Source organism: Variovorax sp. UMC13 (genome assembly GCF_014170375.1).
GTDB lineage: Bacteria > Pseudomonadota > Gammaproteobacteria > Burkholderiales > Burkholderiaceae_C > Variovorax.
Genome location: NZ_LZZW01000007.1, coordinates 57,672 through 113,589 on the forward strand (window position 1 = coordinate 57,672; position 55,918 = coordinate 113,589).

Here is a 55,918-nt window from a genome sequence, read left to right on the forward strand (position 1 = left end):
CCGAGACGGTGGCGACGCCGCTCGAGGAACAGATCAACGGCGTCGAAGGCATGCTCTACATGGGCAGCCAGGCGACCACCGACGGCGTGATGACGCTGACCGTGACCTTCAAGCTGGGCACCGACCCCGACAAGGCGCAGCAGCTGGTGCAGAACCGCGTCTCGCAAGCCGAGCCGCGCCTGCCGGAGGAGGTGCGCCGGCTGGGCATCACCACCATCAAGAGCGCGCCCGACCTGACCATGGTCGTGCACATGGTCTCGCCCAACAACCGCTACGACATCAACTACCTGCGCAACTACGCGGTGCTCAACGTCAAGGACCGCCTCGCGCGCATCCAGGGCGTGGGCCAGGTGCAGATCTTCGGCGGCGGCGACTACGCGATGCGCGTCTGGCTCGATCCGCAGAAGGTGGCGCAGCGCGGCCTGTCGGCCAGCGACGTGGTGGCGGCGATCCGCGGCCAGAACATCCAGGCCGCGGCCGGCGTGGTCGGCGCTTCGCCGGGCCTCTCGGGTGTCGACATGCAACTGTCGATCAATGCCCAGGGCCGGCTGCAGAGCGAGGAAGAGTTCGGCGACATCATCGTCAAGAGCGGCACCGACGGCGCCGTGACCCGGCTGCGCGACATCGGCCGCCTGGAGATGGGCGCGGCCGACTATTCGCTGCGTTCGCTGCTCAACAACGACCCGGCCGTGGGCATGGGCGTGTTCCAGTCGCCCGGCTCCAACGCGCTGGACATCTCGCGCGACGTGCGCGCCACCATGGACGAGCTCGCCAAGAGCATGCCCGAGGGCGTGGAATACCGCATCGCCTACGACCCGACGCAGTTCGTGCGCGCCTCGATCGAATCGGTGGTCCACACGCTGCTCGAAGCCATCGTGCTGGTGGTGCTGGTGGTGATCCTGTTCCTGCAGACCTGGCGCGCCTCGATCATTCCGCTCTTGGCCGTGCCGGTGTCGGTGATCGGCACCTTCGGGATGCTGCACGTGCTGGGCTTCTCGATCAACGCGCTGAGCCTGTTCGGGCTGGTGCTGGCGATCGGGATCGTGGTGGACGATGCGATCGTGGTGGTCGAGAACGTCGAGCGCAACATCGAGGCCGGCCTGAGTCCGCGTGACGCGACCTACCGCGCCATGCGCGAGGTGTCGGGGCCCATCATCGCGATCGCGCTGGTGCTGGTCGCGGTGTTCGTGCCGCTGGCCTTCATCAGCGGCCTGACCGGCCAGTTCTACAAGCAGTTCGCGGTGACCATCGCGATCTCGACCGTGATCTCGGCGATCAACTCGCTCACGCTGTCGCCCGCGCTCGCCGCCTTGCTGCTGCGCGGCCACGACCAGCCCAAGGACGCGCTCACGCGCTTCATGGACCGCTATCTCGGCTGGCTGTTCCGCGGCTTCAACAAGCTGTTCCATCGCGGTTCCGAGGCCTACAGCGGCGGCGTCAAGAACGTGATCGGCCGCAAGGCGCTGATGCTGGTGGTCTACCTCGCGCTGATCGGCGTGACCTTCGGCCTGTTCAAGGCCGTGCCCAGCGGCTTCGTGCCGGCGCAGGACAAGCAGTACCTGATCGGCTTCGCGCAGCTGCCCGATGGCGCCACGCTGGACCGCACCGAGGACGTGATCCATCGCATGGGCGAGCTGGTCAAGAAGAACCCGAACGTGGAAGACGCGATCGCGTTCCCGGGCCTGTCGATCAACGGCTTCACCAACAGCTCGAACTCGGGCGTGGTGTTCGTCACGCTCAAGCCCTTCGCCGAACGCAAGAAGGCCGACCAGAGCGGCGGTGCGGTCGCGGGCCAGCTCAACGGCGCCTTCGCCAGCATCCAGGACGCCTTCATCGTGATGTTCCCGCCGCCCCCGGTGGCGGGCCTGGGCACCACGGGCGGCTTCAAGATGCAGATCGAGGACCGTGCCTCGCTGGGCTACGACCAGATGGACTCGGCGGTCAAGGCCTTCATGGCCAAGGCCTACCAGACGCCCGAGCTGGCCGGCATGTTCACCAGCTGGCAGGTCAACGTGCCGCAGCTCTATGCCGACATCGACCGCACCAAGGCGCGCCAGCTCGGCGTGCCGGTGACCGACATCTTCGACACCATGCAGATCTACCTGGGCAGCCTGTACGCGAACGACTTCAACAAGTTCGGCCGCACGTACTCGGTGCGCGTCCAGGCCGATGCGCCGTACCGCGCACGGGCCGAGGACGTGGGCCTGCTGAAGGTGCGCTCGACCACCGGCGAGATGGTGCCCCTGTCGGCGCTGATGAAGGTCAACTCGACCTTCGGCCCGGAACGCGCCATGCGCTACAACGGCTACCTCGCGGCCGACATCAACGGCGGCCCGGCCCCCGGCTACTCCTCGGGCCAGGCGCAGGACGCGATCAAGCGCATCGCCGCCGAGACGCTGCCCAAGGGCATCAGCTTCGAGTGGACCGAGCTCACCTACCAGGAGATCCTGGCCGGCAACTCCGCCTTCCTGGTGTTCCCGCTGGCGATCCTGCTGGTGTTCCTGGTGCTGGCCGCACAGTACGAGAGCCTGACCCTGCCGATCGCCATCATCCTGATCGTGCCCATGGGCATCCTGGCCGCGATGACCGGCGTGTGGATATCGGGGGGTGACAACAACGTCTTCACGCAGATCGGGCTGATCGTGCTGGTGGGGCTGAGTGCGAAGAACGCGATCCTGATCGTGGAGTTCGCCCGCGAGCTCGAGTTCGCCGGGCGCACGCCGGTCCAGGCCGCGATCGAGGCCAGCCGCCTGCGGCTGCGCCCGATCCTGATGACCTCGCTGGCCTTCGTCATGGGTGTGCTGCCGCTGGTGCTGTCCACCGGTGCCGGCGCCGAGATGCGCAGCGCGATGGGCGTGGCGGTGTTCGCCGGGATGATCGGGGTGACGGCCTTCGGCCTGTTCCTCACGCCGGTGTTCTACGTGGTGCTGCGCCGCCTGGCGGGCAACCGCCAGCTCAAGCAGCACGGCGAAGTGCCGCACGACGTCGAGGCCTTCGCCCCGGCCGGCGACCTCTCGGTGTCCCATGTCGGCGGCGGCGGTGCACTGCATCCGCAGCCCTCGGCACCGCGCCATCCCCACGAGTGAGCCGCGGCTCCTCACAGGCAACAGGAATCTTCATCATGACAAGCTCCATCTCTCTCGCAGCGGGGGCGCTGCGCGCCGCCTGGCTGCCGCTGGTCGCGGCCCTGGTGCTGGCCGGCTGCGCATCGAGCGCAGTGCAGGCACCGTCCACGGTGGCACCGGTGCAGTTCAAGGAACAGGCTGCCACCGCCCGTACCGGCGCGCCGGCCCAGGCCAATGGCGCCTGGTGGCGGGTCTTCAACGACCCGGTGCTCGACGAACTGGTCGACCGCGCCGCGACCCGCAACACCAGCATCCAGCAGGCCGCGGCCCGGCTGGCCGAGGCCCGCGCCTTGGCCCGCACGGTCGATGCCGACCGCTCGGTGCAGGTCGGCCTGAACGGCGGCGCGAGCCGCGGCCAGGGCCTGGACCGCAACCAGAGCAACCGCCCGTCGACCCTGCTCAACGCCGGCGCCAGCGTGTCCTACGAGCTCGACCTGTTCGGCAAGCTCTCGGGCGCCAGCAATGCGGCCGCGCTCGATGCGCAATCGCGCGAGGCGCTGCTGCAGAGCGCCAAGCTGCTGGTGCAGGCCGAGGTGGCGCAGAGCTACCTCGCGCTGCGCGCCATCGACGACGAACGCACGCTGGTGCGCGAGACCGTCGAGGCCTACCGCGGCACGCTGGACCTGACCGAACGCCGCGAACGCGCCGGCGACCTGGCCGAGCTTGACGTGGCCCGGGTGCAGACCGAACTGGCATCGACCGAATCCGACGCGCTGGCGCTGGACCGGCAACGCGCGGTGGCGGAGCATGCACTGGCGGTGCTGCTGGGCGAAGTCGCCTCCGACTTCAGCCTGCCGCCGGCCGCCTGGACCAGCGCGCTGCCCAGCATTCCGGCCGGCCTGCCATCGACCGTGCTGGAACGCCGGCCCGACGTGGCCGCGGCCCAGCGCACCGTGATGGCGGCGCAGGCCCGCGTGGGCGTGGCGCAGAACGCCTGGTTCCCGAACATCGCGCTGACCGGCGGCGGCGGCTATGCCTCGACCGACCTGGGCGACCTGTTCAAGTGGTCGGCCCGCTCGTGGGGCATCGGCGCGCTGCTGTCGCTGCCGATCCTCGACGGCGGCCGGCGCGAGGCCGGCGTGCAGAGCGCTTCGGCCCAGCTCGACGGCGCGCTCGCGAGCTACCGCACCGAGGTGCTGACGGCCTTCCGCGAAGTCGAGGACCAGCTGGCCTCGCTGCGCCTGCTCGATGCGCAGTCGACGGTGCAGGGCCGGGCCGTGACCTCGGCCCAGCGCGCGACCTCGCTGTCGGACTCGCGCTACCGCAACGGGCTGGTGAGCCAGCTCGACCTGCTGGACGCACGCCGCAGCGAACTGCGCAACCGCCGGCAGGCGCTGCAGGTCAAGGCCGCGCAGTACCAGGCGACCGTGGGCCTGATCCGCGCCTTGGGCGGGGGATGGGGCGAGGCTCAGCCCTTCGCGTCCACCGCATCGGCCACGCGCTTGAGTTCGGCCACGCCCAGCGCCAACGCGCTGGAGTAGCTGCGCTGCGGCGCCGGCGCGACCCGCCAGCGGCGGTAGTGCAGCGCGTCGGAGTGGTGGCCCTCGAAGGCTTCGAGCAGCACCCAGTGGAACTGGCCGGGTGCGCGCTCCTGGATCGTGAGCGCCATGTCGCGGAGGATCGGCATCGATGAGAAGGCTCGAAGTCGTGATCCATCCAAAGTTACCGGGCGGTCGCGCGCGATGCGTCTCACGCTGCGCCGGATCGCTGTGACCCGAACGCCCTGTCCGCTGTAGGCGGCGGCGCCTCGGCGGCGTCCTCCGCGACAATGCGGGCATGAATCAACGGGATACGGGCGGGAACGCGCGCGCAAAGTGCGTGATGGTGCTCGGCACCACCAGCGGCGCAGGCAAGAGCTGGGTCACCACGGCGCTGTGCCGCTGGTATGCGCGCCAGGGCCTCAAGGTGGCGCCTTTCAAGGCCCAGAACATGAGCAACAACGCCCGGGTCGTGGCCCCCACGCTTGTCGCTGCGCGTACTGCGCTGCCCCCCGAGGGGGCTGATTTTCCTTGGGGCGGCCCAGCGGAAAATCGGGGCGGCGAGATCGGCAGCGCCCAGTACTTCCAGGCCCTGGCCGCGAACGCGATGCCCGAGGTCCGCATGAATCCCTTGCTGCTCAAGCCCGAGCGCGACACCCACAGCCAGGTGGTGCTGCTGGGGCAGGTGAGCGCCGAACTCACCGGCCTGCCGTGGCGCGGCCGCAGCGAACGGGTCTGGCCGCAGATCGCGCAATCGCTCGATGCCTTGCGGGCCGAGAACGACGTGGTGGTGATCGAGGGCGCGGGCTCGCCGGCCGAGATCAACCTCATGGGCAGCGACATCGTGAACCTGCGCGTGGCCCGCCATGCCCAGGCGCGCTGCCTGCTCGTGACCGACATCGACCGCGGCGGCGCCTTTGCCCACCTCTACGGCACCTGGGCCCTGATGCCCGAGGCCGACCGGGCCCTGCTCGCGGGCTTCGTGCTCAACCGCTTCCGAGGCGACGCCAGCTTGCTGTCCCCGGCCCCCGAGACGCTGCAGCAGCTGACCGGCGTGCCCACGGTCGCCACCTTGCCGATGTGGTGGCAGCACGGCCTGCCCGAGGAAGACGGCGTGTTCGACGACCGCAGTACCGCGAGCGGCGAGGTGACCTGCACCGTCGCGGTCATCGCCTATCCGCGGCTGAGCAACCTCGACGAATTCCAGCCGCTCAAGAACGTGCCCGGCGTGCGCCTGCGCTGGGTGCGCAGTCCGTCGCAACTGGCCGATGTCGACTGGATCGTGCTGCCGGGCTCCAAGCACACCAGCGGCGACCTGGCCTGGCTGCGTGCGCAGGGGCTGGACCGCGCCGTGGCCGCGCATGCCGCGCGCGGCGGCCGCGTGCTGGGCGTCTGCGGCGGCCTGCAGATGCTGGGCGAGGCGCTGATCGACCCGCACGGCATCGACGGCAACGCGCCGGGCCTGGGGCTGCTGCCGCTGGTCACGGTGTTCGCGCCCGACAAGACGGTGCGCCAGCGCGAAGCTCGCTTCGCACCGCTGACCGGTGCCTGGTCGGCGCTCTCGGGCGTAGCCGTGCGCGGCTACGAGATCCACCACGGCCAGACCGAGGCCCATCCCGCGATGGCCGCGGCCGGCGAGCATGCGCATGCCGCCATGCCCGACGGCCTCGCCTGGCAGAACGAGGCCGGCAACGTGCTGGGCCTGTACCTGCACGGGCTGTTCGAGGACCCGGCGGCGCTGCAGGCGCTGTTCGGCGCCACCGTCCCCACGCTCGACGCCGTGTTCGACGGCCTCGCCGATTTCATCGACGCGCATTTCGCGCCCGGTGTGCTGTCTTCCCTGATCGATTGAGCCCATGACGACCCTTCCCGAGATTCCCGACCTGCACGACGCGTCGCTGGCCGCGCGCCTGCAGCACCTGATCGACAACAAGACCAAGCCGCTGGGCGCGCTGGGCAAGCTCGAGGCGCTGGCGCTGCGCATCGGCGCCATCCTGGGCCGCGAGGCGCCGGTGCTGGCGCAGCCGCAGATGCTGGTCTGCGCGGCTGACCACGGCCTCGCGGCGCGTGGCGTGTCGGCCTATCCCAGCGACGTGACCTGGCAGATGGTCGAGAACTTCCTGGCCGGCGGCGCGGCCGTGAGCGTGCTCGCGCGCCAGCATGGCCTGGCGCTGACGGTGGTCGACTGCGGCGTGCGCCGCGACTTCGCGCCGCGTGACGGACTGCTGCTGCGCAAGATCGCGCCCGGCACGGCCGACGCGTCGGCGGGCCCGGCCATGAGCGCCGCGCAGTGCGCGGAGGCCATCGCCAACGGTCGGGCCATCGTGCGCGAGATGCCGGGCAACGCGCTGCTGCTGGGCGAGATGGGCATCGGCAACAGCTCGACCGCGGCCCTGCTGCTGGCGCGCCTGGTCGGCCACGACATCGAGGCCTGCACCGGCGCCGGCACCGGCCTCGATGCCCAGGGCCGCGCGCGCAAGGCCCAGGTGCTGCGCGAGGTGCTGGCGCTGCATGCCGGGGCCACCGCGCCGCTGGACGCGCTGGCCGCCTTCGGCGGCTTCGAGCTCGCGACCCTGGTCGGCGCGGTGCTGCAGGCGGCCGAGGAGCGCCGCGTGATCGTGCTCGACGGCTTCATCGCCAGCGCCGCGGTGCTGGTGGCGCAGGCGCTGCGGCCGCACGTGGTGCAGCGCTGCGTGGCGGCGCATGTGTCGGCCGAGCCGGGCCATGCCTTGCTGCTCGCGCACCTCGGGCTCGATCCGCTGCTGCATCTGGACCTGCGGTTGGGCGAAGGCTCGGGCGCGGCGCTGGCCTGGCCGCTGCTGGAATCCGCCTGCCTTGTGCTGCGCGAGATGGCGAGCTTCGAAGCTGCCGGCGTCTCAAGGCAATGAAGTGAACGGCGTCCGCCACTTCCTGCTGGCCCTGCAGTTCTTCACCCGCATCCCGGTCACCGGCCGGCTCGCGCAGTGGGTGGGCTACAGCCCGGCGATGCTGCGCGCCAGCGCGGCGCATTTCCCGGCGGTCGGCTGGGTGGTGGGGCTGATCGGCGCCCTGGCGCTGGCCGGCGGGCTCGCGCTGTGGCCGCCGATGGTGGCCGCGGTGCTGTGCACCGTCGTCACGGTGCTGGTGACCGGCGCCTTCCACGAAGACGGCCTGGCCGACGTGGTCGATGGCCTGGGCGGCTCGGCCTCGCGCGAGCGGGCGCTGGAGATCATGAAGGACTCGCGCATCGGTGCCTTCGGCGCGATCGCGCTGGTGCTCGCGCTGGGCCTGAAGTTCGCGCTGCTCGCCACGCTGGCGGGGCAGGGCGCGCTCACGGCCTGCGCCGTGGTGCTGGCTGCGCATGTGCTGTCGCGACTCGCGCCCCTGGCCGTGATGCGCGCGGCGCCCTACGTGGGCGGCGAGGGCGGCAAGGCCAAGCCGCTGGCCGATGCGGTGAGCGGGGCGTCGGTGGGCATCGCGGTGCTGTGGTCGCTGCCGGCCGCGGCCTTGTTGTGCGTGGTGGGCGGGCTCAACGGCGCGGCAGCCCTGGTCGCGGCCGCGCTGGTCGCGCTGTTCATGGTCCGGCTGCTGCGCCGCCGCCTGGGCGGCTTCACCGGCGACGGCCTGGGCGCGACCCAGCAGCTCGGCGAACTCGCGATCTACCTCGCGCTGGCGGCACGGCTGTGAAGCTCTGGCTGCTGCGCCATGCGCCGGTGGTGGCCGAACCCGGCCTTTGCTACGGCGCGACCGATCTGGCGGCGCATGCCGACCTGACCCAGGCAGCCGCGCAAGCCGTTGCCGCGCACTTGCCGGATGGCCTGGCGCTGCAGTGTTCGCCCCTGCAGCGCTGCCGCGCGCTGGCCTCGGCGATCGAGGCGCTGCGCCCGGCACAGGGCCGCTTCGAGACCGACCTGCGCCTGGCCGAGATGAGTTTCGGCGCCTGGGAGGCGCGGCCCTGGAGCGCCATTGCGCGCGCCGACATCGATGCCTGGATGCACGATTTCGCCGACGCGCGCGCGGGGGGCAGCGGCGAGAGCACGCGCCAGTTCATGCAGCGCGTGGGCGCGGCCTGGGACGACTGGCGGCGCTCGAAACGCGATGCGCTGTGGGTCACGCACGCGGGCGTGATCCGCGCGGTGTGGCTGTTGCAGCAAGGCGTGCGCGTGGCCGAGCGGGCGGCGGACTGGCCGACGCGGGAGATCGTGTTGGGCAGCTGGCAGTGCATCGAGGTGCCCGACGCAGCGCCGGAGGCTGACGATGCAGGCCCACAAGGGCAGGGGCCATTGCGCCTTCGATAGACTCCGCCGCCATGCGCCGTGCCGTGCTCCTGTTCGTGATGTGTGTCCTCTCGCTCCAGTCCCTCTGGGTGGCGGCGGGCACGGTCTGCGCGCACGAACGCGGGAGCGACGTGCGGCACCTCGGCCACCATGAACACCGCCACACCGCGGCGGACCAGGCCGACCCGGCCGCATCGGATGCCGACGCCGCACAGGCCGGCTACCACCCCGACTGCGCCACCTGCCACGGCACGCCCGCGGCCCTGAGCATCGGCAGCTGGCGCTCCGCCACGCTGGCGGGCGAAGCGGTCCGCATCGGCGAACAGCCCTACGTGCCGGACCGCGTGCCGGATCACCCCCTGCGCCCACCCACTTCCCACCTCGCCTGAGTTCGCGGCGAGGCGGATAGCCATCCATCGCGTGCTGCCCAGGCAGCGCGCGGCACCTCGTCGCTTGGTTTCGATTCGCGGGCGCCTGCCCGCAGCCAACGAGGTTGATCATGAATTCCACGCCCTGGACCGTCCGCGGTGCGAGGCGCCGCTGGCCGGCCCTTGCCCTTTCCTTTGTCTTTTCCCTGCCGGCGCTGGCCGCCACGACCGAGCCGCCGCCGCTCAGCCTGCGCCAGGCGGTCGATGCCGCGCTGGCCCGCCTGCCCGAGACCGTCGCCGCGCCCGAGCGGCGGCAGGCCGCGCAGGCGCAATTGCGCGCGGCCGGCCACTGGACGCCCGAGCCGGCGTCGCTCGAGCTTTCCTACAAGTCCGATCGCGCGCAGTCGAACCGCGGTGAACGCGAACTCGTGGCCGGCATCGCCGCGCCGCTGTGGCTGCCGGGCGAACGCGAGCGCACGCGGGCCCTGGCCGAGTCCGAGCAGCGCGCGCTCGACAGCCGGCTCGACGCCGCGCAATGGCGCGCGGTCGCCGCGGTGCGCGAGGCCTGGTGGGCCGTGCAGGCGGCCGACCAGGCGCTGCGCGTGGTGCAGGCGCGCGCCACCCAGGCCGCCCAGCTGGCAGAGGACGTGGCGAAGCGCGTGCGGGCCGGTGATCTGGCCCGGGCCGACCAGCACCAGGCCGACGGCCTGCGCGCCACCGCCGAAGCCGAGATGGCGCAGGCGCAGGCGGCGCGCACACGGGCCGCGCAGGCGCTGCGCGCGCTGACCGGCGCCGCCGTGCCCCCGCTCTCGGCGGCACCCGAGCCCCTGCCGCAGCGCGACACCGAAGCGGCGCTGGCCGCGCATCCGCTGCTGCGCGAACTCGCGGCCAAGGCCGAGGTCGCGCGGCGCACGCGCGAGCTGGCGGGCGTGCAGACGCGCGCCAACCCCGAGCTCACGCTCGCCACCGCGCGCGAACGCGGCGGCACCGGCGAGGCCTATGGCCAGTCGCTGACCGTGGGCCTGCGCATTCCTTTCGGCTCCTCCGACCGGAACGCGGCGCGGCTCGGTGCCGCATCGGCCGAGCAGACCGAGGCCGAGATCCAGCTCGCGCTGGAGCGCGAACGCGTGGCGGACGAGATCGCGTCGGCGCAGCAGCAGGTGGCGTCGGCGCGGCGCGCGCGCGATGCGGCCGAGCGGCGCGCCGTGCTGTCGCGCGAGACGCTGGGCTTCTACGAGAAGTCCTTCCGGCTGGGCGAGACCGACCTGCCCAACCGGCTGCGCGTGGCGCTCGAGGTCTTCGAGGCCGAGCAGCAGAGCGCCGCAGCCGAAGTCGCGCTGGCCCTGGCCGTCTCGCAATGGCGCCAGGCCCTGGGCCTGCTGCCCGAATGACCCGCCTTTCCTTCCCTTTCTTTCCCATGCATCTGCTGGACATCCTCATGAATCGCTTTTTCCTGCGCCGGGGCCTGCGCCTCGCGCTCGCTTTCCTGTTCTCCCTGCCCGCGTTGAGCCTGGCCCATGAAGGCCACGACCACGACGAAGCGCCCGCGCCGGCCACGGCCGCCGCCGACGCCACGCCCGGCCGCTTCACCGCCACCTCGGCCGGCTTCGAGCTGGTCGGCGTGCTCAGCGGCAAGCTGCTCACGCTCTACCTCGACCATGCGGTCGACAACCGGCCGGTCGAAGGCGCGACGCTGGAAGTCGCGGTCGGCGGTCGCATGCTGCCGGCCAGCGCGCATGGCGCAGGCGAATTCGAAGTCACGCTCGATGCGACGCCGGACCACGGGCCGGTGCCCGTGCGCGTGAAGGTCGTGACGTCTGCCGCGTCGGCGCAGCTCGACGGCACCTTGGAAGCCGAAGCGCACGCGCACGCCGAGGCGACGCATGGCGAGCGCAGCACGAAGACGCTGCTCTTGTGGGGCGCCGGTGGCGCCGCCGTGCTCGCGCTGCTCGCCTTCGGCACGCGCCGCGCCCTGCGTTCGGGAGCTGCCGCATGAACGCGCGTCGTCCCATCCTCTCTGCCAGCCTGCTGGCCTTCTCGCTGCTCGCCGCCGCACCGGCCCATGCCGACGCCGGCCACGACCATGGCGAGGCACCCGCCGCCGCCAACCCGAACGGGCCGCAACGCAAGCCCGACGGCAGCGTGTTCCTGCCCAAGCCCTCACAGCGGCAGATCGGCCTGCGCACGCTCGCGCTGGCCGAGGGCGAATTGCCGCGCACCGTCGAGCTCAACGGCTCGGTGGCGATGGACCCCAACGCGGGCGGCCGCGTGCAGGCGCTGCGCGCGGGCCGGATCGAAGCCGGGCCGCGCGGGCTGCCCGCACCCGGCCAGGCGGTGAAGAAGGGCGAGGTGCTGGCCATCGTCGTGCCGTCGAGCGATGCGCTGGAGCGCTCGAACCAGCTGTCGCAGGTGGCCGAGCTGCGCGCCAGCCGCGCGCTGGCCCACAAGCGCCTGGCGCGCTTGCGCGAGCTGGCCGACACGGTGCCGCGCAAGGACATCGAGGCGGTCGAGAGCGAGGTCGCCTCGCTGGATGCGCGCGTCGCCGCGCTCGGTGCCGGCCTCGACACGCGCGATGCGCTGGTCGCGCCGGTCACCGGCGTGGTGGCCTCGGTGAACGCGGTGCTGGGCCAGGTGGTCGATGCACGCGAACTGGTGTTCGAGATCGTCGATCCGCTGCGGCTGCGCGTCGAGGCGCTGGCCTTCGACGGCGCGCTGCCCGCGCGGATCGAGAGCGCCTTCGTGGCGCAGGGCAAGGAACGGCTGCCGCTGCGCTTCGTCGGTGCCTCGCGCGCGCTGCGCGACCAGGCGCTGCCGCTGAGCTTCGCGGCCCAGGGCGCGGCTTTCTCCGCCTTGTCCATCGGCCAGCCGGTCAAGGTCGTGGTGCAGACGCGCGAGCGGGTACACGGCGCGGCTGTGCCGGCCGCATCGCTGATGAAGAACGCGGCCAACGAGACCATCGTCTGGGTCAAGACCGCGCCCGAGCGATTCGTGCCGCGCGTGGTGCTGCACGAGGCGCTCGACGGCGCCAGCGTGGCCGTGACCTCGGGCCTGCATGCGGGCGAGCATGTGGTCACGCAGGGTGCGACCCTGCTCAACCAGATCCGCTGAGAGGCCACCGATGTTCAAGTGGCTACTCGAGAACAGCCTGCGCAACAGGCTGCTGGTTCTGATCGTCAGCGTGGTGCTGATGGGCTATGGCGCGTTCACGCTGTCGCGCACGCCGGTGGACGTGTTCCCCGACCTCAACAAGCCGACCGTGACCCTGATGACCGAGGCCGGCGGCATGGCGGCGGAGGAGGTGGAGCAGCTGATCACCTTCCCCCTGGAGACGACCATGAACGGCCTGCCGGGCGTGGAGTCGGTGCGCTCGGTCTCGTCGGCCGGGCTGTCCTTCCTCTACGTGACCTTCGACTGGGGCACCGACATCTTCCGCGCGCGGCAGTTGGTGTCGGAACGGCTGTCGTCGATGGAGGAGGGGCTGCCCACCGGCGTGGTGCCGCGCATGGGACCGATCAGTTCGATCATGGGCGAGATCATGCAGATCGCGATTCCGGTCGACACGGCGAAGATTTCGCCGATGGCGGTGCGTGAATACGCCGACTGGGTGCTGCGACCGCGTCTGCTCGCGGTGCAGGGCGTGGCGCAGGTGATCCCGATCGGCGGCGAGGTGCGGCAGTTCCAGGTGCAGCCCGACACCGTGCGCATGCGCGAGCTCGGCATCACGCATGCGCAGCTGGAAGAGGCGCTGCGCGGCTACTCGGCCAACACCTCGGGCGGCTTTCTCGAACTCAACGGCCGCGAGTACCTGATCCGGCACCTGGGCCGCAGCGCCAAGCTCGACGACCTGCGCAGCCTCGCGCTCACCGCGCGCGACGGCCGCCCGGTGTTGCTGCGCCAGGTCGCCGAGGTGAGCTTCGCCGCGGCCATCAGGCGCGGCGACGCGGGCTTCGAAGGCAAGCCGGCCGTGATCCTGGGCATCCAGAAACAGCCGACGGCCGACACCATCGGCCTCACGCGCGCCATCGAGGAGGCCCTGGCCGGCCTCAAGACCTCGCTGCCCGCGGGCATGGAGGCGCCGCAGGTGACCTTCCGCCAGGCCACCTTCATCGAGGCCTCGATCTCCACCCTGCAGGGCAAGCTGATCGGCGCCTCGGTCTTCGTCGCGGCGATCCTGTTCTTCTTCCTCGGCAGCCTGCGGCCGACGGTGATCGCGCTCACCGCCATCCCGGTGTCGATCCTGGTCACCGCGCTGGTGTTCCGTTACTTCGGGCTGTCGATCAACACCATGACCCTGGGCGGGCTGGCGATCGCGATCGGCGGGCTGGTCGACGATGCGGTGGTCGACGTCGAGAACATCCTGCGGCGCCTCAAGGAAGACCGGCGCAAGCCCGAAGCCGAGCGCATGGGCCTGCTGGCCCTGGTGGCCAAGGCCTCGATGGAGGTACGCTCGGGCATCCTCTACGCCACCGTGATCATCGTGCTGGTGTTCGTGCCGCTGTTCGCGCTGCCGGGGCTGGAGGGCAAGCTCTTCATCCCGCTGGGCATCGCCTTCATCGTGTCGACGCTGGCCTCGCTGTTGGTCTCGGTCACGGTCACGCCGGTGCTCAGTTCGTGGCTGCTGCCGCGCATGAAGACACTGGACCATGGCGACACGCGCGTGCTGGCCTGGCTCAAGGCACGCTACCGCGGCGGACTCGAGCGCGCACTGGCCCGGCCCAAGGCGCTGCTGTCGGGCGCGGCGCTGGCCGTGCTGGCGGCCGGCGCGGCCGTGCCTTTCTTCCCGACCACCTTCCTGCCGCCCTTCAACGAAGGCACCTTCCTGGTCGGCCTGCGGCTCAACCCGGGCGTGACGCTGGCCGAGAGCGCGGCGCTGGCGCGGCAGGCCGAGGTGCTGGTGGGCCAGGTGCCCGAGGTGACGCACGTGGGCCGGCGCAGCGGGCGCGCCGAACTCGACGAACACGCCGAGGGCGTGCATGTGAGCGAGCTCGACGTGGGCCTGCTGCCGACGGCCAAGCTGGAGCGGCCGATGGCCGAGATCGCGGCCGACATCCGCGCGCGGCTGGCGAACCTGCCGGCCGCGGTGTCGATCGGCCAGCCGATCTCGCACCGCATCGACCACATGCTCTCGGGCGTGCGATCGCAGATCGCGATCAAGGTCTTCGGCGAAGACCTCGACGTGCTGCGCGGCCAGGCCGATGCGCTGCGCGCGCGGCTCGCGGCCATTCCGGGCGTGGCCGACCTCGAGATCGAGAAGCAGGTGCTGGCGCCGCAGATCAAGGTGCGCATCGACTATGCGGCGGCCGCGCAGTACGGCGTGCCGGTGCCGCAGGTGCTGACCGCGCTGCAGAACCTGGTCGAGGGCGAGAAGGTGGCGCAGATCGTCGAGGGCGGGCGCCGCTTCGCGCTGGTGGTGCGGCTGCCCGAGGACGCGCGCTCGATCGAGGGCCTGGGCCGCATCCTGATCGAGACGCCCAGCGGGCGCATCCCGCTGTCGAAGATCGCGGCCATCGAGGACGGCGACGGGCCCAACCAGATCAGCCGCGACGATGGGCGCCGGCGCATCGTGCTGTCGGCCAATGCGCAGGGCCGCGCGCTGTCGGAGGTGGTGGCGGACATCCGCGCCGCGGTGGCGCAGATGCGCCTGCCCGAGGGCTATTTCATCACGCTGGGCGGTCAGTTCCAGGCGCAGGAAGAGGCGTCACGGCGCGTCGGCCTGCTGTCGATGGTGTCGCTGGCGCTGATGTTCGTGGTGCTCTACGGCCGCTACCGCTCGGCCGTGCTGGCCGCGCTGATCATGGTCAACATCCCGCTGGCCCTGGTGGGCGCGGTGGTGGGGCTGTGGCTGTCGGGCCAGCCGCTGTCGGTGGCGGCGCTGGTGGGCTTCATCACGCTGGCGGGCATCTCGGTGCGCAACGGCATCCTCAAGGTGAGCCACTACGTGAACCTGATGCGCTTCGAGGGCGAGGTCTTCGGCCCCGCGATGATCGTGCGCGGTTCGCTCGAGCGGCTGGCGCCGGTGCTGATGACCGCGCTGGTCACGGCCTTCGCGCTCGCGCCGCTGCTGTTCGAGGCCGAGCGCCCGGGCACCGAGGTGCTGCATCCGGTGGCGGTGGTGATCTTCTCGGGGCTGGTCGGTGCGACCTTGCTCGACACCTTCCTCACGCCCGCGATGTTCTGGCTGTTCGGGCGCAAGCCCGCGCAGCGGCTGGCCGCGGACACGCAGGCCGAAGCCTTGTGATCTCGGTTTTCCAGCACGCTGTCGCGTGACCCATGACGCACGAGATGGGTGCAACGCCATGCCAGGGATACCGCGGAACCGGCTTCGCCGGGCCGCTGGTATCGCCCCCTTGAGGGGGAAGCGCCGAAGGCGCTTCGGGGGTGGTTACTTTTTCGGCGCCGGTGTCTTGGGTTTGAAGTCGCAGTAGCGCGCGACCGCGCATTCCCAGCAGCGCGGCTTGCGCGCGATGCACACGTAGCGCCCGTGCAGGATCAGCCAGTGGTGCGCATGCAGCCGGTACTCGGGCGGGATGCGCTTTTCCAGCTTGAGCTCGACCTCGAGCGGCGTCTTGCCCGGCGCCAGGCCGGTGCGGTTGCCGAGCCGGAAGATGTGGGTGTCGACCGCGATGGTGGGCTCGCCGAAGGCCACGTTGAGCACCACGTTGGCCGTCTTGCGTCCCACGCCCGGCAGCGCCTCGAGCTCGGCACGGGTGCGCGGCACCTCGCCGCCGTGCAGCTCGACCAGCATGCGGCAGGCCTCGATCAGATGCCTGGCCTTGCTGCGGTACAGGCCGATGGTCTTGATGTAGCCCTCGAGCCCTTCGACACCCAGGTCGAGGATGGCCTGCGGCGTGTTGGCCACCGGATAGAGCCGGCGCGTGGCCTTGTTCACGCCCACGTCGGTGGCCTGGGCCGACAGCAGCACGGCCGCCAGCAGCTCGAAGGGCGTGCTGTATTCGAGCTCGGTCTCGGGCTCGGGGTTGACCGCCTGCAGCGTGGCGAAGAAGGGGGCGATGTTCTCTTTTTTCATGGCGTGCTCAGTCGGCCGTGTCGGTGTCATGCAGGCGTTGCGCGGTGCTCTTCATGCCGTCGAAGATGGCCTCTGCGAGCGCGGCGGGAAAGTCCTTCGGCAGTTCCGATTCGACCGTGCGCAGCACCTCGGGCAGCTGCGCGAGCAGCTCTTCGCACAGCGCGCGCGCATCGCCCAGGCCGGCCAGCCTGGCCACGCCGTCCCAGTGCCGCGCCTGGATGTCGGCCAGGCCCCAGTGCGCGCTCTTGGCCCGCAGCGCCATCGCGAGCCTGGCCTTCTGGCGCGCGAGCTGGTTCGCGCCGTTGCCGATGATCGGCCAGGCCGACAGCACGTCGTAGAAGGGCGCGAGCCGGTAGCCGTCGCCGCGCTCGAGGAAGATCGAGAAGTTCTTCGCATGGCCGTCGGTCGCGGCCAGCAGCCAGAACACCATCTGCGCCTTGACGAAGGCCGTCTTGTCCTCGACCGCATGGGCGCTGGCGTCGAGCACGCGCAGGATGTCGCGCATGCCCGGACCGCCGTCGGCCTCGTACTTCTGCGCGCCCGGCACGCCCAGCGCCTGGCAGAAGTCCTCCTGCGGCAGCCGCGCGATCCATTCGGCGTCGCTGCCGGCGTTCTGCAGCGCGCGGTCGAAGCGCCGCACCAGCAGCGCCTTGCGCTGGCCGAAGGTCGCGATGTCGCAGTGCGCGGTCGGCAGGCCGAAGGCGGCCATGATGCGCGCGCAGAGCCATTCGTTTTCGACCGAGCCGTGCATGTCGGCCTGCATGTTGCCGACCAGGCCCAGCGGCAGCTTGAGGATGTGGGTGGTCGGCGTGGCGCCCAGCGGGCGGAACCAGGCCTCGCCGCGGCGCAGCAGCGCGGTCTTCTCCTGCGCGCCCGCGATCGAGATGCGGAAGGCCTCGTCGTCGCGCTGGCCCAGCACGCGACCCGCGGCCAGCGAGGCGTTGATCGCCTGCTCGACGCCCGCGTCGTCCAGCGGCTCGGCCTCGATGCGGTCGAAGCCCGTGGGCGCCACGCCCGGCGGCAGCAGCTGCACCGCGCCCACGCATTCGCGGCCGATGGCGGTCAGCAGGTCGAAGGCCTCGGTGCTCGCGGTGGCGAACTTGCCCTGCAGCCGGCGGCGGATGCTGTCGTTGTCGGGCAGCAGGTTGTCGAAGTAGTTCTGCACCACCGGCCCGCGCACCGGCAGGTTGCCGGGCGTGATCGGCAGCGACAGCGAGAGCCGGCGCGCCGCGGGCGAGGCGAGCCAGGCCTCGGCGTACTGGAAGCGGTGCTCGCCTTCGCGCACCGACCATTCGCCGACGGTCTGGCCATTGGTCCAGACGACCAGCGGATGCGGATGGCGTGCGCCACGTCCGCGTTTCTTGGGGCTCACCATGGGTTGTCTCCTGGCGCCTTTGGCGCCGCTGTGGGGGCGGGCTCGGCCGCGGGAAGTTCTTCGAGCACCAGCCGGTGGCCCATCAGCGCCACCAGGCGCGAGATCTGGTCGAAGCTGGTGACGCCGGGCGCGGCCTCGATGCGCGCGATGCGCTTCTGGTTCACGCCCAGCTGCTCGCCCAGCTCGGCCTGCGTGAGCTGGCGCGACTGGCGCAGCGCGCGCAGCACGGCGCTGAGCTGCTGGCTGGTTTCGAGGGGGTAGGGCATGGTTACTACTTTGAAGTGGTAATTGGAGATTACTACCTGTAAATAGTAAAGTCAATTCACTATCTTTGGGTAGTAACCAGGCTTCCCGCGCGGGCCCGGTTCGTTCGACAATGGCGGCCAGAAAGTGAGCCCCTTCCATGCAATTCTCCTCCCGCCTCGACAACGTCGAAACCTCCGCCATCCGTGAACTCTTCAAGCTGCTGGGCACGCCCGGCATCATCAGCTTCGCGGGCGGTTTCCCCGACAGCGCAATGTTCGACGTCGAGGGCCTCAAGGAGGCCAGCGCCAAGGCGCTGAGCGAGGAGCCGGGCGCGGCGCTGCAGTACGGCGCCACCGAAGGCTACGAGCCGCTGCGCACGCAGCTGAGCGCCTTCATGCAGGGCAAGGGCGTGGACGTGGCGCCCAACGGCCTGATCGTCACCACCGGCAGCCAGCAGGCGCTCGACCTGCTGGGCAAGACGCTGATCTCGCCCGGCGACAAGGTGATCGTCGAAGGCCCGACCTTCCTCGCGACCATCCAGTGCTTCCGCCTCTACGGCGCGCAGGTCATCAGCGCCCCGATCGACGCCCACGGCGTGAAGACCGACGAGCTGGAGAAGCTCATCGCCGAGCACCAGCCCAAGTTCGTCTACCTGATCCCCACCTTCGGCAACCCCAGTGGCGCGACGCTGCCGCTGGAGCGCCGCAAGAAGGTGCTGGAGCTGGCGGTCAAGTACCAGACGCTGGTGGTGGAGGACGACCCCTACGGCGACCTGTATTTCGGCGAGGCACCGCCGCCGTCGATCATGGCCTTGAGCAAGGACGTGCCCGGCAGCCGCGAGCTGGTGGCCTATTGCGGCAGCCTGAGCAAGGTGCTGAGCCCGGGCCTGCGCATCGGCTGGATGATCGCGCCGGCCGAGCTGCTGACCAAGGCCACGATGTGCAAGCAGTTCAGCGACGCCCACACCAGCACCTTCGCGCAGGCCACGGCCGCGCAGTACCTCAAGAGTGGCCGCATGCCCGACACGCTGGCCAACGTGCGCAAGGTCTACGGCGAGCGCGCCCGGACCATGGGCGCGGCCCTCCAGCGCGAACTGGGCGATGCGATCGAGTTCACGCAGCCCGGTGGCGGCCTGTTCTTCTGGGCCCGGCTCACGGGCGCGAATGGCAAGCTGGCCGATGCCAACGTGCTGGCCAAGAAGGCGATCGAGCAACTCGTGGCCTTCGTGCCCGGCGCGCCCTTCTTCGCCGAGAAGCCCGACCTTGCGACCCTGCGCCTGAGCTTCGCCACCGCCAACCTCGAGAAGATCGAGGAAGGCATCGCGCGCCTGGGCAAGGCGCTCTGAGGATTCACGGCGAACGGTGGAGGCGGGGAGCGGCCAGCAGGTCCAGGTTGTCCGCCACGGCCGCGTCCACGTTCGGATAGCGGCCCTTCATCTTCGACAGCGTCATGATGGTCTGCAGCGCCTTCAGGTCCTTGACCGAGGGCGCGACCTTGATCTGCGCGATGGCCGCCGCAGCGTTGCCGCCGTTGATCAAAGCCATCACCTTGCCTGCCCAGTCGTTCGCGCGCGCCATGTATCTCACCTGCTTTCGTTGAAGGCACCGACTGTACACAGGCGCGCGCGGCCGGCGCGTTACGATCACCCATGAGAAAAACCTTTCAGCTTCAGGTCGAGGGCAAGCACCCCGACCGTCTCCTCGAAGCCATCAAGCACGAGATCCGCAAGTACATCAAGCGCGAACGCCGCCGCGAACTGCCCGAGGGCAGCGACTTCTGGGCCTTCGACACCCGTTTCGGCACCGACAAGGAATCCGCCGAAGCGGTCGAGTTCCCGGCCATCACCGGCCTGATCGACGGTGTGGCGAAGGCGGGCGGCCCGCAGTTCTACATCGAGCTGCTGGCCCGGCCCGCCCAGCGCCCGACGCGCAGCGAGCGCCCGGCGGGCACCGCGCCCGAGGAGGACACCGACGCCCAGTAGCCGCGCCTACTTCGCCGCCAGCGTCGCGAGCACCGCGACGCTCATCGCTTCGACGCTGGTCTTGATCGACGGCTCGGGCACCGGCGCGAAGAAGGGCGAATGGTTGAAGGCCAGCGGCTTGCCGCCCGGCTTGCGCGAGGCAGCCACCTCGTCGGGTGACAGCACGCCGACGAAGAACATCATGCCCGGCACCCCGGCGTTGAGGAACTCCGAGAAGTCCTCGCTCGCGGTGATCGCTGGCACCTGCACCACCTGCGCGTTGCCCAGGGCCGACCGGAGCGCGGCCGCCGTGCGGTTGGCCACCGTCCCGTCGTTGACCACCGCCGAACCGCCCGAGACCAGCGCCACCTCCGGCTCGGGCGCGCCGCCCATCAGGGCCGCCGCATTGGCCGTGCGGCGGATGCCCGCCAGCAGCTTCTCGCGCACCTCGGGCTTGTAGGAACGGATGGTGCCGCGCAGCACCACCGCATCCGGGATGATGTTGCCGACCGTGCCGCCCTGGATCGCGCCGACCGTCACCACGCCGAACTCGGCCGGGTCTTTCTCCCGGCTCACCACGGTCTGCACGTCGGTGATGAAGCGGGCCGCGATCGTGATCGGGTCGATGGTCTTGTCGGGCGCGGACCCATGGCCGCCCCGGCCCTTGAAGGTGATCTCCAACGAATCGGAATTCGAGCTGGTCGGGCCGACCCGGTAGCCGACGAAGCCGTAGGGCGAGGGCGAGGTGTGCAGCGCGAAGGCGAAGTCGGGCTTGGGGAAGCGCGTGAACAGGCCGTCGGCGATCATGGCCTTGGCGCCCGACACGGTTTCCTCGGCCGGCTGCGCGACGAACATCAGCGTGCCCTTCCATTGCTCCTTCAGCGCCAGCAGCGTGCGCGCCGTGCCGACCCAGCTGGCCATGTGGATGTCGTGGCCGCAGCTGTGGGCAACGAAGGTCTCGCGACCGTTGGACTGGGCCTTGGCCTTGCTGGCATAGGGCAGGCCGGTCTTCTCCTCCATCGGCAGCGCGTCGAGTTCGGTGCGCACCAGCACCGTGGGCCCGGCGCCGTTGCGGTAGAGCGCCACCACGCCGGTGCCGCCGACCTTCTCCGTGACCTCGAAGCCCAGCTTGCGCATCTCCTCGGCCATCCGGGCCGCCGTGCGGACTTCCTGGAAGGCCAGTTCGGGGTTCGCGTGCAGGTCCTTGTAGAGCGTCTCGAGCGACGGGTACATGCCGTTGACGAGGGTCTGAAGCTGAGCGGGCGGCGGCGAAGCGGCCTGGGCCATGGCGCCGGTGGCGCAGGCGCAGAGCGCGGCGATCCAGGTCCGGCGCAGGAATGAGGATGACGGCATGGCAACACTTCCTTGTTTCGAAGAAAAGCCGGGAGTTCGGCCGTGCCAGTGTCACATTCCCCGGGCCGATTTCGCGCCCGCGCGCGACAGTGGAAATCCCTAGGCTGGCACCGCGGACCTGTCGGCCGGTTGCGCATAGCGGTGCAGGCAGGCCACGAAGTCCGCGGCCGTTTCGGACAGCGGCTCGCCGTTGCGGGTGAGCACGCCGAAGCCCTTCAGGTCCTTGCCGATGGCCACCGGCAGCACGCGCAGCAGGCGTGCGTTCACATGGTCGCGCACCACCGATTCGGGCAGCGCGCCGACCGCATCGCTGGTCTGCAACAGCTGCAGCGTGGCGAACACCGAGGCGCATTCCACGATGTTGGCCGGCGTGCCCAGCCGCACCGCCGCGAACTCGTCCTCGAGCAGCTGGCGCGCCGGGCTGGTCAGCGGCTGCAGCACCCAGGGCCAGGCCATCAGCGCGTCGAAACCGAGCTGGCGCTGGCGCAGCAGCGGGTGGCCGCGGCGCACCACGATCTGCATCACCTCGTTGGCCAGCGGCACGAAGTCGAAGGCATGGCGCTGGCGCAGCGTGGACAGGCGCCCCACGGCCAGCTCGATGTCGTGGCGCTCGAGCAGCTCGCCGATCTGGTCGCTGGTCTCGCCCAGGATGCGGAGGTTCAGCAAGGGCCGGCGCTGCTTGATGTCGGCCACCGCGCGCGCCACCACGTCGGGCGCCGCGCCCATGATCGCGCCCACCACCAGCTGCCCGTGGCCGCCGCGGCGCTTGACCTCCAGCGCCTCGAGGAAGCGTGCCAGCCCGGCCTGCGACTGGCGCGCATAAGCCACCACCTCGTCGCCCAGCGGCGTGGGCCGCAGCCCGCGCGAATGGCGCTCGAACAGCGGAAATTCGAAGGCCTGCTCGATGTCGGCCAGCATCTTGGTGGCCGAAGGCTGGGTCACGCTGATGGCCGAGGCCGCATGCGCGAGCACGGGCGTGTCGGCCAGCGCGGCCAGCAGCGCCCAGTGCTTGAGCCGCAGCCGGTTCACCAGCCGCGGCGCGGTCGAAGGGGCATCGATTCGGTATTCCATTCTGGAAATGGTACGCCCAAAGAATTGATTGGAACGCAATGGGGCGTCCGCCTACAGTGCGGCCATCCACAACAACAGAGACATGCAGACATGAGCACCGTTTACCCCAAGCGTTTCGAAGGCCGCCGCGCGGTCATCACCGGCGGCGCCGCCGGCATCGGCCTGACCTTCGCCACCCGCTTCGTCGCGGAAGGCGGCAGCGTGAGCCTCTGGGACATCAGCCAGCCGGCCATCGATGCGGCCGTGGCGGCGCTGGGCGCCAAGGCCTCCGGCATCCGGGTCGACGTGGCCGACTGGGCCCAGGTCGAGGCCGCGGCGACACAGGCGGCCGCGACGCTGGGCGGCATCGACGTGCTGGTCGCCAGCGCCGGCATCACCGGCCCCAACGTGCCGCTGGCCGAATACCCGGTCGACCAATGGCGCCAGGTGATGGACGTCAACCTCAACGGCCTGTTCCACTGCAACCGCGCCGTGGTGCCGTACATGCTGGCCGGCAAGTACGGGCGCATCGTCAACATCGCCTCGGTCGCGGGCAAGGAAGGCAATCCCAACGCCTCGGCCTACAGCGCCTCCAAGGCCGGCGTGATCGGCCTGACGAAGTCGCTGGGCAAGGAACTGGCGAAGTCGAACATCACGGTCAACGCCGTGACCCCGGCCGCGGTGCGCACCGCCATCTTCGACCAGATGACGCCGCAGCACATCGAATTCATGCTGTCGAAGATCCCGATGGGCCGCTTCGGCGCGGTCGACGAGATCGCGGCCGTGATCGGCTGGCTGGCGAGCGAGGAATGCTCGTTCACCACCGGCAGCGTGTTCGACGCCTCGGGCGGCCGCGCGACCTACTGACGGCGCGGCGGCGCGGCCGCGGGCCGCATCGCTTCCCCTTTCTCGAAAAACTCGTCCTTTTACAGGGCGCCTGCGTGGCCGTGGGCGCCCGGGCACCGGCACGCCGGCAGCCCACCCTCAGGAGACAACCATGAGCTTTCCCTCCGCGGCGCAGACCGCCCTCGACAGCGTGGTCGCCAAGGCGATCCGGCGCCTGGTGCCCTTTCTTCTGCTGATGTACGTGCTGGCCTTCCTGGACCGCGCCAACGTCGGCTTCGCGAAGAAGGCCTTCCAGCTCGACACCGGCCTGTCGGACGCGATGTTCGCCTTCGGCGCCGGCATCTTCTTCATCGGCTATGCGCTGTTCGAGGTGCCGAGCAACCTGATCATGCACCGCGTGGGCGCCCGCGTCTGGATGTGCCGGATCATGGTGACCTGGGGCCTGGTCTCGGCCGGCCTGATGTTCGCCCACACCGAGATGCTGTTCTACACGCTGCGCTTCCTGCTGGGCGTGGCCGAGGCCGGCTTCTTCCCGGGCGTCATCTACTTCCTCACGCAGTGGTTCCCCGCGCAGTCGCGCACCCGGGTGCTGGGCATGTTCTATTTCGGCGCGCCGCTGGCCTTCATCTTCGGCAGCCCGCTGTCGGGCCTGCTGCTGGAACTCGACGGCGTCTGGGGCCTCAAGGGCTGGGAATGGCTGTTCCTGGTCGAGGGCGTCATGGCCTCGATCGTCGGCGTCTGGGCCTACTGGTACCTCGACGACAAGCCGGCCGATGCGAAGTGGCTGTCGGCGACCGAGCGCAAGCTGCTGACCGACGCGATCCACGCCGAGGAACAGCACAAGAACGCGCACGGCCCGGGCACCGTGTGGAAGGCGCTGACCAACGGCCGCGTGCTGTTCCTGTCGGTGATCTATTTCCTGATCCAGGTCAGCGTGTACGGCGTGGTGTTCTACCTGCCCACGCAGGTCGCGGCGCTGCTGGGCAAGAAGGTCGGCATCGAAGTGGGCTTCGTCACCGCCATCCCCTGGGTCTGCGCGCTGGCCGCGGCCTGGTTCATCCCGCGCCTGGCCGAACGCAGCGGCAGACATGCGCTGATCGCCCTCGTGACGCTGGCCGTCTCGGGCCTGGGCATCGCGGTGTCGGTCAATGCGGCCTCGCCGGTGCTGGCACTGTTCGCGCTGTGCTTCGCGGCCGCGGGCTTCATCGCGGTGCAGCCGCTGTTCTGGAGCTTCCCCACCGCCTACCTGGGCGGCGCGGCCGCGGCCGGCGGCATCGCGCTGATCAATTCGCTGGGCGCGCTGGGCGGCTTCGTCGCGCCCAACGTCAAGACCTGGGCCGAGCAGGCCTTCGCCTCGCCCAGCGCCGGACTCAACCTGCTGGCCTTCACCACGCTGATCGGCGCGCTGCTCTTCCTGATGCTGCGCTCGCCGACCGCCGGGCTGCGCACGCAGCACTGACACCTCCCATCCCCCCCACAAGGAACCCCGCCATGAGCATGCCCACCATCCGCCACGTCCGCGCCTTCACCGTGCGCGGCGGCGGCGCCGACTACCACGACCAGGGCGCCGACCACTGGATCGACGACCACATCGCCACGCCGATGAGCAAGTACCCGGCCTACCGCCAGAGCCGCCAGAGCTTCGGCCTCAACGTGCTGGGTACGCTGGTGGTCGAGATCGAGGCCAGCGACGGCACGGTGGGCTTCTCGGTCACGACCGGCGGCGACCTGGGCTGCTGGATCGTCGAGAAGCACCTGGCGCGCTTCCTCGAAGGCTCGCCCGTGACCGACATCGAGCGCATGTGGGACCAGATGTACAACGCGACGCTGTTCTACGGCCGCAAGGGCATCGTGATCAACACCCTCTCGGGCGTGGACCTCGCGCTGTGGGACCTGCTGGCCAAGGTGCGCAAGGAGCCGGTGCACGCGCTCTTGGGCGGCCCGGTGCGCGACGAGCTGACCTTCTACGCGACCGGCGCGCGGCCCGACCTGGCCAAGCAGATGGGCTTCATCGGCGGCAAGATGCCGCTGCACCACGGACCGGCCGAGCGCGAGGAGGGCTTGAAGAAGAACCTCGACATGCTCGGCGACATGCGCGCCAAGGTCGGCGACGACTTCTGGCTGATGCTCGACTGCTGGATGAGCCTGGACCTGGAGTACGCCACACGCCTGGCCACGGCCGCGCGCAACGAGCACGGCCTGAAATGGATCGAGGAGGCGCTGCCGCCCGACGACTACTGGGGCTATGCCGAGCTGCGCCGCAACGTGCCGCGCGGGCTGATGGTCACGACCGGCGAGCACGAGGCCACGCGCTGGGGCTTCCGGCTGCTGCTCGAGATGCAGTGCTGCGACATCATCCAGCCCGACGTCGGCTGGTGCGGCGGCATCACCGAGCTGCTCAAGATCTCCAGCCTGGCCGATGCGCACGGCAAGCTGGTGGTGCCGCACGGCTCATCGGTCTACAGCTACCACTTCGTGATCACGCGGCACAACAGCCCCTTTGCCGAGTTCCTGATGATGGCGCCGCAGGCCGACCAGGTGGTGCCGATGTTCCATCCGCAGCTGCTCGACGAGCCGGTGCCGGTCAACGGCCGCATGAAGGCCTCGGCGCTGGACAAGCCGGGCTTCGGCGTGCGGCTCAATCCGGACGTGGCGTTGCACCGCCCCTATCCGCGCTAGGCTGCCGCTCAGCGCAGCACTTCGAGCAGCCGGTCCAGGCCGCCTTCGTTGATCGCGACCATGGCCTGCTCGCGCACCTTGGGCTTGGCGTGGAAGGCCACCGACAGGCCGGCCTCGCCCATCATCGGCAGGTCGTTGGCGCCGTCGCCCACGGCGATGCACTGCTGCGGCGTGACGCCCATCAGCGAGGCGACTTCCAGCAGCGTGCGGCGCTTCTCGGCGCCGTCGCAGATGTCGCCCCAGCTCTGCGTCACGACCTCGCCCGTGAGGTGGCCGTCGGCCTCGGCCAGCAGGTTGGAGCGCGCGAAGTCGATGCCCAGCCGCTCCTTCACCCGGTTGGCGAAGAAGGTGAAGCCGCCCGAAACCAGCAGCACCTTGAGGCCCGCGGTCTTGCACGCGCCCACAAGCTCCGCCGCCCCGGGATTGAGCCGCAGCCGTTCGTCGTAGACCTGCTGCAGCGCCGTGACCGGCACGCCCCGCAGCAGCGCCACGCGGCGGCGCAGGCTTTCCTTGAAGTCCTTGATCTCGCCGCGCATGGTGGCTTCGGTGATCGCCGCCACCTCGGCCTTCTTGCCGACCGCGTCGGCGATCTCGTCGATGCATTCGATGTTGATCAGCGTCGAGTCCATGTCGAAGGCGATCAGTCGGAAGTCGGCCAGCTTCAGCGTCGACGCGACGCGCTGGAGGACGAGGCCGGGGGAGGAAGCTTGAGCAAGGGTCATGTCAGTCGTGCCAGTTCTCGACACGAAGATGGGGTATGCGAGAGAACTCGCGAACGTTGCGGGTGACGACGGTCAGGTCGTGAGCGAGTGCGACGCCCGCCACCTGAAGGTCGTAAGGACCGATCGGCGTGCCTTGCGCCTGCAGGTGCGCGCGCACCGCGCCGGCATGGCGGGCCGCTGCCCGATCGAAATCCAGCACGGTGAATCGGCTGCAGATGCCGGCCACGTAGCGATCCATCGGGGCACGGTTGGCGGATTTGGCCATGCCGAACTCCAGCTCGAACAGGTTGACGGCGCTCAGTGCGATGTCCGTTTCAGCGTGCTGGCTCAGGCGTTCCAGGCAGCGGCCGGCGCGCTTGTAGACATAGATCAGCGTGTCGGTGTCGAGCAGGTATTTCAAAACGCCTCTCTCGGCGCATCGGTGCCGAGATCACCGTGGCGGTTGTCGAGCAGTTCGTCCCAGCCATCGTCGAGGCCTGCGGCGCGCAGGCGATCGATCTCGGCGAAGAATTCGCTCCAGCTTTGCTTTGGCTTTTGCTTCTCGGCCTCGGCGAACTGCGCGAACCATTTGCTCAGCGACATCTGCGAACGCGCGGCTGCCGCCTTGGCAGCCGCCAGCGTGTCTTCTTCCAGATAAATGGTGACTTGAGACACAGCGACCTCCGTCTACGAAATGACAACGCCAATTATATAAGTGCGGCGCACTTATACGACCGGTGCAGCACTCTCCCTGACGATCGGCTGCCCCAGGCTGCGCAGCACGTCGCGCACCATCTGGGCCCGGTCCTTGGGTTCCTTGAGTTCGCGTTCGATGCGCAGCTTGTCGTTGCCGGCCAGCTTGATGTGCTTGTTCTTCTGGATCAGGTGGATGATCGCCATCGAATCGATGGGCGGGTCCTTCTTGAAGCTGATGTGGATCACGCCGGGCGCGGCATCGACCTTGACCACGCCGTAGGGCCGCGCGAGCACGCGCAGCCGGTGAGTGTCGATCAGCGTCTGCGCCTGCGGCGGCAGCTTGCCGAAGCGGTCGACGATCTCTTCGAGCAGTGTGTCGATCTGGTCGGGCGTGCGCGCGGTCGCGAGCTTCTTGTAGAAGGACAGCCGCAGGTGTACGTCGCCGCAGTAGTCGTCGGGCAGCAGCGCGGGCGCGTGCAGGTTGATCTCGGTCGTGACGTGCAGCGGCGACAGCAGGTCGGGCTCCTCGCCGGCCTTGAGCGCGCGCACCGCCTCGCTGAGCATCTCGTTGTAGAGCTGGAAGCCGATCTCCATCATGTTGCCGCTCTGGCTCTCGCCCAGCACCTCGCCAGTGCCGCGGATCTCCAGGTCGTGCATCGCGAGGTAGAAGCCCGAGCCGAGCTCCTCCATCTGCTGGATCGCGTCGAGCCGCTGCGCCGCCTGCTTGGTGAGGCCCTCGATGTCGGGCACCATCAGGTAGGCATAGGCTTGGTGGTGCGAGCGGCCCACGCGGCCGCGCAGCTGGTGCAGCTGCGCCAGGCCGAACTTGTCGGCGCGGCTCATCACGATGGTGTTGGCGGTCGGCACGTCGATGCCGGTCTCGATGATGGTCGAGCACAGCAGGATGTTGTAGCGCTGCGCCACGAAGTCGCGCATCACGCGTTCGAGCTCGCGCTCGGGCATCTGGCCGTGGGCCACGGCGATGCGGGCCTCGGGCAGGATCTCCTCCAGCTTCTGGCGCCGGTTCTCGATCGTCTCGACCTCGTTGTGCAGGAAGTAGACCTGGCCGCCGCGCTTGAGTTCGCGCAGCACCGCCTCGCGGATCACGCCGTTGCCCTCGGTGCGAACGAAGGTCTTGATCGCCAGCCGGCGCTGCGGCGCGGTCGCGATCACGCTCAGGTCGCGCAGGCCCTCGAGCGCCATGCCCAGCGTGCGCGGGATCGGCGTGGCGGTGAGCGTGAGCACGTCGACCTCGGCGCGCATGGCCTTCATCGCCTCCTTGTGGCGCACGCCGAAGCGGTGCTCCTCGTCGATGATCAGCAGGCCCAGGTTCTTGAACTTGACCGATTCGCTGAGCAGCTTGTGGGTGCCGACCACGATGTCGACGCTGCCGTCGGCCAAGCCCTTGGCGGCGGTGCCGATCTCCTTGGCCGAGCGGAAGCGGCTCATCTCCGCCACCTTGACCGGCCACTTGCTGAAGCGGTCGACCAGCGTCTGGTAGTGCTGCTCGGCCAGCAGCGTGGTGGGCGCGAGGAAGGCCACCTGCTTGCCGCCGGTGATGGCGATGAAGGCGGCGCGCAGCGCGACCTCGGTCTTGCCGAAGCCCACGTCGCCGCAGACCAGGCGGTCCATCGGCTGCGGCGAGATCATGTCCTGGATCACGGCGTGGATGGCGGCCTTCTGGTCGGCCGTCTCGTCGAAGCCGAAGTCGTTGGCGAAGACCTCGTAGTCGGCCGCCGAGTAGCGGAAGGCATGGCCCTGGCGCGCCGCGCGGCGCGCATAGATGTTGAGCAGCTCGGCGGCCGAGTCGCGCACCTGTTCGGCGGCCTTGCGCTTGGCTTTCTCCCACTGGCCCGAGCCCAGCTTGTGCAGCGGCGCCTCGTCGGCGCTGACGCCGGTGTAGCGGCTAATCTGGTGCAACTGGCTCACCGGCACGTAGAGCGTGGCCTTGTCGGCGTACTCCAGGTGCAGCATCTCCTGCAGCAGCGGCTGGCCCTCGGCATCCTTGCCCTGGCCCAGGTCCATGTTGATCAGGCCGCGGTAGCGGCCGATGCCGTGCGCGGTGTGGACCACCGGGTCGCCCACCTTGAGCTCGGACAGGTCCTTGATCAGCGCCTCGACGTCGCTGACCTGTTCCTGGCGCTTGTTGCGCCGGCGCGCGGTCGGCGCGGCGGCGAACAGCTCGGTCTCGGTGACGAAGTCGATGCCGCGCTCGCGCCAGGCGAAGCCCGAGGCCAGCGCCGCGGTGGCGATGCCGATCTTCTCGGCGCCGTCGGCCTCGAACTCGTCCAGCGAATCGAAGGACGGCGGGCTCACGCCGCTGGCGCGCAGGAAGTCGAGCAGGCTCTCGCGCCGGCCGTCGCTTTCGGCGATCAGCAGCAGGCGGCTGGGCGTGGCGCGGATGTAGTCCTTGAGCCGGGTCAGCGGGTCCTCGGCGCCGCGCACCACCGCGAAGGGCGGCAGCACGTCGAATTCGGCATAGGGCGCCTCGGTGGCAGAACCACGGATCGCCAGCTGCGCATGCGGTTTGGCGCGCGCATAGAACTGCTCGGCGTTGAGGAACAGCGCATCGGGCGGCAGTGCGGGCCGTTCGGGGTCGCCGCGCACCAGCCGGTAGCGCTCGGCCGCGTCCTGCCAGAAGTGCTGGAAGGCCGGCTCGAGCTCGCCGTGCAGCACCACCGTGGCCTCGCCGCCGAGGTAGTCGAACACCGTCGCCGTCTCCTCGAAGAACAGCGGCAGGTAGTACTCGATGCCGGCGGTCGCGACGCCGTTGCCCATGTCCTTGTAGATCCGGCTCTTGGTCGGGTCGCCCTCGAGCAGCTCGCGCCAGCGGCTGCGAAAGCGCGCGCGCGCGTCGTCGTCCATCGGGAACTCGCGGCCCGGCAGCAGCCGCACCTCGGGCACCGGGTACAGGCTGCGCTGGGTGTCAGGGTCGAAGGTGCGGATCGAGTCGATCTCGTCGTCGAACAGGTCGACCCGGAAGGGCACCAGCGAACCCATCGGGAACAGGTCGATCAGCCCGCCGCGCACCGCGTACTCGCCCGGGCTCACCACCTGCGTCACATGGCTGTAGCCGGCCAGCGTGAGCTGGGCCTTGAGCTTCGATTCCTGCAGTTTCTGCCGGGTCTTGAAATGGAAGGTGTAGCCGGCCAGGAAGGCCGGCGGCGCCAGCCGGTAGAGCGCGGTGGTGGCCGGCACCAGGATGACGTCGGCTTCCTTCTGGCTGATGCGCCACAGCGTGGCCAGCCGCTCGCTGATCAGGTCCTGGTGCGGCGAGAAGCTGTCGTAGGGCAGCGTCTCCCAGTCGGGGAACAGCGCGCAGCGCAGGCCGGGGGCGAAGAACACCATCTCGTCGATGAGGCGCTGCGCGTCGTTGGCGTCGGCGGTGAAGATCGCGGTTGCACGGCCGGCCTTCTTCTCGCGCTCGGCCAGTTCGGCCAACAGCAGCGCGTCGGCGGACAGCGGGGGGCGCGGCAGCGTGAATCGCTTGCCGGCGGTGAGAACGGGAAGGTCCATGAAGTGCTTCGGAAAATGCAGAACACCCCGCGCCGACGGGCGAGGGGTGTGAGACGGTCGATTCTAGAATGGCAGCCTCTTTGCTGCTGGGCGCTTCTCGAGCGTCCCTGCGTCCTTCATGACCGTTCCCCCTGTTCCTCGCCTCCACGTCCTTATTCCCTGCGCCGGTTCGGGCAGCCGCGCCGGCGGCGACGGCCCCAAGCAGTACCGGCGCATCGCCGGCCGGCCGATGGTGGCGCATACCCTCGATGCCTTCCGCGCGCTGCCCGGCCGCTTCGCCACGCTGGCGCTGGTGGTCTCGGCAGACGACAGCGAGGCCGCCGCGCAGCTGCCGGGCTTCCCGGCCGCGGGCGAACAGCTGCTGCGCGTCGGCGGGCCCACCCGCGCCGCCACCGTGCATGCGGGCCTGCAGGCCCTGTGCCAGGCCGGCGCCGGGCTGCAGGACTGGGTGCTGGTGCACGATGCAGCACGCTGCCTGATCACGCCGGCGCAGGTTGAAGCCTTGATCGCGGCCTGCGAACGCGATGCCGTCGGCGGCCTGCTCGCGCACCCGCTGGCCGACACGCTCAAGATCGCCTCGGCCGAAGGCCGCGTCACCGACACGCTGGCGCGCACCGACAAGTGGCTGGCGCAGACGCCGCAGATGTTCCGCATCGGCCTCTTGCTCGACGCGCTGGACAGGAGCGGCGATGCCGTCACCGACGAGGCCGGCGCGGTCGAGGCGCTGGGCCTGGAGCCCTTGCTGGTGGCCGCCAGCGCCCAGAATTTCAAAGTCACCTACGCCGAGGATTTCGCACTGGCCGAAGCCGTGCTGCTCGCGCGCCGCAACCCGGGAACCCCATGAGCACCGCCGCCAAACCCTCTTTCGACATCCGCGTGGGCGAGGGCTGGGACGTGCACCAGCTGGTGGCCGGCCGCAAGCTGATCCTGGGCGGCATCGAGGTGCCGCACAGCACCGGCCTGCTGGGCCATTCGGATGCCGACGTGCTGCTGCATGCGATCACCGACGCCTTGCTGGGCGCGGCCGGCCTGGGCGACATCGGCCGGCATTTCCCCGACACCGACGCGCAGTTCCGCGGCGCCGATTCGGCCGTGCTGCTGGCCGAGGCCGCGCGCCGCGTGCGCGCCGCGGGCTGGCAGATCGGCAACGTCGACAGCACCGTGATCGCGCAGGCGCCCAAGCTCGCGCCCCACATCCCGGCCATGTGCGAGCGCATCGCGCAGACGCTGGGCCTGGCGCCGGCGCAGGTCAACGTGAAGGCCAAGACGGCCGAGAAGCTGGGCCCGGTGGGCGAGGGCAGGGCGATGGAAGCGCGCGCGATCGCGCTGCTGCACCGCTAGCCGGAGCGCTCAGCTCTTCTTGCCGTGCAGCCCCAGCGACTTGCTGGGCATGGCGCGTGGCATCCGGATATGGGCCGCGAAGCCGCGCCCCGGCGTGCTGGTGAGCGCGAAGGTGCCGCCCATGCGCTCGATGTTCTTGGCCACGATCGACAGGCCCAGCCCGGCGCCGGCGGCCGAGGTGCGCGCGGTGTCGCCGCGGAAGAAGGGCTTGGTCAGCTGCGACAGGATGGCCGGCGCGACGCCGGCGCCGTGGTCGCGCACCTTGATCAGCACCGCCTCGTCGTGCGCCTGCGCCTGGATCGTCACGTCGGCCACGCCGGTGGCCGGTGTGCGGCCGTAGCGGCGCGCGTTCTCCACCAGGTTGGAGATCACGCGCTGCAGCTCGACCTCGTCGGCCATCACGCGCAGGTCGGGCGGCACGTCGACCTTGATCTGCATGTCGTCATGGTCCTGGACGGCGTAGGTGCAGGCATCGATCACGTCGCGCAGCAGCACCGGCCGGAAATCGACGTGGTCGGGCCGCGCATAGTCGAGGAACTTGTCGATGATCGCGTCGAGCTGCGCGATGTCGGCCGCCATGTGCTCGCGCGCATCCTCGTCGGCCACGCTCATCTCGGTTTCCAGCCGCAGCCGCGCCAGTGGCGTGCGCAGGTCGTGCGAGATGCCGGCCAGCATGATGGCGCGGTCCTGCTCGATCTTGGCCAGCTGGTCGGCCATGCGGTTGAAGCCGATGTTGACCGCGCGGATCTCGTTGGTGCGCGCGCGCTCGTCGAGCCGGTGCGCCTCGTACTCGCCCTCGCGCACCTGCAGCGTGGCGCGCGACAGCTGCTTGAGCGGGCGGTTGATGAAGCGCGTGATCAGCGCCGCGCCGGCCAGCGAGAGCGTGATCGCGGTGATCAGCCAGACCAGCCAGGTGCGGCCACCCACGCGGCTGAAGCGCGTCGGGTCCAGCAGCAGCCAGTAGGTGTCGCTCTCGATGGTGAAGCCGATCCACAGGCCGGGCTCGTCGTTGACCCGGCTGGCCACGGTCGTGCCTTCGCCCAGCTGGTCGATCAGCTCCTCGGTCACGCGCTGGTCGAGCGTGCCGCTGGTGTAGGGCTCGAAGCGGTCGTTGGGCTCGCGCGGCAGGATGCGCACGCCTTCCTGGTCGGCCAGGGTCTTGATCAGCGAGACGCGGGTGATCGCATCCGAATACACCAGCGCCGCGCGCGTGAGGTTCACCAGCGAGGCGATCTGGTGGGCGGTCTGGATGGCGCGCGGCTCGTACTCGAGCGCGCGAAAGGACTGGAGCCAGGCGAAGGTGCAGCCGAAGAGCAGCAGCGCCAGCAGGAAGAAGGTGCGCCAGAACAGGCTCAGGCCGAGCTTGATCCCCAGGTGGCGCCGTGCCTGCGCCATGCCCTCGAGCGGGCTGGGCATCGTGACCTGCGGCCCGTCGTCGGAAAGCGGCGTCGGTTGGGTGGTGTTCGGGCCCGTGGCCTCCGGGTACATCAGCCGTGCTTCAGGTCGTACCGTCCGGAACGAACACGTAGCCCACGCCCCACACCGTCTGAATGTACCGCGGCGCGGCGGCATCCGACTCGACCAGCTTGCGCAGGCGCGAGATCTGCACGTCGAGGCTGCGGTCGAAGGGCTCGAATTCGCGGCCGCGCGCCAGCTGGGCCAGCTTTTCGCGCGACAGCGGCTGGCGCGGATGGCGCACCAGCGCCTTGAGCATCGCGAACTCGCCGGTGGTCAGCGACAGCTCTTCGCCGTCCTTCTTGAGCGTGCGCGAGCCCAGGTCGAAGCTGAAGGGGCCGAAGTTGACGGTCTCGTTGTCGGTCGAGGGCGCGCCGGGCGCCTCGAGCGGCGGACGGCGGCGCAGCACCGCGTGCACGCGGGCCAGCAGCTCGCGCGGGTTGAAGGGCTTGCCCAGGTAGTCGTCGGCGCCGACCTCCAGGCCGACGATGCGGTCGACGTCTTCGCCCTTGGCGGTCAGCATGATGATGGGGGTGCGGTCGTTGGCCGCGCGCAGGCGGCGGCAGACCGACAGGCCGTCTTCGCCGGGCATCATCAGGTCGAGCACGATCAGGTCGACCGTGTCGCGCAGCAGGATGCGGTTGAGGGCCTTGCCGTCCTCCGCGACGATCACCTCGAAACCCTCCTGGGTCAGGTAGCGGCGGAGCAGGTCGCGGATGCGGGCATCGTCGTCGACGATCACGACCTTGTCGGTACGGGCAGGAGTCTGATTCATTTCTACAACGGTGATTTGTAACAGTAGCGATTCTGATGCCGTTGGCCGCCCATACGGGGGCTTTATGTGCTTGTCTGACACTAAGTTACACAACTTGCCTACATTCGCCGCGGGACCCCGGCGCGGGCAAATCTTAGTGGCAAAGTGGCGTCGTCTCCGCTCTTCGCCGCCCATGAGATCCATTGCCCACCTGCTGCCGATTCTGCTGATCGCCTCCGCCTCTTCCATGTCGTGGGCGGCGCCCAACGGCATCCTGCAGGTCGGTGGCGCCACCCGGTCCGAGGTGCGCAGGGCGGTCGAGAGCCACCGGTCCTCGCAGCGCGAGGAGCTGCAGCGGGAAGAGGCCGCGGCCGGTCGCCGCCTCACGCCTTCCGAGCTCGCCGAACTGCGCAGCCAGGTGCGGCAGCAATGGACGCCGCGCTACGATGCACCCAGGGCCGTGCAGCCCGTGGTCTCGGATCCGTCCGTGCCACAGCCGGATTCACGCCAGTTCACGCTGCCGCGCAGTCAACGGCCCTGAGCCGACGCCCCGGCGCTCCGGTGCCCGGGGCCGTCTCTGTCTTTCCATACCAAATCCAAGGGGAACTCTTGAACGCAATGAAATCGATCGCGGCGCTGGCCGTACTGGGTTGTGCCGCCGTGGCCGCCATGGCCGACACCCCGCCGCCTCAGAACGTGCTGCAGCTGTCCGCCAGCGGCACCGTGGAGGTGCAGCAGGACCTGCTGAGCATGACCCTGAGCACCTCGCGTGACGCGGCCGATGCCGCCACGGTGCAGAACCAGCTCAAGGCCGCGCTCGACGCCGCCCTGACCGAAGCCCGCAAGAACGCGCAGCCCGGCCAGCTCGACGTGCGCACCGGCAATTTCAGCCTGTCGCCGCGCTACACCCGCGAAGGCAAGATCAACGGCTGGCAGGGCTCGACCGAGCTGGTGCTCGAAGGCCGCGACTTCCCACGCATCACGCAGACTGCGGGCAAGATCAGCACGCTGACCGTCGGCAACGTCGGCTTCGGCCTGAGCCGCGAGCAGCGTGCCAAGGTCGAGACCGAGGCGCAGTCCATCGCCATCGAGGCCTTCAAGCAGAAGGCCACCGAGCTGGCCCAGGGCTTCGGCTTCTCGGGCTACACGCTGCGCGAGGTCTCGGTCAACGCCAACGAGGGCGGCCCGATCCGCCCGCGCATGATGGCCATGCAGGCCAAGGCCATGTCGGCCGACGCGCCGGTGCCGATCGAGGCCGGCAAGACCTCGGTGGTGGTGAGCGTCTCGGGCGCGGTGCAGCTCAAGTAGTAAATCGAAGCGCGGGCTACTGCGCCGTCCAGCCGCCGTCCATCTGCCAGGCCACGCCGCGCACCTGGTCGGCCGCTGGCGAGCACAGGAACACCGCCAGGCCGCCCAGCTGCTCCACCGTAGTGAACTGCAGCGAGGGCTGCTTTTCGCCCAGCAGTTCGTTCTGCGCCTGCGACAGCGAAATGCCTTCGCGCGCGGCGCGGTCGTCGATCTGCTTCTGCACCAGCGGCGTCAGCACCCAACCCGGGCAGATCGCGTTGCTGGTGACGCCGGTGGTGGCGAGCTCCAGGGCTGCGGCCTTGGTGAAGCCCACGATGCCGTGCTTGGCGGCCACATAGGCCGATTTCTGCGCCGAGGCCACCAGGCCGTGCGCCGAGGCGATGTTGAGGATGCGGCCCCAGTTGGCCTCACGCATCGCCGGGATCGCCAGCCGCGTGGTGTGGAAGGCGCTGCTCAGGTTGATGGCCATGATCGCGTCCCAGCGTTCGACCGGGAAGTCCTCGATCTTCGCCACATGCTGGATGCCGGCGTTGTTGACCAGGATGTCGACGCGGCCGAAACGCTGGGCGGCGAAGGCCATCATGGCTTCGATCTGCGCCGGCTGGCTCATGTCGGCGTCGTGATAAGCCACTTCCACGCCGAGCGCGGCGATCTGCTGCTGCGGTGCTTCGGCGTCGCCGAAACCGTTCAGCACGATGTTCGCGCCTTGCTGCGCCAGCGCCTTGGCGATGGCCAGCCCGATGCCACTGGTGGACCCCGTCACAAGGGCGGTCTTGCCTTTGAGCATGATGATCAATCTCCGGATGAATTAGGATGCAACGAGCCGATTATCCGACCCCGAATTCGCCCCCCGCTCATGACTGAACCGACCTTGTCTTTTGTGCCGTGCGCCGATGCGCAAGGCGGTCACCGCATGGCGTACTGGCAGTGGGGCGACGACCGCAGCCCGCATGTGGTGCTGTGCGTGCATGGCCTGTCGCGCCAGGGCCGCGATTTCGACCTGCTCGCGCAGGCGATCGTCGCGCGCGCGGGCGGCCGGGTGCGTGTGGTCTGCCCCGACGTGGTCGGCCGCGGCCGGAGCGACTGGCTGCGCGACCCCGACGGCTACCAGCTGCCGCTCTATGCGGCGGACATGGTCGCGCTGCTGATGCAGCTGCACGGCCAGGCGCCGATCGAACGCTTCGACCATGTGGGCACCAGCATGGGCGGCCTGATCGGCTTGATCCTGGCTGGCCACCGCGAATTGCCGCTGCCCGCGCCGGTGCACCGGCTGGTGCTGAACGACGTCGGCCCGACCATCGATGCCGGGGCGCTGCAGCGCATCGGCCTCTACCTGGGCAAGGTGGGGCGCTTCGCGTCGCTGCAGGAAGCTGCCGACGCGATGTGGGCGATCTCGCAGAGCTTCGGCCCGCACACGCCCGCGCAATGGCTGGCCTTGTCGCAGCACATGGTCGCGCCCGCGGCGCAGCGCACGGGCGAGGGCACGGCCAAGCTGTCGTCGGTGGATGCACCGGCCGACGGCCCGCTCGTGCTGCACTACGACCCGGCCATCGCCGTGCCCTTCCGCGCCATCACGCCCGAGATCGCGGCGCAGGGCGAAGCCGTGATGTGGGCGCTCTACGACGCCATCACCGCGCCCACGCTGCTCACGCGCGGCGCGCAATCCGACCTGCTGTCGCCCCCGACCGCGCTCGCCATGACGCAACGCGGGCCACGTGCCCGGCTCGTGGAATTCGAGGGCGTGGGCCATGCACCCACCTTCGTGGCGCCGGCGCAGAGCGCGGCCGTCACTTCTTTCCTGTTCGATACGTGAAGCGCGATTCCTCCCCCGTGCCGGCTCGGGCCGGCGGCGAAGCCACCGTGGTCGACTACCCCCTGTCGGCGGCGACGGCCGAACGCACGCCGGTCATGGAGAACATGCTGGGCCGCGCGCGTGCCTTCGCCGAACCCCTGATCGCCGACGAGACCCTCGACACCGGCGAGAACACCCTCGCGCACGCCGATGCGGTGGCCAAGATCGTGGCCGCCATGGGCGGCTCCGAGGCGATGCAGGCGGCCAGCTACCTGGTCTATTCCTGCCAGCACCTGAACCGTCCGCAGGAAGTCATCGCCAAGGTCTTCGGCGACAACTTCGCGGCGCTGGCGGTCGAGACCACCAAGCTGGTCCATGTGCAGAAGCAGGCGCGTTCGGCCACGGCCGGCGTGCATGCCGCCGACGGCAACAGTGCCCAGACCGAGAACGTGCGCAAGATGCTGCTGGCGTTCTCGCGCGACCTGCGCGTGGTGATGCTGCGGCTGGCCTCGCGGCTGCAGACGCTGCGCTATGCCGCGGCTACCAAGGAGCCGGTGGCCGAGAACGTGGCGCGCGAATCGCTGCAGGTCTTCGCGCCGCTGGCCAACCGGTTGGGCATCTGGCAGGTCAAGTGGGAAATCGAGGACCTGTCCTTCCGTTTTCTCGAGCCCGAGACCTACAAGCTGATTGCCCGCCTGCTCGACGAGAAGCGGGTCGAGCGCGAAGGCTATGTCGAGCAGCTGCGGTTGCAGCTCGAGCAGGAGCTCAAGGGCGAGGGCATCCAGGCCAAGGTGCAGGGCCGGCCCAAGAACATCTACAGCATCGTGAAGAAGATGCGCGGCAAGTCGCTGGACTTCGCGCAGGTCTTCGACATCCTCGCGCTGCGCGTGGTGGTGTCGGACGTCAAGGACTGCTATGCCGCGCTGGCCTGGGTGCATTCGCACTTCCAGCCGCTCGACGAGGAGTTCGACGACTACATCGCCCGGCCCAAGCCCAACGGCTACCAGTCGCTGCACACCGTGGTGCGCAAGCCGGCCGACGGCAAGCCGGGCAAGCCGATCGAGATCCAGATCCGCACCGAGGAGATGCACGACCATGCCGAGCACGGCGTGGCGGCGCACTGGGCCTACAAGGAAGCAGGCCACAAGGGCTATGCCGGCGTCTGGGCCAGCGGCGAGTACGACGCCAAGATCGCGGTGCTGCGCCAGCTGCTGGCCTGGGAGCGCGACCTGTCGGGCGGCCAGCAGGGCCAGGGCCTGTTCGAGGACCGCATCTATGTGCTGACGCCCGATGCGGCGATCGTCGAACTGCCGCAGGGCGCGACCGCGGTCGACTTCGCCTACACGGTGCACACCAGCCTGGGCCACCGCTGCCGCGGCGCGCGCATCGACGGCGTGATGGTGCAGCTCAACACGCCGCTGCAGAACGGCCAGACGGTGGAGATCATTGCGGCCAAGGAGGGCGGCCCCTCGCGCGACTGGCTCAACGCCGAACTGGGCTACCTGGCCAGCCACCGCGCGCGCGCCAAGGTGCGCGCCTGGTTCAATGCGCAGGTCACGCACGAGACCATCGCCAAGGGCCGCGAGGCGGTCGAGAAACTGCTGCAGCGCGAAGGCAAGACGTCCACGCGGCTGGAGGACCTGGCCTCGCAACTGGGCTTCAAGTCGGCCGACCACCTGTTCGAGGTGGTGGGCAAGGACGAGTTCTCGCTGCGCAACATCGAGATGCTGCTGCGCCCGCCCGAGCCCGCACCGGGCGCCGACGACGGCGTGCAGCTCAAGAAGTCCCGCGCCAGCGACAAGGCCTCCAAGGGCGGCGTGCTGGTGGTGGGCGTGTCTTCGCTGATGACGCAGCTGGCCAAGTGCTGCCGGCCGGTGCCGCCCGACGCGATCGGCGGCTTCGTGACGCGCGGCCACGGCGTCAGCGTGCACCGCCGCGACTGCAGCAACTTCCGCACGATGGCGGGCCACAACCCCGAGCGCGTGATCGAGGTTGAGTGGGGCCGACCCAAGGCGGAGGAGGCCGCGCTCTATGCGGTCGACGTCGCGGTCGAGGCGGCCGACCGCCAGGGCCTGCTGCGCGACATCTCCGATGTGTTCGCGCGCGAGAAGATGAACGTGATCGGCGTGCAGACCCAGTCGATCAAGGGCACGGCATGGATGACCTTCACCGTCGAGATCTCGGACGCCGCGCGCCTGACGCAAGTGCTCAAGGTGGTTTCTTCAGTGAATGGCGTGAGATCTTCACGTCGCCGCTGAAAACGCTCATTTTGGATGCTACAATAGATGCTTCTCGAAAACGACATCTAGGCGCGTAGCTCAGTTGGTTAGAGCACCACCTTGACATGGTGGGGGTCGTTGGTTCGAATCCAATCGCGCCTACCAATTAACCATTGGTAGAGAGCCTTCCAAATCAATAGATTTGGAAGGCTTTTTTTATTGCCGCACGCATTGGCGTCAATTCATTCCTTGGATTCGGCAATGGCGAGGGTGGCCGCTTGGCTGTTCTTCAGGCGCGGCCTCCCGCTTTGGTTGGATGGCCCGCCCGCCGCAGTCTGTGGTACCTTGATTCACATTCTTTGAGGTTCTGGTCGTGACCAACTTGCCCGCGCTGGTGGCGGATCCGTCGAGCGATGCCTCGCGTGTCGCGGCGCTGTTGCGTCATGCGCCGCTGGAGTTCGCGCGCGTGGTCTACGGCCTCAGCGACCAGGCCAGCGGCCGGACGGGCACCATGGCCGCGGCCGACGTTGCGCGCGCGCTGCGCCAGGGCGCACCCGTGACGCGCGAGCGCGCCGAGCAGCGGGCCCGGGCCTACCTGCCGGCCGCCGACCAGCCGCACTGCCCGCGGTGCTGGGTCTTCACGGCCATCAAGAGTCCTTTGCACTATCGGCAACCCAGCGATGAGCGGCCCGATTCCGCGCTGTGCAGGGTGTGCGGGGCCGAGTACGCGACCGAAGCTTGAGATCTGTCCGCTCGGTCAGGGTAAACCTTGGCGCGGTGCAGCAAAACCGCTCCCTAGAATCGTTTGCGCGCCTTCGGCGTGAACACCTGAAGGAGTCCTCAGTGCAGAGCAAGAAGTCCGGCGACAAACCGGTCCAGCGAGTGATCAAGAAGTACCCGAACCGAAGGCTCTACGACACCAACACCTCCACCTACATCACGCTGGCCGAGGTCAAGCAACTGGTGATGCAGAGTGCCTCCTTCGTGGTGCGCGACGCCAAGACCGGCGAAGACCTGACGCGCAGCATCCTGCTGCAGATCATCCTCGAGGCCGAGGCGGGCGGGGCGCCGATGTTCACCGAGCCGGTGCTGGCCAGCATCATCCGTTTCTACGGCCAGGCCATGCAGGGCTACATGGGCCCCTATCTCGAGAAGAACATCCAGGCGCTGACCGACATGCAGGCCCAGCTGACCGAGAAGGCCGAGGAGCTGACGCCCGAGATGTGGGCCCGCTTCATGACCATCCAGTCGCCGATGCTGCAGGGCCTGATGGGCAACTACGTCGAGCAGTCCAAGAGCATCTTCGACCAGATGCAGGACCAGATGCAGAAGAACACCGAGCAGGTGCTGGGCGCCTTCGGCATCAAGCGGCCCTGAATCGACCTCATCGACACCTTGCCTGCGCTTCACGTCGGTGGGATCCTGGTTTAACTGGGACAATAGGCCCATGAGTGAAGTTGTCTCCCCCGAACGAACCGTCCCGCAAGCCGCCCCCAAGGTCGGCTTTGTGAGCCTTGGCTGCCCCAAGGCATTGACGGACTCCGAATTGATCCTGACCCGGCTCAGCGCCGAGGGCTACCAGACCTCGAAGACCTTCGAGGGCGCCGACCTGGTGATCGTCAACACCTGCGGCTTCATCGACGATGCCGTCAAGGAAAGCCTGGACACCATCGGCGAGGCCCTGGCCACCAATGGCCGCGTGATCGTGACCGGCTGCCTCGGCGCCAAGGCGGGCGAGGAGGGCGGCAACCTGGTGCGCCAGATGCATCCCAGCGTGCTGGCCGTGACCGGCCCGCATGCGACGCAGGAGGTCATGGATGCGGTCCATGCCAACCTGCCCAAGCCGCACGACCCCTTCATCGACCTGGTGCCCAACGCCTTCGGCGTGGCCGGCCTGAAGCTCACGCCGCGGCACTACGCGTACCTCAAGATCAGCGAAGGCTGCAATCACCGCTGCACCTTCTGCATCATCCCGTCGATGCGCGGCGACCTGGTGTCGCGGCCGGTGGGCGACGTGCTGAGCGAGGCCAAGGCCTTGTTCGAAGGCGGCGTGAAGGAGCTGCTGGTGATCAGCCAGGACACCTCGGCCTACGGCGTGGACGTGAAGTACCGCACCGGCTTCTGGGATGGCAAGCCGGTGAAGACGCGCATGCTGGAACTGGTGCGCACGCTGGGCGAGATCGCCGAGCCCTACGGCGCCTGGGTCCGCCTGCACTACGTCTACCCGTACCCGAGCGTCGACGAAGTGATCCCCTTGATGGCGAGCGGCCAGGTGCTGCCCTACCTCGACGTGCCGCTGCAGCACAGCCATCCCGACGTGCTGCGCCGCATGAAGCGGCCGGCCAGCGGCGAGCGCAACCTCGAGCGCATCGCGCGCTGGCGCGAGGTGTGTCCCGAGCTCGTGATCCGCAGCACCTTCATCGCCGGCTTCCCCGGCGAGACGGAAGAGGAGTTCGAGCACCTGCTGGACTTCATCCGCGAGGCCGAGATCGACCGCGCGGGTTGTTTCGCCTACAGCCCGGTCGAGGGTGCGACCGCCAACGACATCCCGGGCATGCTGCCCGAGGCCGAACGCGAGGCGCGCCGCGCCCGCTTCATGGAGGTGGCCGAGGCCGTGTCGACCGCCAAGCTGCGTCGCCGCATCGGCGCGACCATGCAGGTGCTGGTCGATTCCGCGCCGGGCCTGGGCCGCAAGGGTGGTGTGGGCCGTACCTACGCCGACGCGCCCGAGATCGACGGCACCGTGCGGCTGCTGCCGCCCGAGAAGATCAGCAAGACGCTGAAGGTCGGCGAGTTCACGCGCGCACGCATCGTGGGCGTCGAGGGCCATGACCTGATCGCGCTGCCGGTCTAATGGCCTTGTCGCTGATTCAAGCAGGCAAGAAAAAAGCCACCGGAGACCGGTGGCTTTTCTTGAATGACCTGGCGGGGGTCAGTTTGAATTTGGTGCCCAGAAGAGGACTCGAACCTCCACGATGTTACTCGCTAGTACCTGAAACTAGTGCGTCTACCAATTCCGCCATCTGGGCGTCATATCTGCCGAAGCTTCTATGCATCGCTTCTCAGCGAAGACTGCGATCATACTCAAAAAACGGGGCACTTTTCGCCAAGTTGGGCTTCGACGTGAAAATTTTTGTGCGTATTTCAGATGTGCAGGCGCAGCTTGCGCACGCGGCACGCTCGATCGCGTTTCGAGCGGCCATGAAAAAAGCCACCGGAGACCGGTGGCTTCAATCGGATGACCTGGTAAAGGTCTGTTTAAACTTGGTGCCCAGAAGAGGACTCGAACCTCCACGATGTTACTCGCTAGTACCTGAAACTAGTGCGTCTACCAATTCCGCCATCTGGGCCCACATGACTGCCGAAGCAGCGATGTTTTGAATTTCAGGAAAGAAGGAGATCATATCAAAAATAATGGCCATCCCAGCGGCTTGCTGGATGAATTCGAGGGTTCCGTGCAAGGTCATCGCGACGGGCACGGCTTCGTGCAACGTGACGACGGCGAAGCCGACATCTATCTGCCGCCCAACGAGATGCGCGCGGTGCTCCACAAGGACCGCGTCAAGGCGCGCATCGTGCGCCAGGACCGGCGCGGTCGCCCCGAGGGGCGCGTGGTTGAGATCGTCGAGCGTCCCGAGCAGCCGATCATCGGCCGCCTGCTGCACGAAGGCGGCATCTGGCTCGTCGCACCCGAAGACAAGCGCTACGGTCAGGACGTCCTGATCCCCAAGGGCGCGACCGGTCCCGCCAAGGTGGGGCAGGTGGTGGTGGTGCAGCTCACCGAGCCGCCCGCGCTGTTCGGCCAGCCCGTGGGCCGGGTCAAGGAAGTGCTGGGCGAGATCGACGACCCCGGCATGGAGATCGAGATCGCGGTGCGCAAGTACGGCGTGCCGCACGAGTTCTCGGAGGCCTGCCTTTCCGAGGCGAAAGCCATTCCCGACAAGGTGCGTCCGGCCGACAAGAAGGGCCGCATCGATCTGACGGACGTGCCGCTGGTCACCATCGACGGCGAGGACGCACGCGACTTCGACGATGCGGTGTATTGCGAGCCGGCCAAGGTCGGCCGCGGCAAGGGCTGGCGGCTGCTGGTGGCGATCGCCGACGTGAGCGCCTATGTGCACACCGGTTCGCCGATCGACATCGATGCCTACGACCGCGCGACCAGCGTCTACTTCCCGCGCCGGGTGATCCCGATGCTGCCGGAGAAGCTCAGCAACGGCCTGTGCTCGCTCAACCCCTCGGTCGAGCGGCTGTGCATGGTCTGCGACATGCTGGTGGCGGCCGACGGCGAGATCTACGCCTACCAGTTCTACCCGGCCGTGATGTTCAGCCACGCGCGCTTCACGTACACCGAAGTGGCGGCGATCCTCGGCAACACGCGCGGCCCCGAAGCGGCCAAGCGCAAGGACCGCGTGAAGGACCTGCTGAACCTGGCCGATGTCTACAAGGCACTGCTCAAGCAGCGCAGCCGCCGCGGCGCGGTGGACTTCGAGACCACCGAGACGCAGATCGTCTGCGACGACGCTGGCCGGATCGAGAAGATCGTGCCGCGCACCCGCAACGAGGCGCACCGCCTGATCGAGGAAGCGATGCTGGCGGCCAACGTCTGCAGTGCCGACTTCATCAACGAGAGCAAGCACCCGGGCCTGTTCCGCGTGCACGAGGGCCCGACGCCGGAGAAGAAGGAGATCCTGCGCGGCTACCTGAAGGCCATGGGCGTGGGCCTGAGCATCACCGACGATCCGCGGCCGGGCGAGTTCCAGGCCATCGCCGAGGCCACCAAGGAGCGGCCCGACGCGCAGCAGATCCACACCATGCTGCTGCGCTCGATGCAGCAGGCGATCTACACGCCCATCAACAGCGGTCACTTCGGCCTGGCCTACGAGGCCTACACGCACTTCACCAGCCCGATCCGGCGTTATCCCGACCTGCTGGTGCACCGCGTGATCAAGGCGATCCTCAACCGGCAGAAGTACACGCTGCCGATGCTGCCCACACCGGGCGAGGCGCATGCCAAGCTGGCCAAGCGGCTCGCCTCGCGCGTCAAGGCGCCGACCGAGAAGCCGCAGAAGGCGACGGTCGCACCGACCAAGGAGGTGCAGGCCTGGCAGGCCGCGGGCCTGCATTGCAGCGCCAACGAACGGCGCGCCGACGAGGCCAGCCGCGACGTCGAGGCCTGGCTCAAGTGCAAGTACATGCGCGAGCACCTGGGCGAGGAGTACGGCGGCGTGGTCAGTTCGGCCACGAGCTTCGGCATCTTCGTCACGCTCGACGCGATGTACGTCGAGGGGCTGGTGCACATCACCGAACTCGGTGGCGAGTACTTCAAGTTCGACGAGATGCGCCAGGAGCTGCGCGGCGAGCGCACCGGCATCCGCTATGCCATCGGCACGCGCGTGCGGGTGCAGGTGAGCCGGGTCGACCTCGATGGCCGGAAGATCGATTTCCGCCTGGTGCGTGAAGGCGAGGAACTGCCGGCCCGCAACGCGAAGGACAAGGGCGCGCCCCCGGCCGGCGGCACGCCGGCCAAAGCGTCGGCCAAGCGGGGGTCACGCAGCAAGGGCGCCGAGGCGGTGGCGCCCGTGGCGGCCGAACGCGTCGAGGCCGGACCCCAATCGGCCATGCAGGCTTTCAAGTCCGCCGTGAAGAAGGCGGCCAACAAGATGAAGGGGCGCAAGCCGCGCCGATGAACAAGGAGACATGACATGACGCAAACCCAAGCAACACCCCGCACCGCCATCGTGACCGGTGCCGGCAGCGGCATCGGCCGCGCCGCCGCGCTGGCGCTGCTGGCCGACGGCTGGAACGTGACGCTCGCGGGCCGCCGCCTCGAGCCGCTCGAGCAGGTGGCCGAGGAATCGGGCGCTGCCGCGCGCGCCTTCGCCGTGCCGACCGACGTGGCCAAGGCCGAATCGGTTGCCTCGCTGTTCGCCGCCACAGTCGAGCGCTTCGGCCGCGTCGACCTGCTGTTCAACAACGCCGGCGTGGGCAACCCGCCCGGTCCCTTCGAGGACTGGACGCCGGAGCAATGGCAGGGCGTGGTCGACATCAACCTCACCGGCATGTTCTTCTGCATCCAGCAGGCCTTCCGCGTGATGAAGAACCAGTCGCCGCGCGGCGGCCGGATCATCAACAACGGCTCGATCTCGGCCACCGCGCCGCGGCCCAACTCGATCGCCTACACCGCCACCAAGCACGCGGTGCAGGGCCTGACCAAGACCGCCTCGCTCGACGGCCGCAAGTACGACATCGCGGTCGGCCAGGTCGACGTGGGCAATGCGATGACCGACCTGGCCTCGCGCATGGCCAAGGGCGTGCCGCAGGCCAATGGCGAGATGGCGATCGAGCCGCTGATCGACGTGAAAATCGTCGGCCAGTCGGTGCTCTACATGGCGAACCTGCCGCTCGAGGCCAATGTGCTGTTCCACACGATTATGGCCACCAAGATGCCCTTCGTCGGGCGCGGCTAGAAGCGCTCAGGCGGGCGCGCGGCGGGCCAGCGTGCCCGCCGTCAGCGGCGCCGCGCCGTCCGGCCAGGTGTCGGCGATGTGGCCGTGCCGCCAGACGGCCTGGTGCGCGGCCTCGAAGGCCGGCTGCCGGGCCGCCAGCGCGGCGCCGATCATGCCGGCCAGCACATCACCGGTGCCGGCCGTGGCCAGCCGCGCATTGCCGGTGAGGTTGACGACCGCGGGTTCATCGCCCGGGCTGGCGATCACCGTGCCGGAACCCTTGAGCACCGCCACCACGCGAAAGCGCGTGGCCAGCGCGCGCGCGGCCGCCAGCCGGTCGGCCTGGATGGCGTGGGCCGTGCAGCCCAGCAGCCGGGCCGCTTCCAGCGGATGCGGCGTGATCACGGTCGCTTGCCCGCGCATGGCGCGCGCCGCCAGTTGTTGCTGCAAGTCGCCGTCAGCGGCGACGGCATTGAGCGCATCGGCGTCGAGCACGAGCGCCGCGGCGCTCGCCATCACGCGCGGCAGCCACTCGCGCACCGCCGTTCCGCCGCCGCAACCGCAGACCACGGCCATGCCGGACACGTCCAGCGCATGGGCGTCGCGCAGCATCAGCTCGGGTTGGGCGCTGTCGACCGCCGCGGCGCTCGGGTCGAGCAGGCCGACGAACACCCGGCCCGCCCCGGCGTGCAGCGCCGCCGAACCGGCCAGCAGGGCCGCGCCCGCCATGCCCGGCGCGCCGCCGATCACCGCGACGTCGCCATAGCTTCCCTTGTGCGACGCATGGGTGCGCGCGCTGGCCTTGGGTGTGCCCGCCAGGCGTGCGACCGGGCGCTCGGTGACGGGGCCGCAGCCCAGGTCGTCGAACCAGACCGTGCCGGCCGCATCGCGCCCCTGCGCGGTGAAGAGACCGGGTTTGAGGGTGAGAAAGCTCAGGCAGGCGCGGACCGCCCGCGGGTGCGGCAGGGCGCCGTCCAGCGACAGCACGCCGGTGTCCGCATCCAGCCCGGACGGCACGTCGACGCTGAGCACGGGTTGCGTCCCCGCATGCATCCGCCGCAGCCAGGCGGCCATGTCGCCTTCGGGCGCGCGCGACGCGCCGATGCCGAGCAGTCCATCGATGGCCAGGTCATACGCGACCGGCGGGTCCGCCGCAACAAGAACACCTGCATCGCGCGCGCGTCGCAGCGACGCTTTGGCATCGGGTGGCAGGCGACCTTCATCACCGGTAAAAGTCACGACCGGAAAGAAGCCCCGATGCCGAAGTTGCGCTGCGGCCTCGAGACCGTCGCCGCCGTTGTTGCCCGGCCCGCAGGCCACCCAGACGGTGCGCGCATGCGGCGCGAGGGCCATGGCAAGCCGCGCCACCGCCAGGCCCGCGCGCTGCATCAGCGTATGGGCGGGCAGGGCGGCCGCGGCGGCCTGTTCGATGCGGCGCGTGGCGGCGATGTCGAACAGCTCGGCGGCGGTGGCGGCGGTGATGCGTTGCATCGATCCATTGTGCCGCCCGGGCTGTCGAGGTGCGGACTGCCTATCATCGGCGGATGATGCTCAAGAGCCTTGGCTGGGTGGTGCTGCTGTTGCTGGCGGGGCTGGCCGTGCTCGTGCTCGCGAGCCTGGCGTGGATGGTCGGCCTGGGGTGGGCGGCCGGCCTGCTGGCCGTCGTGTGGGGCGCCTTCCTGCTGGCCGAATGGCGGCAGTGGCTGCCCTTGCGCGACCTGGCCTGGGCGGCGGGCGCGGGCTACGGCATCAGCGTGATCCGCTGGCTCGAGGTGCCGCTCGACGAGGCCGCGCTCTGGCTGCGCTGGCTGGTGATGGCCGGCTACGCGCTGTGCCTGTTGTGCTTCGTGTGGATCGTGCCCGCGCTGCTCGGATGGGCCGTGCAGCGCTTGCGGCCGCCGCCACTGCCGGTCGAGAAGCCGGCCACGCCCGAGATGCTGCGCCGCTGGAACCCTAGAGACTGAGTCTTTCGAGGCCCAGGCCTTCGAGGTCGATGCCTGCATCGCGTCCGCCGATCCGGTCGGCCAGCACGCGCGCGCTGCCGCACGACAGCGCCCAGCCGCTCGAGCCGTGGCCCAGGTTGAGCCAGACGCCCGGAATGCCGCTGGGCCCGATCACCGGCGGCCCGTCGGGCAGCATCGGGCGCGCGCCCTTCCATTGCTGGATGCCGGCCTGCAGCGTGGCGGCGCCGGGGAACCAGTCGTGCAGCACCTTGTAGAGCGTCTGCAGTGCGGCCGGGTTCATGGTGTCGAGCGAACCGCCGATCTCCGCGCTGCCGGCCACGCGCACGCGCAGGCCCATGCGCGTGATTGCCACCTTGTAGCGCTCGTCCATCACGGCGCTGCGCGGCGCGTTGAGCGGCTCGCGCACGTTGGCGCTGACCGAATGGCCGTACACCGGCGTGAGCGGAATGCGCAGGCCCAACGGCCTGAGCAGCGCGGCCGAGGCCACGCCCGCGCACATCACGATCGCATCGAAGGGAATGGCGTCCGAGCCGGCCGACAGTGCCAGCGAGCGCGGCGCGGTGCGCGAGAGCGGGGCGATGTCGCAATTGAAGTGGAAGCGCGCGCCCAGCGATTCGGCTTCGCGCTTGAGCAGCAGCGCGAACTGGCGGCAGTTCGCGACCTCGTCCTCGGGCAGGTGGATGGCGCCAGCCAGGTCGGTGTCGGTGCTCAGGGCGGGCTCGATGCGCCGGGCCTCGTCGGCATCGACCTCGCGGAACACGCTGCCGGCCGCGCGCAGCACCTCGAGGCCCGGCTGCACCAGCTTCTGGTCGCGGCGCGAGCGCAGCAGCACCAGGTAGCCCTGGCTGCGCTCGTAGCTGAGCTCGCGGGCCTCGGTGATCTCGTGCAGCCGCGTCTTGCTGTAGAAGGCCAGTCGCTGCAGGCGGCTTCGATTGGCCAGGTAGGTCTCGAGCCGGCAGGCGCGTTGCCATTGCGCCATCCAGCGCAGGTCGCGACCGCTCACGGGCCAGCGCAGCTTGACCGCGCCGTGGCTCGACAGCAGCGAGCGCAGCACCTTGAGCCGCATGCCCGGCGCGGCCCAGGGCGTGACGTAGCCGGGGGCGACCACGCCCGCGTTGGCGAAGCTCGATTCCTCGGCCGCGGCGCCGCGGCGCTCGAAGACCGACACCTCGTGCCCGTCGCTGGCCAGTTCCCAGGCGGTGGTGACGCCGATGATGCCGGCGCCCACGATCGCGATTTTCATGAATTCTTTGTTGGGGGATGGAGTCGGCCATGTCCCGCGGGCCCGCCCGAAGGCGGAACGCGGGAGGAAAACGGGAAGGCCCTATTGTTGCAGCGCGCGCTCCGCCTGGGCGGCGATCGCGAGCACCGCGTCGTCGTGCAGCGCAGCGTGCCACAGCATCAGGCCGACCGGTGCATCGCCCTCGGCCTGGCAGGGAATGGAGATCGCGCAGCCGTCGAGCATGTTGACCACCGACGGGTTGCGCAGCAGCAGGCCGTTGACGCGGAAGAACTCCGTATCGCGCTCGGCGCCCGGCGCCACGCTGGCCAGCGGCGGCGCGAGGATCGGCACGGTGGGCGACAGTAGCGCGTCGAAGCCGGCCAGCGCGGCTTCCATGCGGGCGATCCAGTCGCGGCGCGCGTGCAGCAGGTCGATGTACTCGTGCGCCTTCATCCCGGCGCCCTTGAGGATGCGCTGCGCCACGCGCGGGTCGTAGCCGGCGCCGCTGCGCTCGAGCAGCAGGCGGTGCCAGGCATAGGACTCGGCGGCGGAAAAGCCGCCGGTGGCGTTGATGGCGGGCAGCTCGGCCAGCGGCGGCAGCGCGATCTCGTCGATGTGCGCGCCGGCCGCGCGCAGCGTGGTCAGGGCGCGCTCGAAGGCCTGCGCCACTGCCGGCACCATGCCGTCCAGGAACAGGTCCTTGACCACGGCGAGCCGGTAGCCAGCCAGCGCGCGGGTGTCCGGCGTGACGCGGCGCGCGGCCAGCACCTCGTGCGCCAGCACCGCGTCGCGCACCGAGCGCGTCATGGCGCAGACCGTGTCGAGCGTGGTCGACAGCGGCAGCGCGCCGGTGGCGGGCACGAGGCGGGCCGTGCTCTTGAAGCCGACGATGCCGTTGAGCGCGGCCGGAATGCGGATCGAGCCGCCGGTGTCCGAACCCAGGCCGATGAAGGCGGCGCCCGTGGCCACCGAGATGGCGGCGCCGGAAGAGGAGCCGCCCGGGACGCGCGGCGTCGCGGCATCGCTGGCGTTGGCCGGCGTGCCGTGGTGCGGGTTGACGCCGACGCCGGAGAAGGCGAACTCGCTCATGTTGGTGCGCCCGATCAGCGCGCCGCCCGCAGCCCGCAGGCGCGCCACCGCGACCGCGTCGGCGCGGGCGGCCGGGGCATGGCCCAGCACCACCGAGCCGGCGGGCGTCGGCTGCCCGGCGACGTCGAACAGGTCCTTGACGGAGAAGGACAGCCCGGCCAGCGGCTGCGAGGGCTGGGCCGCGGCCGCCTCCTGGCGCGCCGCGTCGAACAGCGTGCGCGTGAAGGTGTGCGTGTTCGAGGGCTGCTGCGCGATGGCGATCGCGTGCTCCATTTCGGTGCGTGCGTCGGTGGTGCCGGCCTGGAGGGCGAGTCGGCTGTCGTGCAGGTCGGGGCGCATGGTGTGTTCGAAGCAGGGGGGCTGAGAGGGGGGGAGGGTGGTCTGCGTGCTATACTCTTTGGGTTTCGCTCTCGGGGATTTCCCTGTATTTCCAAGGTTTCCGAGAGAGCGGGACACATTCGCAAACCAGCCCATCAAGGTGTTGCGTGCCCTCGTGAAAAGTTGTTCGCAGAGGCCGCAAAACGGGCTGGATTTTAGACCCAACCTTTGGAGTTATTTCTATGTCGACGACCATGCGCGAAATGCTGGAAGCCGGTGTCCATTTCGGTCACCAAACCCGTTTCTGGAACCCCAAGATGGCACCGTTCATCTTCGGCCATCGCAACAAGATCCACATCATCAACCTGGAAAAGTCGCTGCCGATGTTCCAGGACGCGGCCAAGTACGCGAAGCAGCTCACCGCCAACCGCGGCACGATCCTGATGGTCGGCACCAAGCGCCAGGCCCGTGAAATCGTCGCGGCCGAAGCGCAACGTGCCGGCGTGCCCTACGTCGACACCCGCTGGCTCGGCGGCATGCTGACCAACTTCAAGACCGTCAAGACCTCGATCAAGCGTCTGAAGGACATGAAGGCCCAGCAGGAAGCCGGCCTCGACAGCCTGAGCAAGAAGGAGCAGCTGACGTTCTCGCGTGAGATCGCCAAGCTCGAGAAGGACATCGGCGGCATCCAGGACATGACCGCGCTGCCCGACGCCATCTTCGTGATCGACGTGGGCTTCCACAAGATCGCCGTCGCCGAAGCCAAGAAGCTGGGCATCCCGCTGATCGGCGTGGTCGACTCGAACCACTCGCCTGAAGGCATCGACTACGTGATCCCGGGCAACGACGACTCGTCGAAGGCCGTGACGCTGTACGCACGCGGCATCGCCGACGCGATCCTCGAAGGCCGCAACAACGCCGCCAACGACGTCGTCAAGGCCGTGGCCGAAGGCGGCAGCGACGAGTTCGTGGAAGTCGAAGAAGGCGCGTCCGCCTGATCGCGGTCTTCGCGAGCCTTGAAGAAGGGGCTTTGTGGCCCCTTTTTTTGATCTGATTTTTTGAATACGGAGAACGAATAATGGCTGCTATCACCGCAAGCATGGTCGGCGAACTGCGCGCGAAGACCGACGCGCCCATGATGGAATGCAAGAAGGCTTTGACCGAAGCCGAAGGCAACATGGAAAAGGCTGAAGAGCTGCTGCGCATCAAGCTCGGCAACAAGGCCGGCAAGGCATCGGGTCGCATCACCGCCGAAGGCGTGGTCACGGCCTTCGTCGACGGCGAAGCCGGCGGCATGATCGAGATCAACTGCGAAACCGACTTCGTCACCAAGAACGACAGCTTCCTGGCCCTGGCCAACGCGGCTGCCATGCTGGTCGCCAAGAACAACCCGGCCGACATCGCGGCACTGGGCGCGCTGGCTTACGAGCAGGACGGCTTCGGCCCCACGCTGGAAGATGTTCGCAAGGGCCTGATCGGCAAGATCGGCGAGAACATGAGCTTCCGCCGCTTCAAGCGTTTCGGCGGCAACGGCAAGCTGGCCTCGTACCTGCACGGCACCCGCATCGGCGTGATGGTCGAGTTCGACGGTGACGACGCGGCTGCCAAGGACGTCGCGATGCACATCGCCGCGATGAAGCCGGTTGCCATCCAGGCCTCGGACGTGCCTGCCGACCTGATCGAAAAAGAGCGCGCAGTTGCCGCCGGCAAGGCCGAGGAAGACCGCAAGACGGCCGAAGCCGAAGGCAAGAAGCCGCAGCCGGCCGACATCGTCGCCAAGCGCATCGAAGGCGGTGTGCAGAAGTACCTCAAGGAAGTCTCGCTGCACAACCAGCCCTTCGTGAAGAACGACAAGCAGACCGTCGAAGCCATGCTCAAGGCCGTCAACACCTCGATCAAGGGCTTCACGCTCTACGTGGTCGGTGAAGGCATCGAGAAGAAGGTCGACGACTTCGCGGCCGAAGTCGCCGCGCAAGTGGCTGCGGCCAAGGCTGCCGCCTAAGCTGGCGCCCCACGGCACGCGCGCATTTCGTGGCGCGCGTGTCGACCCCTCACGGGGACATCACCAGCGGGCCGGCCGACCGGTTCCGCGGTGTCTCACGATCTGATTAAACTCGCCCCCGCCAACCCAAAGGAAAACGCCCATGACCAACGCCCGCCCAGCCCACAAGCGCATCTTGCTGAAGCTGTCGGGTGAGGCGCTGATGGGCGACGACGCCTTCGGCATCAACCGCGCGACCATCGTGCGCATGGTCGGCGAGATCGCCGATGTCGTGAACATGGGCGTCGAGGTGGCGGTGGTGATCGGCGGCGGCAACATTTTCCGCGGCGTCGCCGGCGGCTCGGTCGGAATGGACCGCGCCACCGCCGACTACATGGGCATGCTGGCGACCGTCATGAACGCGCTGGCACTGGCCGATGCGATGGACAAGCAGGGCCTGATCGCCCGCGTGATGTCGGCCATCGCCATCGAGCAGGTGGTCGAGCCCTACGTCCGCCCCAAGGCCTTGCAGTACCTCGAAGAGGGCAAGGTCGTGATCTTCGCGGCCGGCACCGGCAACCCCTTCTTCACCACCGACACGGCCGCCGCGCTGCGCGGTGCGGAAATCGGCGCCGAGCTGGTGCTCAAGGCGACCAAGGTCGACGGCGTCTACAGCGCCGACCCGAAGCTGGTGCCCGACGCGACGCGTTATGCCTCGTTGACCTTCGACGAGGCCATCGGAAAGAATCTCGGCATCATGGACGCCACGGCCTTCGCGCTGTGCCGCGACCAGAAGCTGCCGATCAAGGTGTTCTCGATCTTCAAGAACGGCGCGCTCAAGCGCGTCGTCATGGGTGAGGACGAAGGCACCTTGGTGCACGCCTGAGGAGCAAAGAAATGACCATTGCAGACATTCGCAGCGCAACCGACGCGAAGATGAACCAGTCGATCGCTGCGTTCCAGAACAACCTCACCAAGATCCGCACCGGCCGCGCCAACTCGGCCCTGCTCGATTCGATCCACGTCGACTACTACGGCTCGCAGGTGCCGCTGAGCCAGGTGGCGAACGTGTCGGTGCTCGATTCCCGCACCATCAGCGTCCAGCCCTGGGAAAAGGGCATGGGCGCCAAGATCGAGAAGGCCATCCGCGAGAGCGACCTGGGCCTGAACCCCGCCTCGATGGGCGACCTGATCCGCGTGCCGCTGCCCGCCATGAGCGAAGAGCGCCGCAAGGAAATGACCAAGCTGGTGCGCAACGAAGGCGAGAGCGCCAAGATCGCGACGCGCAACCTGCGCCGCGACGCGAACGAGTCGGTCAAGAAGCTGGTCAAGGACAAGCTGGCTTCCGAAGACGACCAGAAGCGCGCGGAAGCCGACATCCAGAAGGTCACCGACCGGCACATCGCCGAGATCGATCGGCTGATCGCGGCGAAGGAAGCCGAGATCATGGCGGTCTGATGAGCAGCAAGCCCACCGGGGTGCCGCACCACATTGCCATCGTGATGGATGGCAATGGCCGTTGGGCGACGCGACGCTTCCTGCCGCGCGTGGCGGGCCACAAGCAGGGCGTCGAGTCATTGCGGCGTTGCGTCAAGGCCTGTGTCGACCGCGGCGTGGGCGTGCTCACCGTCTTCGCCTTCTCCTCCGAGAACTGGAACCGTCCGGTCGAAGAGGTGACCGGCTTGATGGAGCTGATGGTCGGCGCGCTGGGCCGCGAGGTCCCCAAGCTGCGCGCCGATGGCGTGCAGCTGCATTTCGTGGGCGAACGCGGCGGCCTGTCCGAGAAGATGGTGGCCAGCCTGGTGCAGGCCGAGGCCTCGACGGCTCTCAACACCCGGATGGTGCTCAACATCTGCTTCAACTACGGCGGCCGCTGGGACATCGCGCGCGCCGCGGCCCAACTGGCGCTGCGCGGCGAACCCCTGACCGAGGCGAGCCTGGACCGCGCGATGGCGCTGGCCCACGTGCCCGACCCCGATCTGTTCATCCGCACCGGCGGCGAGCAGCGGCTGTCGAATTTCCTGCTCTGGCAGAGCGCCTACGCCGAGCTGTTCTTCAGCGACAAGCTGTGGCCCGAATTCGACGAGGCCGCGCTCGACGAGGCCATCGGCGTTTTCCAGACCCGCGAGCGCCGCTTCGGCAAGACCTCGGCCCAACTGAACGCAGGGCTGCACGAGCGGCAAACCGCCTGATGCTCAAGCAACGCATTCTCACGGCGCTGGTCCTGCTGGCCATCCTGCTGCCGGCGATGTTCTACCCGTCGCACGTGCCCTTCGCCTGCGTGATGCTGGTGATGATCGGCGCCGCGGCCTGGGAGTGGGGCCGTCTCAACGGCTACGGCCCGCGCACGTCGGTCTTCCTGGGCCTCGAGATGGTCCTGCTGTGCGCCCTGTCGTGGTGGCTGGGCCTGCTCGAGCAGCGCCTGCTGGGTGTCTGGCTGGTGGCGGGCGCGGCCTGGGTGCTGGGCGGCGCGGCGCTGCTCTACGGCGCGGTGCCGGGCTGGCCGCGCATCCCGCGTGCCGTGCGGCTGCTCGGCGGCCTGCTGGCCCTGTGGGTGGCCTGGCTCGCGGCGGTGCAGGCGCGCCTCTGGGGCATCAATTTCCTGCTGTCACTGCTGGTCCTGGTCTGGGTGGCGGACGTGTTCGCCTATTTCGCCGGCCGCGCCTTCGGGCTGCGCTTCACGCGCAACAAGCTGGCGCCCTCCATCAGCCCCGGCAAGAGCTGGGAAGGTGTGTGGGGCGGCATGATCGGCGTCCTGGTGCTGGCCCTGGCCTGGGTCTGGGCCGACGCATCGCTGCAGGCGACGGTGCCGAGCCTGTACAGCCGCCTCGCCGCGCACGGTGTCTGGATGCTGCTGCTGGGGGCGGTGTTCCTGGCCGCGATGAGCGTGGTCGGGGACCTGGTCGAGTCGCTGGTGAAGCGCAGCGCCGGCGCCAAGGACAGCAGCAACCTGCTGCCTGGTCATGGTGGCGTGCTCGATCGCATCGATGCGCTGCTGCCGACGCTGCCGATCGCCATGATGCTGGCGTCGCTGTGGTCCTGATGCGGCGCCAGCGCGTCACGGTGCTGGGCTCGACCGGGTCGGTCGGCGTGAGCACGCTCGATGTCATCGCGCGGCATCCTGAACAATTCGAGGTCTTCGCCCTGTCGGCGGCCACCAAGGTCGAGGACATGCTCGCGCAGTGCGCGCGCTTCCAGCCGCGCTTTGCGGTCATGGCGAGCCCCGCGCACGCCCGGCAGTTGGCCGATCGGCTGCAGGCCCAGGGCCTGAAGACCGAAGTGCTGATGGGTGCCGATGCGCTCGAGGTCATCGCTTCGCATGCCGAGGTCGACAGCGTGATGGCGGCCAT

At 69.2% G+C, this 55,918-nt stretch carries 52 protein-coding genes and 3 tRNA genes (2 of these 55 only partly in view); 36 read left to right on the forward strand and 19 right to left on the reverse strand.

Annotated elements, in window-relative coordinates; all coding sequences use genetic code 11:
• Together A9977_RS03825 and A9977_RS03830 are read left to right on the forward strand one after the other, a co-directional pair.
• Positions 1-3,086, forward strand: partial view of an efflux RND transporter permease subunit gene (locus A9977_RS03825; protein WP_183023559.1) — the 3' portion only. It extends 178 nt beyond the left edge of the window; the window shows 3,086 of its 3,264 coding nt (coding positions 179-3,264); the start codon falls outside the window, past its left edge; its stop codon occupies positions 3,084-3,086.
• 35 nt (positions 3,087-3,121) lie between these two features.
• Positions 3,122-4,606: an efflux transporter outer membrane subunit gene (locus tag A9977_RS03830; protein ID WP_183023560.1), complete on the forward strand. Its 1,485-nt coding sequence runs from the start codon at positions 3,122-3,124 to the stop codon at positions 4,604-4,606.
• Here A9977_RS03830 and A9977_RS03835 read toward each other — a convergent pair.
• On the reverse strand, positions 4,534-4,752 hold the full coding sequence (locus A9977_RS03835) for a hypothetical protein (protein ID WP_183023561.1): 219 nt from the start codon (positions 4,750-4,752) through the stop codon (positions 4,534-4,536). The two genes, A9977_RS03830 and A9977_RS03835, sit on opposite strands and share 73 nt — an antisense overlap.
• A 149-nt stretch (positions 4,753-4,901) precedes the next feature.
• Between A9977_RS03835 and A9977_RS03840 the strand changes: the two genes are divergently transcribed.
• The 9 genes from A9977_RS03840 to A9977_RS03880 all read left to right on the forward strand — a co-directional run bounded on the left by A9977_RS03840 (position 4,902) and on the right by A9977_RS03880 (position 15,465).
• Positions 4,902-6,455, forward strand: coding sequence for a cobyric acid synthase (locus A9977_RS03840; protein ID WP_259651804.1), 1,554 nt, complete (start codon positions 4,902-4,904; stop codon positions 6,453-6,455).
• A 4-nt stretch (positions 6,456-6,459) separates the two neighbouring features.
• Entirely contained in the window at positions 6,460-7,491 is a 1,032-nt protein-coding gene (gene cobT, locus A9977_RS03845; protein WP_183023562.1) for a nicotinate-nucleotide--dimethylbenzimidazole phosphoribosyltransferase, read from the forward strand.
• Between the two features lies 1 nt (position 7,492).
• Complete coding sequence (cobS, locus tag A9977_RS03850) at positions 7,493-8,269, forward strand: adenosylcobinamide-GDP ribazoletransferase (protein ID WP_183023563.1); 777 nt, start codon at positions 7,493-7,495, stop codon at positions 8,267-8,269.
• Positions 8,266-8,880 carry a histidine phosphatase family protein gene (locus A9977_RS03855; RefSeq protein WP_183023564.1) on the forward strand — a complete coding sequence of 205 codons (615 nt, stop codon included), beginning with the start codon at positions 8,266-8,268 and terminating at the stop codon, positions 8,878-8,880. Before cobS ends, A9977_RS03855 begins: the two co-directional genes overlap by 4 nt.
• A gap of 11 nt (positions 8,881-8,891) precedes the next feature.
• Entirely contained in the window at positions 8,892-9,248 is a 357-nt protein-coding gene (locus A9977_RS03860; RefSeq protein WP_183023565.1) for a hypothetical protein, read from the forward strand.
• Positions 9,249-9,358: 110 nt separating this feature from the next.
• Entirely contained in the window at positions 9,359-10,618 is a 1,260-nt protein-coding gene (locus A9977_RS03865) for a TolC family protein (protein ID WP_183023566.1), read from the forward strand.
• A gap of 47 nt (positions 10,619-10,665) precedes the next feature.
• Positions 10,666-11,223 (forward strand): hypothetical protein, encoded by a 558-nt coding sequence (locus A9977_RS03870; protein ID WP_183023567.1) that lies wholly within the window; start codon positions 10,666-10,668, stop codon positions 11,221-11,223.
• Positions 11,220-12,335 carry an efflux RND transporter periplasmic adaptor subunit gene (locus A9977_RS03875; protein WP_183023568.1) on the forward strand — a complete coding sequence of 372 codons (1,116 nt, stop codon included), beginning with the start codon at positions 11,220-11,222 and terminating at the stop codon, positions 12,333-12,335. The genes A9977_RS03870 and A9977_RS03875 overlap by 4 nt, the downstream gene beginning before the upstream one ends.
• 10 nt (positions 12,336-12,345) lie before the next feature.
• Entirely contained in the window at positions 12,346-15,465 is a 3,120-nt protein-coding gene (locus A9977_RS03880) for an efflux RND transporter permease subunit (RefSeq protein ID WP_183023569.1), read from the forward strand.
• 144 nt (positions 15,466-15,609) lie between these two features.
• Here A9977_RS03880 and nth read toward each other — a convergent pair whose 3' ends face one another.
• From nth to A9977_RS03895, 3 genes are read right to left on the reverse strand one after another with little or no spacing between them, the layout of a single operon-like run.
• Positions 15,610-16,254, reverse strand: a complete 645-nt coding sequence (nth, locus tag A9977_RS03885; RefSeq protein WP_183023570.1) for an endonuclease III — start codon at positions 16,252-16,254, stop codon at positions 15,610-15,612.
• 7 nt (positions 16,255-16,261) lie between these two features.
• Positions 16,262-17,629 (reverse strand): type II toxin-antitoxin system HipA family toxin, encoded by a 1,368-nt coding sequence (locus tag A9977_RS03890; RefSeq protein WP_183023571.1) that lies wholly within the window; start codon positions 17,627-17,629, stop codon positions 16,262-16,264.
• Positions 17,623-17,895 carry a helix-turn-helix domain-containing protein gene (locus tag A9977_RS03895; RefSeq protein ID WP_183023572.1) on the reverse strand — a complete coding sequence of 91 codons (273 nt, stop codon included), beginning with the start codon at positions 17,893-17,895 and terminating at the stop codon, positions 17,623-17,625. The genes A9977_RS03890 and A9977_RS03895 overlap by 7 nt, the downstream gene beginning before the upstream one ends.
• A 137-nt stretch (positions 17,896-18,032) precedes the next feature.
• On the opposite strand from A9977_RS03895, the gene A9977_RS03900 reads away from it, so the two are divergent.
• Positions 18,033-19,220 carry a PLP-dependent aminotransferase family protein gene (locus A9977_RS03900; protein ID WP_183023573.1) on the forward strand — a complete coding sequence of 396 codons (1,188 nt, stop codon included), beginning with the start codon at positions 18,033-18,035 and terminating at the stop codon, positions 19,218-19,220.
• 4 nt (positions 19,221-19,224) lie between these two features.
• Here the strand turns inward: A9977_RS03900 and A9977_RS03905 are convergent, their stop codons facing one another.
• Positions 19,225-19,452, reverse strand: a complete 228-nt coding sequence (locus A9977_RS03905; protein ID WP_183023574.1) for a hypothetical protein — start codon at positions 19,450-19,452, stop codon at positions 19,225-19,227.
• A gap of 71 nt (positions 19,453-19,523) precedes the next feature.
• Between A9977_RS03905 and A9977_RS03910 the strand changes: the two genes are divergently transcribed.
• Positions 19,524-19,856, forward strand: a complete 333-nt coding sequence (locus A9977_RS03910; protein ID WP_183023575.1) for a DUF6172 family protein — start codon at positions 19,524-19,526, stop codon at positions 19,854-19,856.
• A 6-nt stretch (positions 19,857-19,862) separates the two neighbouring features.
• On the opposite strand, the gene A9977_RS03915 is transcribed toward A9977_RS03910, so the two are convergent.
• The gene (locus tag A9977_RS03915) at positions 19,863-21,188 is read right to left on the reverse strand and encodes an amidohydrolase (protein ID WP_183023576.1); all 1,326 of its coding nucleotides are present in this window, start codon (positions 21,186-21,188) and stop codon (positions 19,863-19,865) included.
• Positions 21,189-21,287: 99 nt separating this feature from the next.
• Positions 21,288-22,259, reverse strand: coding sequence for a LysR family transcriptional regulator (locus A9977_RS03920; RefSeq protein ID WP_183023577.1), 972 nt, complete (start codon positions 22,257-22,259; stop codon positions 21,288-21,290).
• Between the two features lie 90 nt (positions 22,260-22,349).
• Between A9977_RS03920 and A9977_RS03925 the strand changes: the two genes are divergently transcribed.
• The 3 genes from A9977_RS03925 to rhmD all read left to right on the forward strand — a co-directional run bounded on the left by A9977_RS03925 (position 22,350) and on the right by rhmD (position 25,763).
• Entirely contained in the window at positions 22,350-23,105 is a 756-nt protein-coding gene (locus A9977_RS03925; RefSeq protein WP_183023578.1) for an SDR family NAD(P)-dependent oxidoreductase, read from the forward strand.
• A gap of 130 nt (positions 23,106-23,235) precedes the next feature.
• Entirely contained in the window at positions 23,236-24,543 is a 1,308-nt protein-coding gene (locus A9977_RS03930; RefSeq protein ID WP_183023579.1) for an MFS transporter, read from the forward strand.
• Positions 24,544-24,575: 32 nt separating this feature from the next.
• Complete coding sequence (gene rhmD, locus A9977_RS03935) at positions 24,576-25,763, forward strand: L-rhamnonate dehydratase (protein ID WP_183023580.1); 1,188 nt, start codon at positions 24,576-24,578, stop codon at positions 25,761-25,763.
• A gap of 8 nt (positions 25,764-25,771) precedes the next feature.
• Here the strand turns inward: rhmD and serB are convergent, their stop codons facing one another.
• Genes serB through mfd form a run of 4 tightly spaced genes read right to left on the reverse strand, consistent with a single transcriptional unit; the run spans position 25,772 to position 30,676 of the window.
• A complete protein-coding gene (gene serB / locus A9977_RS03940) occupies positions 25,772-26,485 on the reverse strand; it encodes a phosphoserine phosphatase SerB (protein ID WP_183023581.1) in 714 nt (237 codons plus the stop codon).
• A gap of 1 nt (position 26,486) precedes the next feature.
• Positions 26,487-26,885: a type II toxin-antitoxin system VapC family toxin gene (locus A9977_RS03945; protein WP_183023582.1), complete on the reverse strand. Its 399-nt coding sequence runs from the start codon at positions 26,883-26,885 to the stop codon at positions 26,487-26,489.
• A complete protein-coding gene (locus A9977_RS03950; RefSeq protein WP_183023583.1) occupies positions 26,882-27,139 on the reverse strand; it encodes a hypothetical protein in 258 nt (85 codons plus the stop codon). The genes A9977_RS03945 and A9977_RS03950 overlap by 4 nt, the downstream gene beginning before the upstream one ends.
• A gap of 51 nt (positions 27,140-27,190) precedes the next feature.
• Positions 27,191-30,676: a transcription-repair coupling factor gene (mfd, locus tag A9977_RS03955; protein WP_183023584.1), complete on the reverse strand. Its 3,486-nt coding sequence runs from the start codon at positions 30,674-30,676 to the stop codon at positions 27,191-27,193.
• 118 nt (positions 30,677-30,794) lie between these two features.
• Here mfd and ispD point away from each other — a divergent pair, with 118 nt between their 5' ends.
• Complete coding sequence (gene ispD / locus A9977_RS03960; RefSeq protein WP_183023585.1) at positions 30,795-31,520, forward strand: 2-C-methyl-D-erythritol 4-phosphate cytidylyltransferase; 726 nt, start codon at positions 30,795-30,797, stop codon at positions 31,518-31,520.
• The gene (ispF, locus tag A9977_RS03965; RefSeq protein WP_183023586.1) at positions 31,517-32,017 is read left to right on the forward strand and encodes a 2-C-methyl-D-erythritol 2,4-cyclodiphosphate synthase; all 501 of its coding nucleotides are present in this window, start codon (positions 31,517-31,519) and stop codon (positions 32,015-32,017) included. Before ispD ends, ispF begins: the two co-directional genes overlap by 4 nt.
• 9 nt (positions 32,018-32,026) lie before the next feature.
• Here ispF and A9977_RS03970 read toward each other — a convergent pair whose 3' ends face one another.
• Positions 32,027-33,433 carry a sensor histidine kinase gene (locus A9977_RS03970; RefSeq protein ID WP_183023670.1) on the reverse strand — a complete coding sequence of 469 codons (1,407 nt, stop codon included), beginning with the start codon at positions 33,431-33,433 and terminating at the stop codon, positions 32,027-32,029.
• Positions 33,434-33,515: 82 nt separating this feature from the next.
• A complete protein-coding gene (gene ompR, locus A9977_RS03975; RefSeq protein ID WP_183023587.1) occupies positions 33,516-34,247 on the reverse strand; it encodes a two-component system response regulator OmpR in 732 nt (243 codons plus the stop codon).
• 172 nt (positions 34,248-34,419) lie between these two features.
• Between ompR and A9977_RS03980 the strand changes: the two genes are divergently transcribed.
• Positions 34,420-34,767 carry a hypothetical protein gene (locus A9977_RS03980; RefSeq protein ID WP_183023588.1) on the forward strand — a complete coding sequence of 116 codons (348 nt, stop codon included), beginning with the start codon at positions 34,420-34,422 and terminating at the stop codon, positions 34,765-34,767.
• A gap of 77 nt (positions 34,768-34,844) precedes the next feature.
• On the forward strand, positions 34,845-35,534 hold the full coding sequence (locus A9977_RS03985; protein WP_183023589.1) for an SIMPL domain-containing protein: 690 nt from the start codon (positions 34,845-34,847) through the stop codon (positions 35,532-35,534).
• A 16-nt stretch (positions 35,535-35,550) separates the two neighbouring features.
• Here the strand turns inward: A9977_RS03985 and A9977_RS03990 are convergent, their stop codons facing one another.
• Positions 35,551-36,321 (reverse strand): 3-hydroxybutyrate dehydrogenase, encoded by a 771-nt coding sequence (locus A9977_RS03990; protein ID WP_183023590.1) that lies wholly within the window; start codon positions 36,319-36,321, stop codon positions 35,551-35,553.
• Between the two features lie 69 nt (positions 36,322-36,390).
• On the opposite strand from A9977_RS03990, the gene A9977_RS03995 reads away from it, so the two are divergent.
• From A9977_RS03995 to rimO, 6 genes are all read left to right on the forward strand, one after another.
• Entirely contained in the window at positions 36,391-37,347 is a 957-nt protein-coding gene (locus A9977_RS03995; protein WP_183023591.1) for an alpha/beta fold hydrolase, read from the forward strand.
• Positions 37,348-37,442: 95 nt separating this feature from the next.
• The gene (locus A9977_RS04000; RefSeq protein ID WP_183023671.1) at positions 37,443-39,584 is read left to right on the forward strand and encodes a bifunctional (p)ppGpp synthetase/guanosine-3',5'-bis(diphosphate) 3'-pyrophosphohydrolase; all 2,142 of its coding nucleotides are present in this window, start codon (positions 37,443-37,445) and stop codon (positions 39,582-39,584) included.
• Positions 39,585-39,633: 49 nt separating this feature from the next.
• A tRNA-Val gene (locus A9977_RS04005) sits at positions 39,634-39,710 on the forward strand.
• Positions 39,711-39,918: 208 nt separating this feature from the next.
• Positions 39,919-40,287, forward strand: coding sequence for a hypothetical protein (locus tag A9977_RS04010; protein ID WP_310936086.1), 369 nt, complete (start codon positions 39,919-39,921; stop codon positions 40,285-40,287).
• Positions 40,288-40,388: 101 nt separating this feature from the next.
• Complete coding sequence (gene phaR / locus A9977_RS04015; RefSeq protein WP_286548395.1) at positions 40,389-40,922, forward strand: polyhydroxyalkanoate synthesis repressor PhaR; 534 nt, start codon at positions 40,389-40,391, stop codon at positions 40,920-40,922.
• Between the two features lie 70 nt (positions 40,923-40,992).
• Entirely contained in the window at positions 40,993-42,399 is a 1,407-nt protein-coding gene (gene rimO, locus A9977_RS04020) for a 30S ribosomal protein S12 methylthiotransferase RimO (RefSeq protein WP_183023593.1), read from the forward strand.
• Positions 42,400-42,489: 90 nt separating this feature from the next.
• On the opposite strand, the gene A9977_RS04025 is transcribed toward rimO, so the two are convergent.
• Together A9977_RS04025 and A9977_RS04030 are read right to left on the reverse strand one after the other, a co-directional pair.
• Positions 42,490-42,574 (reverse strand) — tRNA-Leu (locus A9977_RS04025).
• Between the two features lie 236 nt (positions 42,575-42,810).
• A tRNA-Leu gene (locus tag A9977_RS04030) sits at positions 42,811-42,895 on the reverse strand.
• Positions 42,896-42,976: 81 nt separating this feature from the next.
• On the opposite strand from A9977_RS04030, the gene rnr reads away from it, so the two are divergent.
• Positions 42,977-45,235, forward strand: a complete 2,259-nt coding sequence (rnr, locus tag A9977_RS04035) for a ribonuclease R (RefSeq protein ID WP_183023594.1) — start codon at positions 42,977-42,979, stop codon at positions 45,233-45,235.
• A gap of 15 nt (positions 45,236-45,250) precedes the next feature.
• Positions 45,251-46,015, forward strand: coding sequence for an SDR family oxidoreductase (locus A9977_RS04040; protein WP_183023595.1), 765 nt, complete (start codon positions 45,251-45,253; stop codon positions 46,013-46,015).
• Positions 46,016-46,021: 6 nt separating this feature from the next.
• Here A9977_RS04040 and A9977_RS04045 read toward each other — a convergent pair whose 3' ends face one another.
• Positions 46,022-47,485, reverse strand: coding sequence for an NAD(P)H-hydrate dehydratase (locus A9977_RS04045; protein ID WP_183023596.1), 1,464 nt, complete (start codon positions 47,483-47,485; stop codon positions 46,022-46,024).
• 53 nt (positions 47,486-47,538) lie between these two features.
• Here A9977_RS04045 and A9977_RS04050 point away from each other — a divergent pair, with 53 nt between their 5' ends.
• Positions 47,539-47,958: a hypothetical protein gene (locus A9977_RS04050; RefSeq protein WP_183023597.1), complete on the forward strand. Its 420-nt coding sequence runs from the start codon at positions 47,539-47,541 to the stop codon at positions 47,956-47,958.
• On the opposite strand, the gene A9977_RS04055 is transcribed toward A9977_RS04050, so the two are convergent.
• Complete coding sequence (locus A9977_RS04055; protein ID WP_183023598.1) at positions 47,948-49,201, reverse strand: D-amino acid dehydrogenase; 1,254 nt, start codon at positions 49,199-49,201, stop codon at positions 47,948-47,950. The two genes, A9977_RS04050 and A9977_RS04055, sit on opposite strands and share 11 nt — an antisense overlap.
• Before the next feature lie 81 nt (positions 49,202-49,282).
• Positions 49,283-50,608 (reverse strand): amidase, encoded by a 1,326-nt coding sequence (locus A9977_RS04060; RefSeq protein ID WP_183023599.1) that lies wholly within the window; start codon positions 50,606-50,608, stop codon positions 49,283-49,285.
• 221 nt (positions 50,609-50,829) lie between these two features.
• On the opposite strand from A9977_RS04060, the gene rpsB reads away from it, so the two are divergent.
• From rpsB to ispC, 7 genes are all read left to right on the forward strand, one after another.
• The gene (gene rpsB, locus A9977_RS04065; RefSeq protein WP_183023600.1) at positions 50,830-51,585 is read left to right on the forward strand and encodes a 30S ribosomal protein S2; all 756 of its coding nucleotides are present in this window, start codon (positions 50,830-50,832) and stop codon (positions 51,583-51,585) included.
• Positions 51,586-51,665: 80 nt separating this feature from the next.
• Positions 51,666-52,589 (forward strand): translation elongation factor Ts, encoded by a 924-nt coding sequence (gene tsf, locus A9977_RS04070; RefSeq protein ID WP_183023601.1) that lies wholly within the window; start codon positions 51,666-51,668, stop codon positions 52,587-52,589.
• Between the two features lie 142 nt (positions 52,590-52,731).
• Positions 52,732-53,454, forward strand: coding sequence for a UMP kinase (gene pyrH, locus A9977_RS04075; RefSeq protein WP_183023602.1), 723 nt, complete (start codon positions 52,732-52,734; stop codon positions 53,452-53,454).
• A gap of 11 nt (positions 53,455-53,465) precedes the next feature.
• Positions 53,466-54,026: a ribosome recycling factor gene (gene frr / locus A9977_RS04080; RefSeq protein WP_183023603.1), complete on the forward strand. Its 561-nt coding sequence runs from the start codon at positions 53,466-53,468 to the stop codon at positions 54,024-54,026.
• Positions 54,026-54,760, forward strand: coding sequence for a polyprenyl diphosphate synthase (gene uppS / locus A9977_RS04085; RefSeq protein ID WP_183023604.1), 735 nt, complete (start codon positions 54,026-54,028; stop codon positions 54,758-54,760). The genes frr and uppS overlap by 1 nt, the downstream gene beginning before the upstream one ends.
• Positions 54,760-55,611 carry a phosphatidate cytidylyltransferase gene (locus A9977_RS04090; protein WP_183023605.1) on the forward strand — a complete coding sequence of 284 codons (852 nt, stop codon included), beginning with the start codon at positions 54,760-54,762 and terminating at the stop codon, positions 55,609-55,611. The genes uppS and A9977_RS04090 overlap by 1 nt, the downstream gene beginning before the upstream one ends.
• A protein-coding gene (gene ispC, locus A9977_RS04095) for a 1-deoxy-D-xylulose-5-phosphate reductoisomerase (protein WP_183023606.1) crosses the window boundary here: on the forward strand, positions 55,611-55,918 show its 5' end (the start). The gene runs 874 nt beyond the window's last position; only the first 308 of its 1,182 coding nucleotides appear in the window; it begins with the start codon at positions 55,611-55,613; the stop codon falls past the right edge of the window. Before A9977_RS04090 ends, ispC begins: the two co-directional genes overlap by 1 nt.

Excerpts from the sequence above, each read along its gene's own strand:
- A9977_RS03830 (WP_183023560.1), top strand. The coding sequence starts at position 3,122 with ATGACAAGCTCCATCTCTCTCGCAGCGGGGGCGCTGCGCGCCGCCTGG.
- A9977_RS03835 (WP_183023561.1), bottom strand. The coding sequence starts at position 4,752 with ATGCCGATCCTCCGCGACATGGCGCTCACGATCCAGGAGCGCGCACCC.
- A9977_RS03840 (WP_259651804.1), top strand. The coding sequence starts at position 4,902 with ATGAATCAACGGGATACGGGCGGGAACGCGCGCGCAAAGTGCGTGATG.
- cobT (WP_183023562.1), top strand. The coding sequence starts at position 6,460 with ATGACGACCCTTCCCGAGATTCCCGACCTGCACGACGCGTCGCTGGCC.
- A9977_RS03860 (WP_183023565.1), top strand. The coding sequence starts at position 8,892 with ATGCGCCGTGCCGTGCTCCTGTTCGTGATGTGTGTCCTCTCGCTCCAG.
- A9977_RS03865 (WP_183023566.1), top strand. The coding sequence starts at position 9,359 with ATGAATTCCACGCCCTGGACCGTCCGCGGTGCGAGGCGCCGCTGGCCG.
- A9977_RS03870 (WP_183023567.1), top strand. The coding sequence starts at position 10,666 with ATGAATCGCTTTTTCCTGCGCCGGGGCCTGCGCCTCGCGCTCGCTTTC.
- A9977_RS03875 (WP_183023568.1), top strand. The coding sequence starts at position 11,220 with ATGAACGCGCGTCGTCCCATCCTCTCTGCCAGCCTGCTGGCCTTCTCG.
- A9977_RS03880 (WP_183023569.1), top strand. The coding sequence starts at position 12,346 with ATGTTCAAGTGGCTACTCGAGAACAGCCTGCGCAACAGGCTGCTGGTT.
- nth (WP_183023570.1), bottom strand. The coding sequence starts at position 16,254 with ATGAAAAAAGAGAACATCGCCCCCTTCTTCGCCACGCTGCAGGCGGTC.
- A9977_RS03890 (WP_183023571.1), bottom strand. The coding sequence starts at position 17,629 with ATGGTGAGCCCCAAGAAACGCGGACGTGGCGCACGCCATCCGCATCCG.
- A9977_RS03895 (WP_183023572.1), bottom strand. The coding sequence starts at position 17,895 with ATGCCCTACCCCCTCGAAACCAGCCAGCAGCTCAGCGCCGTGCTGCGC.
- A9977_RS03900 (WP_183023573.1), top strand. The coding sequence starts at position 18,033 with ATGCAATTCTCCTCCCGCCTCGACAACGTCGAAACCTCCGCCATCCGT.
- A9977_RS03905 (WP_183023574.1), bottom strand. The coding sequence starts at position 19,452 with ATGGCGCGCGCGAACGACTGGGCAGGCAAGGTGATGGCTTTGATCAAC.
- A9977_RS03910 (WP_183023575.1), top strand. The coding sequence starts at position 19,524 with ATGAGAAAAACCTTTCAGCTTCAGGTCGAGGGCAAGCACCCCGACCGT.
- A9977_RS03915 (WP_183023576.1), bottom strand. The coding sequence starts at position 21,188 with ATGCCGTCATCCTCATTCCTGCGCCGGACCTGGATCGCCGCGCTCTGC.
- A9977_RS03920 (WP_183023577.1), bottom strand. The coding sequence starts at position 22,259 with ATGGAATACCGAATCGATGCCCCTTCGACCGCGCCGCGGCTGGTGAAC.
- A9977_RS03925 (WP_183023578.1), top strand. The coding sequence starts at position 22,350 with ATGAGCACCGTTTACCCCAAGCGTTTCGAAGGCCGCCGCGCGGTCATC.
- A9977_RS03930 (WP_183023579.1), top strand. The coding sequence starts at position 23,236 with ATGAGCTTTCCCTCCGCGGCGCAGACCGCCCTCGACAGCGTGGTCGCC.
- rhmD (WP_183023580.1), top strand. The coding sequence starts at position 24,576 with ATGAGCATGCCCACCATCCGCCACGTCCGCGCCTTCACCGTGCGCGGC.
- serB (WP_183023581.1), bottom strand. The coding sequence starts at position 26,485 with ATGACCCTTGCTCAAGCTTCCTCCCCCGGCCTCGTCCTCCAGCGCGTC.
- mfd (WP_183023584.1), bottom strand. The coding sequence starts at position 30,676 with ATGGACCTTCCCGTTCTCACCGCCGGCAAGCGATTCACGCTGCCGCGC.
- ispD (WP_183023585.1), top strand. The coding sequence starts at position 30,795 with ATGACCGTTCCCCCTGTTCCTCGCCTCCACGTCCTTATTCCCTGCGCC.
- ispF (WP_183023586.1), top strand. The coding sequence starts at position 31,517 with ATGAGCACCGCCGCCAAACCCTCTTTCGACATCCGCGTGGGCGAGGGC.
- A9977_RS03970 (WP_183023670.1), bottom strand. The coding sequence starts at position 33,433 with ATGCCCAGCCCGCTCGAGGGCATGGCGCAGGCACGGCGCCACCTGGGG.
- ompR (WP_183023587.1), bottom strand. The coding sequence starts at position 34,247 with ATGAATCAGACTCCTGCCCGTACCGACAAGGTCGTGATCGTCGACGAC.
- A9977_RS03980 (WP_183023588.1), top strand. The coding sequence starts at position 34,420 with ATGAGATCCATTGCCCACCTGCTGCCGATTCTGCTGATCGCCTCCGCC.
- A9977_RS03985 (WP_183023589.1), top strand. The coding sequence starts at position 34,845 with ATGAAATCGATCGCGGCGCTGGCCGTACTGGGTTGTGCCGCCGTGGCC.
- A9977_RS03990 (WP_183023590.1), bottom strand. The coding sequence starts at position 36,321 with ATGCTCAAAGGCAAGACCGCCCTTGTGACGGGGTCCACCAGTGGCATC.
- A9977_RS03995 (WP_183023591.1), top strand. The coding sequence starts at position 36,391 with ATGACTGAACCGACCTTGTCTTTTGTGCCGTGCGCCGATGCGCAAGGC.
- A9977_RS04000 (WP_183023671.1), top strand. The coding sequence starts at position 37,443 with ATGGAGAACATGCTGGGCCGCGCGCGTGCCTTCGCCGAACCCCTGATC.
- rimO (WP_183023593.1), top strand. The coding sequence starts at position 40,993 with ATGAGTGAAGTTGTCTCCCCCGAACGAACCGTCCCGCAAGCCGCCCCC.
- A9977_RS04040 (WP_183023595.1), top strand. The coding sequence starts at position 45,251 with ATGACGCAAACCCAAGCAACACCCCGCACCGCCATCGTGACCGGTGCC.
- A9977_RS04045 (WP_183023596.1), bottom strand. The coding sequence starts at position 47,485 with ATGCAACGCATCACCGCCGCCACCGCCGCCGAGCTGTTCGACATCGCC.
- A9977_RS04050 (WP_183023597.1), top strand. The coding sequence starts at position 47,539 with ATGATGCTCAAGAGCCTTGGCTGGGTGGTGCTGCTGTTGCTGGCGGGG.
- A9977_RS04055 (WP_183023598.1), bottom strand. The coding sequence starts at position 49,201 with ATGAAAATCGCGATCGTGGGCGCCGGCATCATCGGCGTCACCACCGCC.
- A9977_RS04060 (WP_183023599.1), bottom strand. The coding sequence starts at position 50,608 with ATGCGCCCCGACCTGCACGACAGCCGACTCGCCCTCCAGGCCGGCACC.
- rpsB (WP_183023600.1), top strand. The coding sequence starts at position 50,830 with ATGTCGACGACCATGCGCGAAATGCTGGAAGCCGGTGTCCATTTCGGT.
- tsf (WP_183023601.1), top strand. The coding sequence starts at position 51,666 with ATGGCTGCTATCACCGCAAGCATGGTCGGCGAACTGCGCGCGAAGACC.
- pyrH (WP_183023602.1), top strand. The coding sequence starts at position 52,732 with ATGACCAACGCCCGCCCAGCCCACAAGCGCATCTTGCTGAAGCTGTCG.
- frr (WP_183023603.1), top strand. The coding sequence starts at position 53,466 with ATGACCATTGCAGACATTCGCAGCGCAACCGACGCGAAGATGAACCAG.
- uppS (WP_183023604.1), top strand. The coding sequence starts at position 54,026 with ATGAGCAGCAAGCCCACCGGGGTGCCGCACCACATTGCCATCGTGATG.
- A9977_RS04090 (WP_183023605.1), top strand. The coding sequence starts at position 54,760 with ATGCTCAAGCAACGCATTCTCACGGCGCTGGTCCTGCTGGCCATCCTG.